Genomic DNA, 57191 nt, shown 5'->3' with positions numbered 1-57191 from the left:
GACGTGGCAGACTGGCTCGGATGCGCCTGTCCAGGGGCGGCAGTCGACGAAAGCAGCGCCCTGGCGCCCGGTCATTTCAGGATCGAGCTGCATGGCGTGCCTCTTCTGCTCTCGTCCGGTGAACTGGATCAGCCGACAACCCGAACGGCGGGGGGAGCGGCCATCTCCGCAGTCGATGCCGAGCTGCGGCGCGTTCTTGTCCGCTATGCGCCGGAGTTCCTCGGCATACAGGAGACCAAGCGCCTGCTCAACCAGTTAGAGGCTGACTACGCCGACTTGGTGCGCGAGGCCTTGCGTGTGGTCCCTACACAGCGCATCACCGATGTCCTTCGCCGGCTGCTCGACGAGCGGGTGTCCATCCGCAATCTGCGGCTGATTCTTGAGACGCTGGCCGAGTGGGGAATGCGGGAGCAGAGCAGCGTCATGCTGGTCGAGCACGTGCGGCTGGCGCTGCGCCGGCAGATCTGCTTCGAAAGCTCAGGATTTGATCGGACCTTGCGCTGCTTCGTGCTTGATCGACAGACAGAGGAAGCGATCCGAACGGCCGTGCACGCCCTCGATGAAAACGCTCAGACGTCTCTCGATCCTGCCGTCAGCACGCGCCTGCTTGATGCGTTGACCCGGCAGCTTGCCGACGTCGATCATCTTGCCGCATCGCCGAGTATTGTACTGGCCTCCGCCGACCTGCGCCGGGTGGTCTGGACGCTGCTTGCGCCGTCCGGTCTCAATGTGGTCGTGCTCTCCTATCAGGAAATCTCAAAGGACTTTCGGGTCGAGCCGATCGCCGTCCTTGGATTGGATGAATCACGCGAGCAGGCTGAACCTTCCCCGATCCCGGCGATGCAATGAACCAGTCAACCCGCGACGACACCTGCGAGGTTTCGAGACCTGAACTATAAGACAGTGCAATATCCGTAGGAAGTACATGCGTAGCTCTGAAGGCCGGGAAACCGCGTTCAACAACCATCTGAAACCAAGTGCCGGTGTTTGCAGGCGAATGGCGCTGGCTGGCAGCATCGCCGGTCTGCTCTGCGCCTGTTCGTCGCTGAGCCCAGACATTGGCGGACCGGTGCCGACGCCCACGACCGCACGCGCCTCGGTCGAGGGTCGCAATCTCCCGGCCTCCACGGCAGCCGCAGCAGCTCCCGCCAACCAAGTCGCCGGGATGGAAGACAAGGACGATCGAATCAGAAAAGCGCGAAGCGAGCTCGCCAGACATCAAGCCGAGCCTGCCCTGGCAATCTTTACCAGCGTGCTCACCTCGGACCCCGAGAACATTCCGGCGCTCAACGGCCTCGGAGTGGCTCTCGACATGCTCGGCCGCCATGACGAAGCTCAGACAGCCTATCGTCAGGTGCTCGCAATCGCCCCCGCCGACATGATCGCAAGCAACAATCTGGGCCTGTCGCTTACCTTGACGGGCCGGTACGCCGACGCGATGACGGTTCTGCGGCCGATCGCGCTCGGTGAGAGCGCCTCGCCTCGTGCACGCCAGAACCTCGTGATCGCTATGGCGCTGAGCGGAGATCGCGATGGCGCCGCCAAGCTTGCGCGGGTCGACCTTCGGGAAGAGGACGTGAGGCTCAATCTCGAGATGCTTTCGGCGATGCGGCGCTGACGATGGGACCGTTTCGAATTTCGCCATCCGCCTGGCTGACCTCGATCGTGGTGATCCTTACGATGCTGGTTCATTGCGCGCCGGCATCATCCAACGCGCGGCAACAGGTGCGAATCTACGCGTCTCAGGGCGAGATGCTGACCTTGCCCCGTCCGGCTTCCAAGGTCTTCGTCGCCGAGCCGGCTGTTGCGGACGTCCAGGTCGCGGCCGCCAACCGCGTCTTCGTTTTCGGCAAAAAGCCCGGCCGTACGACGCTCTTCGCGCTCGACGATTCCGGCGCGACCGTCGCGACGTTCCGGATTGCGATTGCCTATGACGAAAGTGATCTACGGCAGCTGCTGCGAGCTCAATTCGCAGACCTCGACGTCAGGCTGTCGCGGACGCCGCGCGGCGCGGTGCTGAGCGGGCTGGTGCCCAACGCCGACATCGCCGAGAAGGTCCGCTCCACCTGCGCGCAGTTCCTCGGCGAGGACGAGGTGCTGCTCAATCAGTTGAAGATAGGCGGTAGCACGCAGGTGAACCTGCGGGTCCGTATTGCCGAAGTCTCGCGCAACGCGGTGAAGCAACTCGGCGTCAACTGGGAGGCCGCAGGCTCGGCCGGTGGCTTCAGCTTTGGGCTCTCGTCGGCGGCCTCAGGGAGGATCAATACGCCGGCAAACGGCAGCTACAGTGTGACTGCCATCGTGGATGCGCTCGCTCAGGAGGGACTGGTTTCAATCCTGGCAGAACCGACGCTCACCGCTGTTTCGGGTCAGAAGGCGAACTTCCTGGCAGGCGGCGAATTTCCGATCCCCGTCGCCCAAGGGCTGGACCGCATCTCGATCGACTTTCGTCGCTACGGCGTGGGACTGGAGTTCACACCGACGGTACTCTCCGATCGTCTGGTCAACCTGCAGGTCAAGCCCGAGGTCAGCGAGCTCTCGAACGAAGGCGCCCTGATCATGAACGGCGCCCGCGTCCCGAGCCTGATTACCCGGCGGGCGGAGACCACAGTCGAGCTCGGCAGCGGGGAGAGCTTCGTAATCGCCGGACTGCTGCAGAACAAGTTCAACACCGGCCTGGACATGTTGCCGGGGCTGGGCGACCTGCCGGTACTGGGCGCTCTGTTCAGGTCGACACAGTTCCGGAAGAACGAATCCGAACTGATCATCATCGTCACGCCGACAATCGTTCGCCCGATCAGCGAATCGGCACGCATACCGGTCCCGACCGACTTCGTCGGGCCGCCTTCCGAGCTTGAGCGCATCATATTCGGCCGTCTTGGAACGACTCGCCCCGGGGCAGGCCCGATCGAGGTGCCGGTGCCGGGCCGGAGATTGCGTGGCGATGCCGGCTTCCTGATCGAATGACGGTCCTCCAAGGAGCGATAAACATGGCACCGATCAGAAGCGGCCTCGCCATTGCCCTCGCGGTGCTGGCTGCAGGCTGCGCTGTGGACCGGACGGCACCGCCACCGCAGCTCGCAGGTGAGACCGTTCATTACGTCTACGATGTACCTGCAGGACGCTGTTCTGCGGCGAGTTCCGGCGTCGAACACTTCGTGGCCGCGACGGCGAATGGCCGCCCTGAAAGCGTCCGTGCCTGGATCGAAGGACCGCCGGGGCCATGCACGGCGGCGATCGAGCATTCCATCATCCGAGCCGGCGTGGATCGCTCCCACGTCAGGCACGACGTTGCCTCGGCAGTGCACCACGCGACGCGTGTTCACATCGATCGCCTGCTCATCAGCTCCGTTCGCTGCCATCTGTCGGATGGCTTCAATCGCGGCATCTTCGCCGACAATGATGCCGATCCGGCCCTCGGCTGCAGCACGGCTGCGGCCTTTGGCGGCATGGTTGCGGATCCGGAGGATCTTCAAGCCGGAAAAGGACGTAGCCGCGCGGAAGGGGAACCGGCCACCCGCGCGGTCGCGAATTTGCGCGGGGAGCAACCAACCCGTGCCGAACCAACCGGCGAGGACCACCCGCAGACCACGGCTCATCCCGCGCAATGATTGTTCAAGCCGGAGAGCTCAGCCAGTCGCCATTCCGACCTGGAGAAACTTCAGCGTCGCACGTTGCTCAAGGATAAAGCGGAAGCGATGGTGCCGTTGATCCGCAGATTTCTTGATCGCAAGCCCTCGGAGAGCTCTAATATTTTCCTGCGAAAGAGGTCGGGGGCGAAGTATCCAGAGGAGGTACGCCTCCGACTTCCACTTGAAGACGCGGTCGGGTTCGAGACAGCGGATCTCGACGTCGCAGCGTCACGGCGCGTTGGCTCAGCTATCAAGTTGTCCGTGTTGGATTACGCGGCTAAGTCGCTCTCTCCATCGGTCTCTTCGAGTTCGCTGCACGAAGACGTCGCTCCCCCCCAAAGGACTCTTTTTCGAGCCTGTCCGCGGCGACATAGATGACATCGGCTTTTGCAGCGGCCTGGATCGGGCTTTGACGCAGCGACCGCCGCGCCACGACATCGTCCCTTACAATCACATGTGTTCGGACCGCTTCTTCTCTTTTCGGCCGGACGAGAGCGGCAGCGCACTGGGCAGCGTCGAGGTGAAGGAGGCACTGGTCTACGATCAGTACATGCGCGGCGACATCGACTTCACGGGCTTCAGGGTGACCATCTCGCTACGAGAGCAGGCCTGCCAAGCCTATCTGAGTCACGTCGGCATGCGGCAACCTGAGCTGCGCGATCGCGAGTCCCGGGATGGCCGCCTTCTCTTCCGCATCCCCTCGCGTCCTTTCGCGTTTCCCATGCCGCGCGGAAACTCCGATCCGTGGACGTTCGGAAAACGGGTGGTCGACCCATTGCAGGCGATCGCCCGGTTCGCCTTCGACGAGATCGAAATCCAACTGCTGCGTGACGACCGAGGCCGCCGCGTGACCATGGGCGAGGCTGCGTGCGACAGAGATCCCGGCTGGCACGCGCCCTTGCGTCTGCGGGCCTGACGCGCAGCGCGCCTCAGCCGCGCACCACGCCGGCCCGCGACTTCAGGAACTCGCGCGCGACGATCAGCTTCTGCACTTCGGTCGCGCCTTCATAGATGCGCAGCGCGCGGATCTCGCGGTAGAGGCTCTCCACGATCTCGCCCTTGCGGACGCCGCGGCCGCCGAACATCTGCAGGGCACGGTCGATGACGCGCTGGGCGGTCTCGGTGGCCGTGAGCTTGGCCATCGCGGCCTCGCGCGTGGTCGGCAGCTTCTGCACGTCGCGGCGCCAGGCCGCGCGGTAGGTCAGGAGCGCGGCGGCATCGGTCTCGGTCGCCATCTCGCCGAACGCCGCCTGCGTCATCTGCAAGTCCGACAACGTGGCGCCGAACATCTTGCGGCTCTGCGCATGCGCCTGCGCCTCGTCGAGCGCGCGACGGCCGAAGCCGAGGGCGGCGGCCGCCACCGAGGCGCGGAAGATGTCGAGCGTCTGCATCGCCAGCTTGAAGCCGCCGCCGGGCGCGCCGAGCCGGCGGTTGGCCGGGATGCGGCAATTCTGCAGGCGGAGCGTCGCCAGGGGATGCGGTGCGATCACCTCGATGCGCTCGGCCACGGAGAACCCCGGATCGTCGGGAAACACGACGAAGGCGGAGATGCCGCGCGCGCCGGGCGCCTCGCCGGTGCGGGCGAACAGCGTGTAGACGTCGGCGATGCCGCCGTTGGAAATCCAGGTCTTCTCGCCATCGAGCACGTAAGTATCGCCGTCCAGCCGCGCCGCGCAGGCCATCGCGGCGACATCGGAGCCCGCCTCCTTCTCCGACAGCGCGAAGGCCGCGAGCCATTCGCCGGCGCGCACCTTGGGCAGCACACTGGCGCGCAGCTCCGGCGAGCCGCCGAGCGCGATGGCGCCGGAGCCCAGTCCCTGCATGGCGAAGGCGAAATCGGCGAGGCCGTCGGCATAAGCGAGCGTTTCGCGCGACAGGCAGATCGCGCGCGAGTCGATCGCGCCGGCATCCGCATCGGGCGCCACGACGGCGCTGTCGAGCAAGCCTGCGGCACCAAGCGCGCGCACGATCTTGCGGCAGGCGGTGTCAACGTCGTCGTGATCGACGTCGTCGAGGACGCCGGAGCCGACGAAGCGATCGAGCGCCTCGCACAGCCGATGATGCCGCGGCTCGAAGAACGGCCAGTCGAGCCAGTCGCGCGGGATGACCTTGGCCGATGCACTCATGATGGATCTGTCCGCCATATTATTTTAAGTATAAAATAATTGGCGATCGATCGGCTTGTCAAGGTTCCGGCAGCGTCATCCGCGACCCGCCGCGTCCGGTGCGCTTCACTCCGCCGCCTTGCCGAGCTTGCCGAACACGCGCGTCGGCGCCGGGAAGCCGCAGGAGGTGCCGTCGGTGATCTTGACATGATCCTCCCACGGCAACCGATAAGTGCCGGCGACCATGTCGTGCATGAAGGTGTAAGGGCAGTCCATCGCGCCACCTTTCACCGCGACATAGCCGCGGTGCCAGAGCTGGTAGATGTTGTTCTCGACGCCCCAGTTGATGCGAGCCTCGCGCACGAGATCGGGGCGCACCTCGGCGGTGATGATCTCGTCGGCGCGCCCCGTCGTGCCGTGCGCGATGATGCTGCCGTCGAAATTGACGATCATGCCCTCGCCCATCGAATCGAACGAGCCGTCGGAGCCGCACATGCAGACATTGGCCGTCACCATCAGGTTCTGGAACGCATTGGCCTGATTGGTGAAGCGCCAGCTGTCGCGGATCGGCGCGGTGTAGCCGGCGGTGCGAATCATGATTTCGGCGCCCTTGTAGGCGCATTCCCGCGCCATCTCCGGGAACATGCCGTCATGGCAGATGATGAGCGCGATCTTGGCGCCGCGCGGTCCCTCGATCACGGGTATGCCGAGATCGCCGGGCTCCCACGGCTCGACCGGAATCCACGGATGCAGCTTGCGGTAATACAGCTTGATGTCGCCGTGGTCGTCGATGATCAGACCCGAATTGTAGGGGTTGCCGTCGGGGTTGTGCTCCATGATCGAGAAGCAGCCCCAGATCTTGTTGTCGATGCAGGCCTGCCTGAACGCGGCGACCTCCGGCCCGTCGAGCCGGCACATGATCTCGGGATTGGTGTCCATCGACAGCCCGTGGAGCGAGTATTCCGGGAACACCACGAGATCCATGGTGCCGAGATTCCGCCGGGCCTTGCCGACCATCCAGACGATCTTCTCGGTCTGCCGCGCGAGGTCGTCCTTGCTCACAACGACCGGCAGCTGCAGCTGCACCAGGCCGATGACCACGCCGTTGTCGGATTTATTGAGACCGCCTAACCCGTTCATGCCGGACCTCCCTGGATGTCGCCACTGCTCGAGACGTTGCCCAAGACAACCACGATTTCACGAGAGCCGCGCGCCGATATTTCAGCCCGCCATTTGCCGCTTGCTGAGGCAGCGGTCGCCGGCGCTTCGGGAGTCAGACGACGGATGATCGTTGCAGGCGCGCTTGGAACCGCGTCAGCGCGCGGCCGAAAACGGCCGCCTCACCGGTTGCGCGCGCCAGCACCAGTGCACCCTGGATGCCGAGCACCACCTCCTCGGCGCCGTCGGCGGCCTGTGCCGCCGGCCAGCCGTCGCGGATCAGCGCATCGCGCAAGGCCTCGATCCAGCGTGTGAAGTAGCTGGCGATGGCGGCGGCGAAGCGATCCCGCGTCTCGTCGAGCGCGAACGCCCCGACGAGGCAGACGCGTCGGCCGGAACGGAAGTAGTCGTCGACGCCACTCCACATCCGCGCGATCGACTGCTCCGGCGGATCATCGCGCAGCGGCGCATAGATCTCGCGCTCGAACCAGGCGTCGACATGCGCCAGCACCGCCCGCCCCATCTCGTCCTTCCCGCCTGGAAAGAAGTGATAGAGGCTGCCTTTGCCCAATCCCGTCATCTCGGTGATCCGGCTGAGCGAGGTGCCCTCGAAGCCGAACTCGCGGAACACCTCGGCAATCAGCGGGATGACGTCGGCGCGCTCGTTGAGCGTCCGCATGGCTCTCCCTGCGTCAAAGTCCCAAGTCGGTCAGTCCGGGATGATCGTCCGGCCGGCGCCCGAGAGGCCAGTGGAATTTGCGATCGACCGCCTTGATCGGCAGGTCATTGATGCAGGCGTAACGGCGCTGCATCAGCCCCTGCGCGTCGAACTCCCAATTCTCGTTGCCGTAGGAGCGAAACCAGTTGCCGCTGTCGTCGTGCCACTCATAGGCGAAGCGCACCGCGATCCGGTTGTCGCCGTGGGCCCAGATTTCCTTGATCAGGCGGTAGTCGAGCTCCTTGGCCCATTTGCGGGAGAGGAAGGCGACGATCTCGGCGCGGCCGGTGATGAACTCGGCCCGATTCCGCCACCGGCTGTCGGGCGTGTAGACCAGCGACACGCGCTCGGGGTCGCGGCTGTTCCAGCCATCCTCGGCCATGCGCACCTTCTGGGTGGCGGTCTGCAGCGTGAACGGCGGGGCGAGAGAGCTCACGGGACATCTCCTTGTGTACTATATCGTACGGACTATACCGATCGGTACACACCGTCAACCCTCAGATGTCGAGCGGAGCTCCAGGCACAGGCTCGGCCGTGCGCAATCCGCGTCGACGCGCGAGGGCCTACTATCCCTGCGGTGCCCCTCTACCAAATGTGCGCGTCGCGACAGTCAGGACCCTTGTGTGCTCAACGGAAATTCGATGATCTGCTAAGGGAACCGACCGCGCCGCGGGGGCGACACGGTCCGTCGGCCACACTTTTGGGGATATCGGACATGTCGATGCTCACGCCGCATGGCGAGTGCCTGCTGTGGACACCTGAGCTGATCTGGGTGAACACGGTGTCCGACATCCTCATCTCCTTCGCCTTCTTCACCATCGCGTTCGTGCTCGCCTTCATCGTCTATCGCCGCCGCGACTTTCAGTTCAGCTACATCTTCTGGGCCTTCGCGCTGTGGGTGTCCGTCTGCGGGCTGACACGGCTGATCGAGGTGCTCACGATCTGGGTTCCGGCCTACAGCCTGGAGGCGGCGACCAAGGGCTTCCTGGCCTTCCTGTCGGTCGGCATCGCCGCCGCGCTGTTGCTGCTGCTGCCGCGGGTGCTGACGATGCCGTCCCGCGCCGAGCTGCGGAACGCCTATGCGCAGCTCGAGGAGGAGACGCGGCAACGGCGCAGTGCGGAAGCCATGGTCCGGCGGTTCCAGGAGATCGAGGCCACCGAGGCGCAGGTGCGGCAGGCGCAGAAGATGGAGGCGATCGGCCAGCTCACCGGCGGCGTCGCCCACGACTTCAACAACATCCTCACCGTGATCACCGGCACCATCGAGATCCTGGCCGAGGCGGTGAAGGACCGGCCGCAGCTGGTGCAGATCACCAGCCTGATCAACTCGGCGGCGGCGCGCGGCGCCGACCTGACGAAACACCTGTTGGCGTTCGCCCGCCGCCAACCGCTGCAGCCGCGCAGCGTCGACATCAACGGCATGGTGGTCGACACCGCCCGCCTGCTGCGCCGGACGCTCGGCGAGCAGATCGAGATCGAATCCATGCTGGCGCACGATTCAGCACCGGCCATGATCGACCCCAGCCAGCTGTCGACCGCGATCCTGAACCTCGCGCTCAACGCGCGCGATGCCATGCCGAACGGCGGCAAGCTCACGCTGGAAACCAAGAACGTGCTGCTCGACGCCGCCTATGCGCGCATGAACCCGGAGGTGATCCCCGGCAACTACGTGATGATCGCGGTCAGCGACACCGGCGAGGGCATTCCCGCCAACCTGCTCGACAAGGTGTTCGAGCCGTTCTTCACCACCAAGGACGTCGGCAAGGGCGTCGGCCTCGGCCTCAGCATGGTCTACGGCTTCGTCAAGCAGTCCAACGGTCACATCAAGATCTACAGCGAGCCGGGGCACGGAACCTCGGTCAAGCTGTACCTGCCGCAGGCCAATGCCGATGCCGATGCGGCACTGTCGACCATCGGCGCCGAGGGCATGGAGCGCGGCGACGAGACGATCCTGATCGTCGAGGACGATTCGCTGGTGCGCGAATATGTCATCGCCCAGATCAAGCGGCTCGGTTACACGACGCTCGCGGCCAGCAAGGCCGACGAGGCGCTGGCGCTGATCGACAGCGCGACGCGGATCGATCTTTTGTTCACCGACATCATCATGCCTGGCGGAATGAACGGCCGCCAGCTCGCGATCGAGGCGCTGAAGCGGCGTCCCAGCCTCAAGGTGCTGTACACGTCGGGCTATACGGAGAACGCGATCGTTCACCACGGCCGCCTCGATGCCGGTGTGCTGCTGCTCACCAAGCCGTATCAGAGCGCCGATCTCGCACGCATGCTGCGGACCGCACTGAACTCTTGACCGTGCGATGCGCGACGCATGATCCGGCCTGCGGGCGCGCGCGTTTCCGGGCCGGTGATGCGCACCTTCTTGCGGAGCTGAGGGACTTGAATGGCTGAGATGTTTTCACGCGGGCTGGCCGCCGTGCAGGCCTATGCGTCGGCCGATGACCCGCAGTCCGACATCGCCGCCAAGGTCGCGCTGATCATCGTCTCCAACCAGCCGTTCTATCCGCTCTATCTCCATGCTATCGTGGGCGCGGCGGCGTGGCCGGCCTGGCTGACGCTGCTCACGACGCCATTGTTCGCCAGCGTGCCGATGCTCGCGCGGCGCAGTCCGTTCGCCGGCCGCGCCTTGATGGTCCTGACCGGCACGGCCAACACGGTGTTCTCCGTCAAGCTGTTCGGCGCGCAGAGCGGCGTCGAGCTGTTCCTGCTGCCTTGCGCCCTGCTCGGCGCGCTGCTGTTCCGGCCAGCGGAGCGCCTGATGTCGTTGCCTTTGCTGGGACTGCCATTCGTGTCCTATCTGCTGATCGATGCCCGCCTTGGCGCGCCGCTGATGAAGGTCGCCAACTCCAATTACGGGTCGCTCGTCGCAATCAACGCGACCAGCGTCGGCGCGCTGACGGCCCTGATCGGGATCCTCGCTGCCGGACGCATGGCGACGCAGTAAGGCGCAGCAGGCCCGCCTCGTCCCTGCTCAAGACTTCGACGCCCAGATCGGCCCTGGCGCGCCGCCGCTGCTGCGGCGGTGCCACATCTGGTCGTAGAGATCCTGCAGCGACCGGGCATAGGCGGCAGCGTCGAACAGCGGCGCGGCCGGCCGGTTGCGCCAGAGCCTGGCCTTGGCCGCCTGCAGCAGATCCGGCTCGGCGGCGAGCGTCAGCGCCACCGCCAGATAGTCGGCCTCGTCCGATGCAATGAGCTCGGGACATCCGACCGCATGTAACAGGCTGCCAGCCACCCGCGAGGCAAACGTATCCCCGGCGCAGCTCACGATCGGCACGCCGGCCCACAGCGCGTCGCTCGCCGTGGTGTGGGCGCCATAGGGCGCGGTGTCGAGCACGAGATCGGCGAGCTGGAGCCGGCGCAGATGCTCGCCTTGCGTCGTTTCCGGCGCGAACACCAGGCGACCGGGCGCCACGCCGCGCCGAAGCGCCTCGCCGCGCAGATTGCCCTCGGCCCGATCGGACGCCAGCAGCCACAGCACGCTGTCCGGCGTCGCGTCGAGCAGGCGGCACCACAGGTCGAACACCGCGGGCGTGAACTTGTAGGCCTGGTTGAAGCAGCAGAACACGATGCCGGCGTCCGGCAGGCCCACCTCCGCACGGGTCGGCGCCGGGCCCAGCGCCGCCCGGCCGTGCGGCTGGTACGAATGCGGCATGTAGGCAAAACTCTCCGAATAATCGCCCGCAACGGCCAGCGGCGTCATGAACGGATCGGTGATGATGTAGTCGCAGATGTCGCCGCCCAGCGTCCCGGGATAGCCGAGGAAATTCACCTGGACCGGCGCCGGATGCAGCATCAGGATGCCGGTCCGGGCGCCGCGCGTATAGCCCTTGAGGTCGACCAGAATATCGATCTGCGCGGCATGCACCGCGGCCGCAGCGGCGCTGTCGCTCAGCGCGGTCACATCATGGAAGCCGTCGAAGACGGCGTGCAGCCGGCCCCGCATGGCGCCGCGATCGTCGGCGCCGAACGAGAACGCATGCAGCTCGCAGCGATCGCGGTCATGCGCCTCGAGCGCTTCGATCAGCAGATGCGCCGTGGCGTGGTCGTGGAAGTCGTTTGAAAGGTATCCGACACGAAGCTTGTCGCGGAATGTCAGATCGAAGCGAAAATCCAGCCGCGCCCGCTCGGCGCTGCTGGCGACGATCCGGTCGCGGGTCCACAGCTCGGAGCAAAGGCGATGCTCGCCGGCGCTCATGCCGGGCACCGATAGCAGCAGGAATGGCGGAATTTGCCCCGATCGCGCCTGCGCCAGCAACAGCCGGGCATCGGTCGACGACCGGGCGAAATCGTCCCAGGCACACATGCCGCGGTCGCGCCCGAGCGATCTCATTCAGGTCCATCCATGGCGGAGCTGACATCAGACCCAGCAAGTCCTGCGCCAGACCCCGGCCTGCAGATGAAATGGAGACGCGCTGTGACAACTCCCTCACTGTCGCTCGGGCGCCGATCGCGCCGCAGGAATGACGCGCTGTGCCCGAAGAACTACGCGGCCGCCATCTGCCGGTGCGACGGCCGGTAGGAGCCCCCGTGATGGCCGATATTGTAGTTGATGTTCGCCGGCGGTTGCGACGGTGCCTGGCGAGCGACGAAATAATCCTCGAGCTCGGCGACCGCACGGCTTTCCCATTCGGCCGCCTGCGCCAGCAGCGAGTCACGCTGATGTGGGCGAAATGCCGCAGTCTGGCGGTACAAGGAGGCGATGGTCCGATAGCGCCGCACGTTCTCGAGAACCGCTTCCCCATTCATCATCATGATGCTCTCCCCTCTCCGTCCCCCAGGACGCGCCGAAGGTGCACGCGCCCGATTTGCGAAATCGTTAGCGGGCAAGACCGCGTGCCCGGATGGTTGGCGAATCCTTGACTAACGCGGTGCGGCCGATTGTCCGCTTCGTCGAAACGGCTCGGTATCAGTTGACCGCCTCGTCGGATTTACAATGACTTAAGGTTAAGACCACACGCGCGGAAAGTGACGTCGTCACAGATACTTACGCTCACGAGTGTTGTAGTTGAACTACAGCCTAATCGGCCGAATTGTGAGAAAAGCTTGTCTCAATGTTGCTGATTTTGATTGAGGATTGTGACCGATGAAAACCCTTGCCTCAGCCGTCTCTTTGCTCCTCGCCAGCTCGCTCGGCGCATTCGCCGCGGATCTGCCGGCCCGCTACACCAAGGCTCCCCCTCCGGTCGCGATCTACAACTGGACCGGCTTCTACTTCGGCGGCAGCGTCGGCTACGGCTGGGGCCGGTCGAACTTGAACACGACGCTGGACCAGACCAGCAGCTGGGCGGTCGAGGGCGCCGCCTTCCAGAATGAGTTCGTCAACATCAGCAACAACCGGCTCAATCCGGCCGGCGTGCTCGGCGGTCTCCAGGCCGGCTACAACTGGCAGAGCGGCGCCGGCGTCTTCGGCATCGAGGCCGACATCAACGGATCGGACCTCAACAAGCGGACGGTTTACACGGCGGCCAACCCGCCCACGACCCGCACCTTCAACGAGAGCATCCGGAACGACTGGTTCATGACCCTGCGCGGCCGCGCCGGTTACGCGGTCGATACGACGCTGTTCTACGTCACTGGCGGTCTCGCGGTCGGCAATGTCAAGGGCAGCTGGGATCTGACCTCGGCAAACGGCTACACCAAGACCGCCTCGGCCAACGAGACCCGGGTCGGCTGGACCGTCGGCGCGGGTGTCGAGCATGCGTTCGCACCGAACTGGACCGTCAAGGCAGAGTATCTCTACACCGACCTCGGCAGCATCAACTACACCTCGACCTACGTCCCGGGCAGCACCTTTGCCCCGCCCGGCTCGAACTACGTCGAGCGCCTGTCCCAGGACTTCTCATTCCACACGGTCCGGGTCGGCGTGAACTACAAGTTTGGCGGCCCGGCGGCCGCGCGCTACTGATCGTCGTCATCCATAGCGACGCCATTCAAGGAAAAGCCTCGGCCCAGAGCCGAGGCTTTTTTGTTGGGGTCGATGGCGGGCTCAGGCCGCCGCGATCGCCGCCCGGAAGCGGCGCAAGGTCAACGCCAGGACAACGGCGCCGATCGCCGCCACCGCTACGAATTGCGGCCAGACGACATCGATGCCGGCGCCGCGATAGAGGATCGACTGGGCGAACGACACGAAATGCGTCGACGGCGACGCCTTCATGATGGTGGCGAGCCACACCGGCTGGCTTTCCACCGGCGTCATCCCGCCCGACAACAGGTTCATCGGCACGGCGACGAGGATATAGAGCAGACCGAGCTGGGGCATCGACCGCGCGATGGTGCCGAGAAACAGCCCGACGGCGGTCGCGAAGAACAGATACAGCACGGTGCCCACCATGAACAGCGGGATCGAGCCCATGATGGGCACGCGCAGATACCACCGCACGACGGCGTAGAGCGCGATGGCGACAGCGACGGCGATCACCAGCGCATTGGCCCAGATCTTCGACATCGCGATCTCGAAGGGCGACAGCGGCATGACCAGCAGATGATCCATGGTGCCATGTTCGCGCTCACGCACCAGCGCCGCGCCGGCCAGGATGATCGCGAGCATCGTGACGCTGTTGATGATGCCCATCACGCCTTCGAACCAGGCCGTCGTGACGTTGGGATTGAACGCGATCCGCGTCACCAGGTTGACCGGGGCCGACGAGGATGTCTCGGAGCGGGCGACGAACCAGGCGACCTCCGTATTGATGATCTGCAGCGCATAGCCGGATCCGATTCCCGCCTGGATCATCGCGGTCGCATCGACGTTGACCTGCACCGACGGCTTCCGCCCGGCAAGGACGTCACGCTGGAAATTCGGCGGGATGTCGAGCACGAACGTGAAGCGGCCGCTGTTCATGAGCCGCTCCACCTCGCCTTGGCTGATGTAGACAGGCGGCTGGAAGTAAGGCAGCTGGAATACGCTGGCGATCCGGCGCGACAGCTCGGAGCTGTCCTCGTCGACGACGGCGATCGAGGCGCGATGCAGCTCCTGCGAACTGCTCTGCGCCTGGCTGATCACCGCCACGGTGAACGAATAGATCACGAGCCCGATCAGCACGACGTCGCCGAACAGGCTACGCAGCTCCTTGGTTCCGAGCCAGAACACGTTGGAGAGCGAGCGCATCATGGCTCACGCCTCCTGCTTCGGCAGCATCGCCAGGCTGAACCCGGTCAGGACGGGAATGAAGATCAAAAGGATCAGGATGTCGGCGCCGACATCGGCAAAGCCCAGCCCCTTGGTGAAGGTGCCGACCGCGATCGGGCGGTAGTACGTCATCGGGAAGACCATGCCGATCAGCTTGGCCACGCCGGACAGCGACGACACCGGGACCAGCATGCCCGAGAATTGCGTGGCCGGCAGCACGGTCAGGATCGCGGTCCCGAACAGGGCCGCGATCTGGGTGCGGCAGAAGGTCGAGATCAGCATGCCGAAGCCGGTCGTGGTGACGACGTAGACCAAGGTGCCGACCATCAGCGGCAGAAAGGCGCCCTTGAGCGGGACTCGGAACAGGACCATCGCCATCACGTACATCAGCGCGAAATTCACCAGCGCGACGGCGATGTAAGGCAGCTGCTTGCCAAGCAGGAATTCGAGCCGCGTCACCGGCGTGACATAGAGATTGGTGATCGACCCCAGCTCCTTCTCGCGCACGACCGCGAGCGCCATCAGGATGGCCGGAAACAGCGCGAGCAGCAGTGCGATCGTGCTCGGGGCCATCGCGTAGATGCTGTCGAAGGACTGGTTGTACTTGAACCTGATCTCGACATTGACCGGCGAGGCCGGCAACGGCTGCGTCGTCTTGACGGCGGGATCGGAGAGATAGAGCTGATGCGTGCCTTCGAGGTAGCCTCGGATGGTCTCGGCGCGGAACGGCATCGCGCCGTCGATCCAGGCCGACACGAAGGCCGGCCGGCCGCGCTTGATGTCGACACCGAAGTTCGGCGGGATCTCGATCGAGGCCTTGATGTCGCCGCTCTTCATCCGCCGTTCGAGCTCGGCATAGTTGGCGAGCGGTGGCCTTTCGACGAAATAGCGCGAGCCTCTGAGCTCCGACAGATAGGCGCGACTCTCCGGCGACTGATCGCGGTCGAGCGCGGCGAAGGTCAGGTTGTTGACGTCCGTGGAGATGCCGAAGCCGATCACGATCATCAGGAACGCCGTTCCGAACAGCGCGAACATCAGCCGGATCGGGTCACGGATCAGCTCGAGACCTTCGCGGATCGTATAGGCGAGCAGCCGCCGCGGGCTGACGGCGGCCTGCCGTTGCTCGTCCCGCGGCCGATCGGCGGGGCGTGGATAGGGTCGCGCCTGGGTCAGCGTGACCGGCGGATCGGCGACGCCGGCATCCTGCTCGAGGAAGGCGATGAACGCCTGCTCCAGCGTCTGCGCGCCCTTGGCGCGGATCAGGCCGTCCGGCGTGTCGGTCGCCAGCACCCGCCCCTCATGCATCAGCGACAGCCGGTCGCAACGCGCCGCCTCGTTCATGAAATGCGTCGAGACGAAGATCGTCATCTCATCTTGACGCGAAAGTTCGATCAGCAGGCGCCAGAACTGATTGCGCGCGACCGGATCGACGCCCGACGTCGGCTCGTCCAGGATCAGCAGATCGGGTCCGTGGACGATCGCCACCGCGAGCGACAGGCGCTGGCGGATGCCGAGGGGAAGATCGGCCGCGAGGCTGTCGATATGGTCGGTGAGGTCGCAGCGCTCGACCAGTTCGGCAATCCGCTTCCCGGCAGCGGCCAGCGGCAGATGGAACAGCCGCGCATGCAGCACCAGGTTCTGCCGCACGGTGAGCTCGCCATACAGCGAGAACGCCTGCGACATGTAGCCGACGCGGCTGCGCGATTCATGATTGCCGGCCTCCATGGAGCGGCCGAAGATCAGCGCCTCGCCGGCGCTAGGAGGCAGCAGCCCCGTCAGCATCTTCATCGTCGTGGTCTTACCGCAGCCGTTGGAGCCGACGAAGCCGAAGATCTCGCCCTTGCGGATCTGGAAGTTCACGCCGTCGACCGCGGTGAAATCACCGAAGCGGCAGGTCAGGTCGCGCGCGACGATCACGGTCTCGTGGCTGCCGTCGAGCTCGGACTTGGCCGGCATCTCGGCGCGGTCGCGCGCCGGCCGGTCGGGCAGCAGCGCGACGAACGCGTCCTCGATCGACGCCGCGTGGGTCTGCGCCTTGAGCTCCGTCGGCGTGCCGGTCGCGAGGATGCGCCCGTCGTTCATCGCGATCAGCCAGTCGAAACGCTCCGCCTCCTCCATATAGGCGGTGGCGACGATGACGCTCATGCCCGCCGCGCTGCGCGCGCGCAGACGGTCGATCAGGTCCCAGAACTGCCGGCGCGACAGCGGATCGACGCCGGTGGTCGGCTCGTCGAGGATGAGCAGATCGGGATCATGGATCAGCGAGCAGCACAGGCCGAGCTTCTGCTTCATGCCGCCGGACAGCTTTTTTGCCGGCCGGTCGGCGAAATCGGACAGCGCCGTCGCCTCCATCAGCTCGGCGATGCGCCAGTCGCGCTCGGACCTCGACTGGCCGAACAGCCGGGCAAAGAACGCGATGTTCTCGCGCACGCTGAGATCGGGATAGAGATTCTTGCCGAGACCCTGCGGCATGTAGGCGATCCGCGGACACACCTGCGTGCGGGCGCGCCGGTCCGCCATGTCGGCCCCGAGCACGCGCGCCTGCCCGTCCTGGATCGCGCGCGCGCCGGCCAGGATCGACAGCAGCGACGACTTGCCGACGCCATCGGGACCGATGAGCCCGACCACGCGGCCGGCGGGAATGTCGATCGAGACGTTGTCGAGCGCGATCACGCCGCGATAGCGCTGCGAGACGTTCCTGACCATCGCGACCGGAGACGCATCGCCGATCATGTCGGCCATCATGGCGAGACTTGCAGACGCGCCGGCCATGCGACGTCGGGATTCCACCTGACATACGCCACGCCCGGCAATCCGCTCCTCACGGCATCGGCATGCGCAGCCAGTCTATCCGGATCGACGCGTACACGGATGCGAAACATCAGCTTGTCACGCTCGCTGCGGGTCTCGACCGTCTTCGGCGTGAACTGCGCCTGGCTCGCCACGAACGCAACTTTCGCCGGGATCGGACGATCCGGATAGGCATCGAGCACGATCCGCGCTTCGGTGCCGATCTTGACCTTGCCGACCTCCTCGGTCGGCAGGAACACGTCCATGTAGACATAGCCGATGTCCAGCATGGTGAAGACCTTGCCGCCGGCGGCGAGAACTTCGCCGACATTGGCGAGACGATATTGAATGCGGCCGGGCTTCGGCGCGATCAAGGAATTGTCGGCGATCTGAACGGTGTAGAGCGCGACGTCGTGACGAACCGCTTCGAGCCCGCGTTCGGCTTCGAAAATCCGCGCCTGCGCGCCGGCAAGGCCGGCGGTCGCATTGTCGAGCGCCTGCTGGCGCTGATCGGCGAGCTCGCGTGTGGTCCAGCCGCTCTGCAGCAGGCTGCGGGTGCGCTCCATCTCCTGCTCGGCGAGCGTCTTCTGCGCCTGCAGTTGCGCGAGATTGGCACGGGCCTGGTCGACGACGTGCTGCGCCTGCTCGGCCTGGGCTTGCGCCTTCGACAGCGATTGCTGCAGCTCCTTCGTGTCCATCCGCGCCACGATCTGCCCGGCCTCGACGCGATCGCCGATATCGGCGCGCAGCTCGGCAACGCGCCCGGCATATTTGGTCGCGATGTCGATCTCGTCAGCCTCGATGCGGCCGTTGCTGACGCTGATGCCCACCGGCAGCGGCGGATGCAGGCGCTGCCACCAGACGTAGCCGCCACCACCGGCAGCCCCGACGGCGAGCACGAGCAGCAGAAACGGCCACAACGCCCACCTGCGCCGCGGCTGATGGGACACGGGAACAGGCACCGCCGACGAGGGAACGACAGCGCCGGGTCCAGCATGCGTATCACGAACAGGCCGGATGTCACTGACAAGCTCGGATTCCTGCTGATTCATTCCAAAAACGCCTTCGTCGCTGAAGCAGGCGTTCCGTGTGCCATACGCACGCAGAAATCCGTTGACGCAGCTCAATCGCCATCGGGCGGCACGCGCCGGCGGCTCAGCCAGCCGATCACGTTTCAGTTATGGCGTCGTTGATGCTCAAACGTTCAGCACACGCTGACCATCGCGAGCCGTGCGGCGAGCGCCTCGCGCACGCGCGCGACGACGTCGGCATAGTCACGTCGCGCGTCCTGGCGGAACAGCCGCACGCTCGGATACCAGGGACTGTCGTCACGGCCGAGCAGCCAGCGATAATCCGGCGTGAAGGGCAGCATGATCCAAGTCGGCTTGCCCAGCGCGCCGGCCAGATGCGCCACGCTGGTATCGACGGTGATGACCAGGTCGAGATTGTCGATCAGCGCCGCCGTATCGACGAAGTCACGGATGTCAGCGGTGAGATCGAGAATGTCGTCGCGCGCGGCGAGCGCGGCCTTGTCGGATGGCCGAGGCTCCTTCTGCAGACTAACGAACCGCGCGCCGGTCTCGAGCAGCGGCGCGAGCGTCGGCAACGAAATCGAACGGTTGTGATCGTTGAGATGCGCGGGGTTGCCCGACCAGACCAGGCCCACCCGCAAGCGGTCATGCGGACCGAGTCGCTGTTCCCAGATCGCCCGGCGCGCCTCGGGAGGGCGCGGCAGATAGCACGGCGCAGCAGGGATGGTGTCGAGCCGGGTGGCGAAGGCGAGCGGCAGGCTCGACAGCGGGCAGTGATAGTCGATGGCAGGCAGCGCATCGATGCCGCGGGCAAGACACTGCGCCACGCCGTCCAGGCCGGACAGAAGCGGCTGCAGCGGCGCGTCGACCTCGAGCGCGACGCGCGCGCCCTGCGCGGCCACCAGGGTGGCGTAGCGCGAAAACTGGATCGTGTCGCCGAGCCCCTCGTCGCTATGGAGCAGGATCGTCTTGCCGGCGAGGGGCGCGTCCGCAAGCCACAGCGGCGCCTCGAAGCTGCGCTCGACGAAGCCGACGGCGCGACATTTTCGTCCCCATTCGCGCGCCGCCCAGCCGCGGGCGAAGTCGCCGGTCAGCAGCCGGAACAGCGCCGCGTTCCAATGCGCATCGGCCAGATCAGGCTTCAGCGCGACGGCGCGATCGAAGCTTTCGAACGCCTCTGCAAAGCGATGCAGCTCGGCCAGCGACGTGCCGCGATGATTGTGGAAATCCGCGGTCTGCGGCCGGAGCGCGATCGCCTTGTCGAACATGGCGACGGCGTCATCGTGACGGCCGAGGTTCTGCAGGATGCATCCATAGCCATTGGCGAAGTCGGGATTGTCGGGCGCCAGCAGCTGCGCGCGATGGCCGAGAGTCTCGGCTTCCTGGTAGCGGCGCAGCCGCCGCAGCGCGATGCCGTTCAGGTACAGCACACCCGCCTGATCCGGCATCACTGCCAGCGACTGCCCGAAGCGCGAGATGGCCTGCTCGTAATGGCCAGCATCGAAATGAAGCGCTCCGGCCTTATTGGCCGCCTCGACGTGATCTGGCTTGAGCTGCGCCACCTGATCGAAGGCCAGCGCCGCCTCGTCACGCCGGCCCTGGGCTTCGAGCACCTCGCCGAGACGAAACCACGTCGCGGCACGATCGGGCGCGAGCTGCAGCAGCCGATCACAGGCCAGCGCCGCCTCGGCGTGCCGCCCCCTCAGTTGCAGCAGTTCGCCAAGCGCATCCCAGCTCTCCACAGCATCCGGCTGAAGCTGCAGCGCGCGATCATAAGCCTTGATCGCTTCATCGACGCGGCCGGAGCCCCGCAGCGCCTGCGCCAAGCCGACGAAGGACTCCGCTGCGGACATGTCCTGCCGAACGGCGCGGGCAAACCACTCGATCGCATCATCGACGCGCTTGAGCGCCAGGCAGACCTGTCCCATCGCACGCAGCGCGTCGAGCGAGGCCGCGTCCAGCGTCAGCGCGCGGCGGCACGCATCCTCGGCCTGCGCGAGCCGGCCGGCGCGCAGCAGCCGCAGCGCGGCGGCGCACAGCGCATCGGGCGTATCGGTGTGGCCCATCGATCCGGATCTGACCGGAGGCTTGCCGGCAGGCCGGCGCTGCTTGTGCTTCATCAGGGGATCTCTGCGCTCGTGCTGCAAGCGGTAGATGATTCCCCGATGTGCGGAAAGATTGGGCCGTCGTCAGGCGACCGGTGCCGGCGCCAGCGGCACCGCCTCGAGTCCTCCGAAGCGGCGCTCGCGGCCGCGGAACGAGGCGAGCGCCTGCGCGAGATCTGCGGCATCGAAATCGGGCCACATCCGCTGGGTGAAATGCAGCTCGGCATAGGCGCCTTCCCAGAGCAGGAAATCGGACAGGCGCTGCTCGCCGGAGGTGCGGATGATCAGGTCGACGTCGCGCAAGCCGGCTTCGCCGGTCACGAGGTCGGAGAACGCCGCACGCGTCAGGCCGTCGATTTCGCGGGCCTTCGCCGCGGCCTCGAGGATCGCGTCGCGCGCCGAATAGTCGACGGCGATGCGCAGATGCAGGGTGCTGCCGTCGCGGGTTGCCGCTTCGGCCCGGCCGATCGCATCGGCGATGCCGCCGGGCAGCCGGTCGCGACGGCCGATCACGGTGAGGCGGACGCCGTTGCGTACCAGCGACTCCACCTCGCTGGCGAGATAGACCCGCAACAGCGCCATCAAGGCGGCGACCTCGGCACGCGGGCGTCGCCAATTGTCGCTGGAGAACGCATACAGCGTCAGGGTCCCAATGCCCTGGTCGGGCGCGGCTTCGACGACGCGCCGGATCGCCTCGACCCCCGCCTCGTGCCCGCGCAGCCGCGACAGGCCCTTGCGCGTCGCCCAGCGGCCGTTCCCGTCCATGATGATGCCGACATGCAGGCCATCCACCACAGCAGGCGATTTAGGTTGCAGACTACTTTGCATTGCAAAGCTCCAGGTCGAAAAAGTGCGATGCGCGATTCAGATGCGGCCCGGGATCAGGCCGACCGACGATGGCGTATGTTCCTTGCCGGCAGCCGCCGCGGCGTCGCGGACGAGGCGCTCGAGCACGGCGAGATAATCGAGGAAGCGGCGGCGTCCCGCCTTGGTCAGCCGGCAGGTGGTATGTGGGCGATTGCCCTCATAGCCCTTGGTGACCTCGACGAGACCGGCTTCCTGCAACACCTGCAGATGGCGGGACAGATTGCCGTCCGTCAGCCCGCAGAGCTGCTTGAGGTCGGCAAAAGCGAGACCCTTCGGGTGCGCCATCAGCGAGGTGAGCAGGCCGAGCCGTGCCTTCTCGTGGATGACGCGATCGAGGCCGTCATAGGAGAACGGCGCGCTGCCGTCAGTCTTCGACATCGGACTCTCCGGTCGCAAAATACAGAATGCCCGCCATCAGCCCCTGTCCGATCGCGAACGGAAGCCCCATCGTCCATGGCGACAGCGCATGCGTGGCGCTGCCGACCAGCAGCACGGCGAAGCCGGCCATGAAATAGAACGCCCCGGCAAGCGCCACCGTGCGTGGCAGCGAGCGCACCGACGCGAACACGCCGAGCGACATCAGGATCTGCCACAGGCCCGGCAGCATCCACAGCGCCTCCGGCGCGAACTTCCACAGCAGCACCGCGAGCAGGACGCCAGCGATGCCCGCTGGCAGGAACTGCTCGACCGCCTGATGAATCATCGCGTCCGCAAGGCCGGAATGATGCCGGCGCGACCGCGCCCGCATCTCGAACCAGATCATCGTCAGCGACACGCAGGCTGCCGCCGCCCATCCGAGCAGGAACGTCCACGCGTCGGCCGTCGGGTCGCGCAGAAACAGCTGCTGAAGCAGCGCAGTGACCAGCGCTACGGCCGAGGTCGCGGCCATCGTCGCCGGCCCGTAGCCGCGAAATGCCGTGCCCGCCGCAAGCTGGCTGCGGATCGCGATGATGTCCGCCAGCGCCTTATCGAGGTCGCGCATGTCTCACCTGAGGCCCGGAACGGCTCGTTTAACTTTGCAATACAAAGTATATACGAACGCAAAGTCGATGCAAGCCCGCGCGATTCCGGAAGCGCGCCTGCGTCAGCCGCTTGGCCGCGCGTGCCGACCCGCTCCGTAGAGGCGTCAGTAATACTGATAGCGGTGCACGCGGCGCGGCGGCGGCATGTCGACATAGACCGAGGGGCCGCGGCGGGCAGGATCGAACGCGACGCGCGGATTGATGCCACAGCCTGCATTGCGCCCGGAGGCACTCGCCCGGCATTGCTCGAAGGTCTGATAGGAGCAGTCGCCGGGGTAACCGACGCCTCGGCCCTGCACACACCAGGGATAGTCGTAACCGCCTGCGGAGGCCGGCGCGATACCGCCACCAAGTGCAACGCCGACGAGGCCGGCTGCCATCATCATAACCTTGCGCATGATCTGTTCCTCTTTTGGCCGGAGGGTTGCACCACACCGGCATGGTCAAAAAACGACAAATCGGCGGAACGGATCACCAACCAAGGCCGTGACGTGTCGCATGCGCGGCACGTCACCTTCAGCCCTCGACGCCCGTCTCGCGGGCCGGCGCCTCATCGAAGACCCGTCGCGGCACGCGGCCCAGCGATTGCGGCGTCGCCAGGTCGACTCATTCGACCTTCAGGCCGGCGAACTCGACGACCTTCTTCCACTTCTCGGTCTCGGCGGCGATCTGGGCGCCGAACTGCTCCGGCGACTGGATCAGCGGCTCGCCGCCGAGATCGACCAGACGGGCCTTGATCTCGGGCTCGGCCAGGATGGTGTTGACCTGCTTGTTGAGCTTCTCGACGATCTCCTTTGGCGTGTTCTTCGGCGCGCCGATGCCGAACAGCGCGCTCGCCTCGTAACCGGGTACGGTCTCGGCGACGGCCTGGACGTCCGGCAATTGCGGCGAACGCTGCTGCGTGGTGACGCCGAGCGCTCGCAACGAGCCGGAGCGGATGTGCTGGATGATGGAGGGCATGTTGTCGAAGATGACCTGCACCTGGCCGCCGAGCATGTCGGTGATCGCGGGCGCCGCGCCGCGATAGGGCACGTGTTGCATCTTGGTTCCGGTCATCGCCATGAACATCTCACCCGACAGATGCACCGAGGTGCCGTTGCCGGACGAGGCCATGTTCACCTTGCCGGGGTTTGCCTTGAGATAGGCGATGAACTCGGCGACGTTCTTGGCCTCGATGTCCTTGTTGACGGTCATCACGTTGGGGACGCGGTTGAACGAGGCCACCGGCGCGATGTCGCGGACGAAGTTGAACTTGAGATTGGTGTAGAGGCTCGCATTGATGTAGTTGGCCGGATTGACCAGCAGCACGGTGTAGCCGTCGGCCGCCGCGTTCACGACGGCATCGGTGCCGATATTGTTGCCGGCCCCCGGCTTGTTCTCGACGATGAACTGCTGACCGAGCGTCTCGGACAGCCGCTGGCCGATCAGCCGCGCTAGGATGTCGGTCGCGCCGCCCGGAGGATAACCCACCACGAAGCGGACGGGACGGGTGGGATAGTCGGCCGCGGACGCCTTGCGAACGCCAGCGATGGACGGGACGGCGGAGGCGATCAGACCAAGCGCGGTACGACGTGAAATCATGCGTTTCCTCAGGCATTATCGTTGAGCGGCGGTTAACGAGCCGCCGGGATCGATTGTAGCAGAGTGCCGCGATTGCGGCGAGATCGATGCCCCATCAGGAGGGAAGAGCCCCATGCCGGTCAAGGTCGATGCGCTCGATCATCTGGTCATCAATGTCGCCGACGTGGACCGCACGACGGCGTGGTACCAACAGGTGCTGGGCATGAGGGTCCAGGTGTTCGATCCCGGACAAGGCAAGGTGAGGCGCACATCGCTGCTATTCGGGAACCAGAAGATCAACGTGCGACCGAAGGACGCGGACAGGGTCGATTGGTTCACGGCCGACCATGTCGCGGCCGGCAGCGACGACCTCTGCTTCCTCACCACCAGCACCCCCGACGAGGTGGTGGCGCATCTCGAGGCGCTCGGCATTGCCATCGAGGAGGGCCCGGTCGCCAAGCAGGGCGCGCGCGGCACGCTGCGCTCGGTGTATTGCCGCGATCCCGACGGCAGCCTGATCGAGATCTCCTCGTATCAGGATTGAGCCGAGGCCTCCCTGAGGTCATTTCGTCACGGTCTCGCCGCTCTTGTCCATTTTCGCGATGATCTCGCTGCGCGACCATCCGGTCAGTTGCGCGAGATCCGTCGCCTGCGTGGCGAAACGTGCGGCGAGATTGTCCTGGTAGGTCTTCGCCGCGGCACAGGACGCCTCGCCACGCCAGGGATGGTGCTGGACATAGCGGCCCTGGAAATTGCTGCGGTCCTTGGTCTCGGCGAAGACGATGTCCTCGGGGAAGGACTTCGCATCGTAGCGCACGTGCAGCCGGGTCACGAAGGCGTTGGCTCCGGCCGTGCCCCGGCGGAGGCTGAAGGCGGCGTCATCGTCGCTGCCGATCCAGCGCGCGCCGAGCTCGACCAGTTCCTTGTTGCTCATGGGATCGGCGGCGCAGGGATCGCACCATCCCATGTCCCAGGCATATTCCACGAACACCGCCTGCATGTTCTCGCGCGCGACGGCGCGTTCGAACACAGCCTTGTAGAACAGCCCGAACTCGTCCTTCACATAGAGCGGAACATCGATATCGGATGGGATCTTCACCGTTCGATAGTTGGCCGCCTCGATGCGGCCGCTCCTGGTGAGCGCATAGATGATCAGGTCCTGCGGTCCCCTGGCATTGACCGTGCCGAGCCGCAGCGGCACCATGAACTTGGCGCTCCGGTAGCGCACCTGCAGGGGCCGCAGAGAGCCGTTGCCGATCCCCTTCATCCGCTCGACATTGACCTTCGCGACGAAGAACCGCATGCCCTGCCTGATGTAGCTGCCGAGCACGGCCTCGGCGCCTTGCGGGATGCGATAGTCGTTGTCGGTCAGCCAGCGCGTGAGTCCGTCGCTCTCCTGCGCCGACAGGATCAGCACGTCGTATTCGGCGACGTCGTAGCTGGCCTCGACGGTGACGCCGTAGTTCCGCCGAGCCATCTCGTAGACAGCGCCTGCCATCATCGGCGCCGCCGGCATCGCCCGCGCCGCAACGACGACCGGCGCGCATGGATCGGCATCATGATATTCGACCAGCCGCGGTGCGGTGTATTTGTCGAGATGGTCGATGGTCTTCGGCTCGACCACGCCGATCTGCTTGCGCTCGATGAAGGTCGGCACGGGGACAACCACCGCGAACTCCTTCACGTCGCCCTCGAAGTCGCTGGCCATCGTGATCGCCGTCTGCTCGCCGTCGCGGGCCAGCACGACCTTCGATGACTGGTTGAACAGCTTCGCGTCGGCCTGGGCGACATAGAAGCCGCAAAAGGCATTCGCGGGCGCCATCGCTGCGTTCGCCAGGATCGCGGCGGCCGCGACGCCGGTGCGGAAGAGCTTGCTGCTACGCAGGGTCATGTCGACACTCCTTCGGGAACGGGCGAACGCCAGGAAAAGCGGGTCTCAGGGACGAGCCGGTCGAGCAGCAGCGTGAGCGGCGACAGCGCGATCAGCGACACGTAGAGCGCCGGCCGCATCTGCATGGCGAAGGTGAGGTAGTGCGCCGCGACCGCAACGCTCAGCGCGAACAGCAGCCGGCCGACGCGCGAGTCCGGCGAGGTGCGCGGGTCGGAGATCATGAAGAAGGTGAAGATCAGCAGCGAGCCGCTCTGCAACTGATGCAGCGGAATCGCCAGGGGATCGCCGAGCCAGGCGGCGCGCAGCAGCAGCAGTGCGGCATGGCTGGCGAAGAAATAGACGGCGATGTCGGCGCGGCGGGAGGCGCCGAGCACCAGGATCGCGAAGAAGCCGGCGAGGCTCGCGAACCAGACCTCCGTCCCCCATTGGCCGGGCGAGATCCACACGCCCTTGGAGCTGAACAGCAGCACCACGATCGCCAACCCCGCCGGGTTGAACACGTGCTTGCCGTCGACGCGCAGCACGACTTTCGAGCCGATGGCGATCACCGCTGCCGCCGCATGCAGCCACAGCGCATCGGCGCGCAACAGCAGGCTGAGCGACAGGCCGGTGATCAGCGGAGACTTGACATCGAGCGGCGCGCCGGAGATGCGGCAGCAGACCACTTGCGTGAGCAGCGCCATGGCGACCGCGACCACGCTCGCTGCGGGACGCGCGCCGAAATCGATCATGGCGAAATTGATCGCCAGCAGCGTCGCCAATGCCGCGATCTGGAAATAGCGGGCATCGGGCAGCCGCCATGGTCGTGGCTCGGCCTGCATGCAAACCTCCGGGCGTGTCTTGCCGCGCCATTGGTCGCCCGCGAACGGAGACGGGTTCAATCCCGATTTGATCGCGACGGCGCAAGGTGGCAGAAGATGACGACGAGAACGAAGCGGCCGGAGACAGGCCGTACTCAAGAACGACGGGAGCGAAGATGATGGGAACGACGATGGCAGCGGGCACGGTGACGCCGTTCGACGGCATGGACGTGCCGTGGCTGTTGAAGCTGCGCAGCGAGACCCGGCGCGATCATCCGTTCCTGATCTCGGCGCCGTTCGAGGCACCGGCGCGCCGCTGGACCTATGGCGAGTTTCACGAGCGTGTCGGCGCATTGGCGGCCGGGCTGGTCAAGCGCGGCGTCCAGCCCGGCGATGCCGTGCTGATCCATCTCGACAATTGCGTCGAGGCGATGCTTGCCTGGTTTGCCTGCGTCGAGCTGGGCGCGCTCGCCGTCACGACCAACACGCGCTCGGCAGCCGCCGAGATGAGCTACTTCGCGGAGCACTGTCGCGCGGTGGCTGCGATCACGCAGCCGGCCTATGCCGAGATGATCGCAGCGCATTGCCGCGGTCTCAAATGGATCGCCGTGATCTCGCACGATCCGGGTCAGGCGGAGGCGTCGGCCGTCGAACGAGGCGAGCGCTTCGAAGCGCTGTTTGCCGACAGCGCCGATCGGCCGCGGCGGCCGGCCGATCCGCTGGCGCCGTGCAGCGTGCAATACACCTCGGGCACGACATCGCGGCCGAAGGCGGTGCTGTGGACGCATGCCAACGCGCTGTGGGGTGCCAAGGTCAACGCCGTCCATGAGGATCTGCATCAGGGCGACGTGCACCAGACCTATCTGCCGCTGTTCCACACCAACGCGCTGGCCTATTCGATGCTTGCCACACTCTGGGTCGGCGCGACCTGCGTGATCCAGCCGCGCTTCTCCGCGCCGGTTCTGGAGCGCGGCGCTCGAGCATGGCAGCACCTGGACCTCGACCATCCCGTTCTGCATGAAGGCGCTGCTCGACCAGGAGGTACCGAAGCATCACAAGTTCCGGCTGTGGGGCACGGCGGTGTCCGAGCCGCCCGCCTTCGCCAAGTTCGGCATCAAGATCATCGGCTGGTGGGGCATGACCGAGACCATCACCCATGGCATCGTCGGCGAGGTCGATCAGCCGAACGCGCCGATGTCGATCGGCCGCGCGGCGCCGGAATACACCATCCGCATCACCGACGATGACGGCCGGCCGACCGAGGTCGGCGCCACCGGCAATCTCGCCATCAAGGGCGTGCCCGGCCTGTCGCTGTTCGCCGAATATCTCTACAACGACGAAGCGACGCGCACGAGCTTCGATGCCGACGGCTTCTTCCTGACCGGCGACCGCGTCACGCGCCTGCCCGACGGCTTCATCAAGTTCGGCGATCGCACCAAGGACATGCTCAAGGTCGGCGGCGAGAACGTCGCGGCGTCCGAGATCGAGCAGGTCATCATCACCGTGCCCGGCGTACGCGAGACCGCCGTCGTCGCCAGGAAGCATCCGATGCTGGACGAGGTGCCGGTCGCGTTCGTGATCCCGCAGCCCGGGATCGCGCGCGAGGAGCTGCCCGACAAGGTGCTGGCCGCCTGCCGCGCCGGGCTCGCCGACTTCAAGGTGCCGCGCGAGGTCAAGCTGGTCGACGAGATGCCGCGCTCAACCTTGGAGAAGGTCGCAAAGGCCGAGCTGCGCAAGCTGCTGGATTGAGCGCCGCGTCAGCCCATCGTGACGCGGATCGGCAGCTTCTTCGGTCCGTTCACGAACGTTGCCCGCGTCATCAGCACCGGCCCTGCCGGCGACAGCGATGTGAGCCGCGGCAGCAGTTCCTCGAACAGGATGCGCATCTCGAGCTTGGCGAGATGCTGGCCGAGGCAGAGATGCGCGCCATAGCCGAACGCGACGTGGCGGTTCGGCTTGCGGTCACAGCGGAACGTGTCGGGCTGCTCGAACACCGCCTCGTCGCGGTTGCCGGACGCGTAGCACAGCATCAGCCAGTCGCCCTTGGCGATCCTGCGTCCGCCGAGCTCGGTGTCGGCGGTGGCGCTGCGCATGAAATGCTTGACCGGCGTCATCCAGCGGATCGCCTCGTCGACGAGGCCCGGGATCAGCTCGGGATTGGCTTTGACGCGCGCGAACTGCTCGGGATCTTCCGCCAGCGCCCAGATCGCGCCTGCCGTGGACGACGACGTCGTGTCGTGACCCGCGGTCGCCACGATCATGTAGTAGCTGGTGCGGTCGTGCAGCGGCATGTCCTCGCCATTGATCCTGGCGTTGGCAATGACGGTGGCGAGATCGTCGCGCGGATGAGCCTTGCGGTCTTCGGTGATGCGCTGGAAGTAGGCGGCGAAATCGGCCACCACCGCCTGCAGCATCGCCGCGAACACCTCGGCCGACAGCGCCTCCCGCACCCGCGCCGTGTCCGGATCCTGCGGGCCGAACAGCTCCTGCGTCAGCTTGAGCATGCGCGGCTCGTCCTCCTCCGGCACGCCGAGAATCTCCATGATCACGTGCAGCGGATAGTGGAGCGCGACGTCGGCGACGAAATCGCAGACGCCGCCATTCGCCGCGGCCTTCGCCGCCATGCGGCCGACGGTCGCCCGCGCGATCTCGCGAATGCGCGGCTCGAACTTGGCGATGTTGGCCGGCATGAACCAGCCCTGCGTCAGCGCGCGATATTTCGGATGGTCCGGCGCATCCATCTGCACCAGCGAACGCACGAGATTGGGCTGGCCGGTAATCTTGTGAACGCGCTCCAGCACCGCCTTGTTGGTCAGCGTGGTCGCACGGTCGGCATTGTGGAACAGATCGTTCTGACGGCTGATGGCGAGAATGTCAGCGTGCCGCGTCACCACCCAGAACGGATCGAACGCATCGAGCTCGGCCCGCCCGAGCGGATTGTTGGCGCGCAGCCAGCGATAGGCATCATGGATGCGGTGGTCGGCATAACAGGCCGGATCGACCAGCGCGGCGGCGATGTGCCCGGGAATGACCTCGCCGGCCTGTTCGGCTGCGCCCATGCTGCTCCTCCCGCCTTTCACCGATTGGCGGGTAGGATAGTGCGCCTCGGCCGAGATGCACTTGCGTCGAGCGGCTACCCTCGGGCGATGGATGCGCTCTCAGGCGATCGCGTCAATGCGCGCCCATCGCGACCGGGCGGAACGCCTGTAGCAGCTGCTGGTCGAGCTTCGGGCCCATGTTCTCCATGATCTGGAACGCGCGCGCATGGGTGAAGGCCGGCCGATAGGCGCGGTGCTCGATCAGCGCGGCGTAGATGTCCACGATCGTGGTGAGGCGCACGATGTCGCTGATCTGCTCGTTGTGCAGCGCGTCGGGATAGCCGGAGCCGTCGAGGAATTCGTGGTGATGCAGGATGACGTCGAGCATCTCCGGCGGGAAGCCGCCCTGCCGCCACAGCGCCTCGTAGCCGCGGCGCGGATGCTGGCGAAGCAGCGCGATCTCTTCCGCCGTCAGCTTGCCCTGCTTGTCGAGGATCGCGACCGGGATGAACGCCTTGCCGACGTCGTGCAGCAGCGCCGCGCGGACCAGCCGGCGCTGGTCGTCGTCGCGCATGCCCAGATGAATCGAGAAGCCGACCGCAAGGCCGGTCACGAACAGGCAATGCCGATAGGTGTCGTTGTGATGACAGCCGACCACGGTCATCCATTCGCGCAGCGAGGAGTGCTTGATCGCCTTCAGGATCTTGTTCTCGGCCGCGACGATGTCCTCCATCGTCAGATGCGCGCCGGTGGGCAGCTTCTCGAAGATCTTGACCATGATGGCCTGCGCGGCCTCGACGCCGCGATTGAGCAGCTTGCCGCGATCGGTCTCGTCATAGCCGTCGTCGGCGGGAAGCGCCGAGCGGATGCGCTGCAGCACGTCGGCCGGGCTGAACGGCCGCGCGATGGTATCGGTGGCGCCGAGCGCCCATGCCTGCATGGTGGCGTGGTGCAGCGCCTCCGCGAGCACGAACAGCCGCGGCACGTCGCTATAGGCGCGTGACGACAGCTTCTTGCGCACCCGCTGCACGCTCTCGGGCGAACGCAGGTTGATGTCGACGATGACGCCGGAGAAGCGGTTGCCGGGGTTCTCGGGGATTTCGGTGGTCGGCATCATGTCGACGTCGCCGACCGAGCGCAGGATGCGCGCCAGCTCGCTGCTCTGGTCACCGCGATCCGACGCGAGCAGGAGATGGCGCCTGTTCGCGGTCTGGGTCACGGTCTGCTTGGCTGTCGCGCTCATACGTGCTCGCCCCCTGCGGTTTACTGCCCATGCAAGTTACCGGGATACGGGTTCGTCGCGGCTTAAGCCGATCATTCAAGCTGTATCGTTTCAGGTGAGCGAGACGTTAAGAGGATCATTCAAATCGTGCCGCGCGGGAACCTGACCGCAGCGCAAAAAAGAACCGCCGGAGACGAGCTCCGGCGGTTCCCAGATACAGGAATGGTCTCGCGACGACGCTAGGCCTTCATCGCCGCCTTGACCGCTGCGGCGGTGATCGGCAGCGAGCGCAACCGCGCGCCACAGGCGTTGTAGATGGCGTTGCCGAGCGCTGGCGCGACCACGGTCACCGCGGGCTCGCCGACGCCGGTAGCCTTCTCGCCATTGGCGATCACGGCGATCGCGACCTCCGGCACCTGGCTCATCCGCAGCGGCGTGTAGCTGTCGAAGTTGGTCTGCTCGATGCCGCCGTCTTTCAGCGTCGCCTTCTCGTACATCGCCAGCGACAGCCCCCACAGCGCCGCGCCCTCGACCTGGGCGCGGATGTTGTCGGGATGCACCTGGGTGCCAACATCGGTCGCCACGGTGAGCTTCTTCACCGTGACCGCGCCCGTGGGCGCAACCGCGACATGGGCGACGCACGCCGTCCAGCTCGCCGTGGCACGCTCCTGCGATGAAACGCAGGAGACGCCCATGCCTTCGCCTTGCGGGAGCTTCCGGGCGCCGTAGCCGGACAGGCCCATCGCTGCCAGCAGCGTGTTGCGCAATCGCTGCGCGCCGCCGTCGTTCTTGCCCTTGCCGTCGAGCAGCGCAATGCGGAACTGCGCCGGGTCCTGCCCCGAGGCCACCGCGATCTCGTCGATCATGCTCTCGACCGCCCAGAACGTCCAACCCGGCGCCACCGAACGGAGTTGTCCCGATGGCGTCGCATTATGCGCGAGCTCGTTCTTGATCGCTCGCACATGATGATTGGGCACGGTGTAGAAGAAGTCGGCGCCATTGACCGTGAACGAGTCGAGCGGGCCCTTCTTGTCGACCGAGGGCGACAGGAAGTCCGGGATGCCCCAGCGCGCCGTCGGCCACGCCGAGACGACGTCATGGCTGAGCGCGATCAGCTTGCCGTTGCTGTCGAGCCCGGCCTTGACCTTCTGGTAGGTGAGCGGCCGCGAGTAGTCCATCGTCATGTCGTTCTCGCGCGAGTAGATCACCTTGACCGGCTTGCCGACCGCCTTGGCCGCCTGCACCGCCGGCACCATCATGTCGGCATCGAGCCTGCGGCCGAAGCCGCCGCCGAGCCAGGCCTGGTGCATCACGACGTATTTCGGATCGATCCCGGCCGCAGCCGCCGCGATCGCGCCGGAACGGGTCGCGAACTGATTGCCGGTGTAGATGTGCAGGATGTCACCCTTGAACTCGGCGGTCGCGTTCATCGGCTCCAGCGGCGCATGGATGTTGATGCTGGTGGTGTACTCCGCCTCCAGCACCTTGGCCGCGCCCGACATCGCTGCAACGGGATCGCCGTCCTTGACGAAGAACTGCCCGGCATCGTCCTGCGCCTGCAGCCGCATCGCCTCGGTGATGATGGTGTCGGTGCTGACATTGGCATAGGGGCCTTTGTCATAGCTGATCTTGAGCGCGTCCGCCGCCTTCCTGGCGTTGGCATAGGTGTTGGCGACCGCCACCACCCAGCCCGAGGTCGAGCCGGTCTTGTCGTCGAGCGTCACCGCCTTGATGAAGCCCGGCATCTTCTTGGCCTCGGAGTCGTCGACCGCCGTGACCGTCGCGCCGAAGCGCACCGGCGGCGTGACGACCTTGCCGTAGACCATGCCCGGCAGCATCGTATCGATGCCATATTTCGCCGTGCCGTTGGTCTTGGAGGGAATGTCGAGCTGCGGCACCGAGACGCCGATCATCGTGTACTGATCGGGCGTCTTCAGCGTCAGCGCCTTCAATTCGTCAGGCGTGAAGCTCTTGGTGATCTTGCCGCTCCTGACGATCTCGGCGTAGCTCATCTGCTTCTTGGACTTCGGATGCATCACGACGCCGTCGCGCACCACGAGTTCGTTGGCCGGCACGCCCATCGCGGTCGCAGCGGCTTCGGTGAGCGCGATGCGGCCCGCGGCGCCGGCGCGGCTCATGGCATCGAAGTTCATCATCGTGCTCCAGCTGCCGCCCGTGATCTGGGCGCCGAGCACGGGATCGTTGAACTTCGGATCGTTGGAGGCGAGCTGGACCCGCATGTCCTTCCAGGCCGCGCCGAGCTCCTCGCAGACGATCTGCGCCATGGTGGACGCAATGTGCTGGCCCATGTCGGCCTTGCCGCAGGTCACGGTGACCAGGCCATCCGGCGCGATCGCATACCAGACGCTGGGTTCGAAATTGGCCGGCGCCGCGGCCGCCAGTGCGCTGTCGGCGAGGCCGGCATAGCCGAGCACGAGGCCGGTGGCGGCGGTGCCGACCAGGAAGGAGCGGCGGCTGAGATCGGTCGCGACCGAGGAATTGGTTTTGACGTGCTGGTTCATGTCGCTCTCCGGTCGCTCGAGTTGGACGCGGTGCGCATTTCGGACGCGGCGCGCTGGATCGCCTTCTGAATCCGCGAATAGGTCATGCAGCGGCAGAGATTGCCGTCCATATGCGCGACGATCTCCTCCTTGGTCGGGCTCGTGGTCTTGGCGAGCAGCGTGGCCGCCTGCATGATCTGGCCGGACTGGCAGTAGCCGCATTGCGGCACCTGCTCGGCGATCCACGCCTTCTGCAAGGGATGATCGCCCTTCTGCGACAGCCCCTCGATGGTCGTGATCTTCTTGTTCGCGACGTCGCCGACCATGGTCTGGCACGAGCGCACGGCCTCGCCGTTGACATGCACGGTGCAGGCGCCGCACAGCCCGGCGCCGCAGCCGAACTTGGTGCCGGTCATCTGCAACTGCTCGCGGATGACCCATAGCAGCGGCGTGTCGTGCGCCGCGTCGACGGACATGGTCCGCCCGTTGATGGTGAGATTGGGCATTTGGTTTCTTCCCCGCCCGGCGTGCGACTTCGCTTATGGCGAAGTTCGGTTTTATCGATTCGCTGGGACCCACCGGATAGATGCCAGCCATCATAAGAATGATCCCGTTGCGACGGCGACGCAACGAGATTTGAACGCCGGCCTGCCACATGAAACGGCATTTGCGTTGTGCAGCGCGAACGATGCTGGGCTGGTGACGCCGGGCAGGTTAAGAAGGTGCAGCCAACGCCGACAGCGAAAGGAGATTTCAGCCCATGAGACCATCCGTACGTATGACGCTGTGCCTGGCTGCGGCCATGCTGCCGAGCCTGTCGGCCGTAAGCCCTGCTGCGGCAGGGGAGACGCTCGGCGTCGCCGACGCGCCTTTCACAGCGACGTTATCCAACGTCGCACCGCTTGCCTTCGGCATGGATGTCGGTGAGACATCGCGCGTGCTGGAGCAGCCGTTGATCTATCTGAACGGCGCGCCCGGCAACGAAACCTTTCTGGCACTGCGTAATCTCGGCGGCAGCGGACTGGTCCCGCACCATCACCGCCTCTACCTGAAGTTCCGCAGGGGACGGCTGACCGGCTGGAAAGAGGACTACGGCACCAACTGGATGTGGCGTTGACGCGCGCCTGACGACCGCAAGAGGACAGAACGTGGGACAAGATATCAAGCTGACGGCATCCGACGGCTTCCAGCTCGGCGCCTATCGCGCCGATCCGGCGGGAACTGCAAAGGGCGCGCTGGTCGTCATCCAGGAGATCTTCGGTGTCAACCATCACATCCGCAACGTCTGCGACCGCCTCGCCGCCGCGGGTTACGTTGCCATCGCGCCGGCGATCTTCGACCGCGTCGAGCCCGGCTTCACCTCAGGCTATTCGCCCGACGAGATCGCGGTCGCGCGCAAGTTCGTCGCCAATCCGGATTGGGCGGCCTTTTTGCGCGACACCCAGGCCGCAATCGACGGCGTGAAGAATGTCGGGCCGGTCGGCATCATCGGCTTCTGCCTCGGCGGCAGCATCGCCTATGCGGCTGCGACCAAGCTGTCGGGCCTCCGCGCTGCCGTCGGCTATTATGGCGGCGCTGTCGCGCGGTTCGCCGACGACAAGCCGACGGTGCCGACCCAGCTACATTTCGGCGAGAAGGACGCGGGCATCCCCTTGCGCGACGTCGAGACCATCAAGGCCAAGCGGCCGGACGTCGAGATCTTCGTCTATCCCGGCGCACAGCACGGGTTCGGTTGCGACGAGCGCGCCAGCTACGACCAGCCGAGCGCCGATCTCGCCTGGACGCGCAGCCTGGCGTTCCTTGCGCAGCACCTGCGCTGAACGTCCAACCACCGTCATTGCGAGGAGCCTCGCGTCACTCAGCGTCAGGTCGACGCAGGTGCTCAGGTAGGCGTTGAGCCGCAATCACTCGTGCGGAGATCAGAACCAGCGCTCGCCGACCTGGATGGTGTCGCCCGGCTTGAGCGAGGTGCCGAGCGGCACCTCGTAGCGCGCGGCCCCGGAAGCATCGGTGTGGGTCAGGGTGACGACGTCGCGCCGCGCCCGAGGCGAGAAGCCGCCGGCGATCGCGATCGCGCTCTCCACCGTCATGTTGGGCACGTAGGGGTATTGGCCGGGCGCCTGCACCTCGCCGAGGATGAAGAACGGGCGATAGGCTTCGATCTCGACGGCCACCGAGGGCTCGCGGATGTAGCCGTTGCGCAGCTTGGCGGTGATCTCGGCAGCGAGGCCGGCGGTGGTGCGGCCGCGCGCCGGCACGCTGCCGATCAGCGGCATCGTGATCGATCCGGACGCATCGATCGCATAGGTGTTGGTCAGGCCCTCCTGGCCGTAGACGACGACGCGCAGCTTGTCGCCGGCGTCGAGATGATAGGCGGAGTCGCGGCGCGCTGGCGCATAGCCGGCGGGAACGACATAGGCGCCTGCGCCGGTGGCGGCAGCGAACGAGTTGCGCAGCGCCGGGATCGCCCCGCCCTGCCCGGTGGCGGCAACCGGGCCGGTGGAAGGCGTTCCATAGGCCATCGCGTCGAGATCGCTCTGCGGCTGGACGGCAGCGACGGGGGAGATCGTCTGCATGCAGCCCGACAACAGGATCGCGGACAGGACGGCAATGACCGGAACAAACAACGCGCGCACTCGAACAATCCTTGAATGAGGATGTGCGCTAGTCATGCGCGGTTAAGGTTAACAAACCGTTGGCGCGTGTAGTCCCCGTCGCAAGCGGGCGACGGTCAAAGCCGCCCGAAAAAATCCCCCTCCCACGGCGTGGGAGAGGGATCCAATGTTCACCGTGATCGGGCGCGCTCAGCCTGCCTATGCGCTCACGCCGACTCCGATCGGGCACGCGACGCCCGTTCCGCCCAGGCCGCAATATCCGGCCGGATTCTTGGCCAGGTACTGCTGATGATAATCCTCGGCGAAATAGAACGGCCCTGCCGGGACGATCTCCGTCGTAATCGCTCCGAGCCCCTTGGCGCGCAGCGCCGACTCGTAGGCCGTCTTCGACGCCTCGGCCGCCTCGCGCTGCGCGTCGCTGAACGTGTAGATCGCCGAGCGATATTGCGTGCCGACGTCGTTGCCCTGACGCATGCCCTGGGTCGGGTCGTGGCTCTCCCAGAACGTCTTCAGGAGGCGCTCGTAGGACATGATCTTGGGATCGAACACCACCAGCACGACTTCCGTGTGCGCCGTCTGCCCCGAGCACACCTCCTCGTAGGTCGGGTTTGGCGTATGGCCTCCGGCATAGCCGACGGCGGTGACGTGGATGCCGTCACCGAGCTGCCAGAACTTGCGCTCCGCGCCCCAGAAGCAGCCGAGCCCGAACACGGCCTGCTCGAGGCCGTCCGGATAGGGCGGCAACAGGCGGCGACCGTTGACGAAATGCGTCGCGGCGGTGGGGATCGGCTGAGCGCGGCCGGGCAGCGCCTCGGCGGCAGACGGCATGACAGGGGCTTTGCGCATGAAGAACATGGGATGTCTCCGCTCATGGCCAGCGCCCGCGGGACGGCCCACGGCGCGATGACCTCTTGTCAGGGGAATATATAGGGCTCTACGGGTCCGGCAGTAGCGCTGTTACGCCGCGCCAGCGGTTCCCGCGCCGCGCTGCCAGCGGAATCCAAGACAGCTGCCGGCGCGGCGAGACGAACAGCCGCGCTCAGTCGCGCCCGTAGCCGATCAGCGGCTTGCGCGGCCGGAACAGCAGCATCAGCAGGATTCCGAGCAGGCCAAGCACCGCAAACACTGGCTGGTCCAAAAATACCTTGACGATCCACTCCCACAGGAACGGGGCCTTGGCCTCGATCCAGGCCTTGAAGGCGGCCTGGCTCGCCTGGTGGACGTCGTTCCAGAGCTGGCCGAAACGGGTGAACTGCAGGGTCTGGTCGGCCACCCAGCGCGCGCCGTCATAGACCAGGAAGATGAAGCTTCCGGCCAGCAGCAACAGCCCTACCAGACGGAAAAAACCGCGGATCATGCCTCACCTGCCCTCTCTCGCTCGCCCTTGCGGGCAGCAAGGCCATAGCGGGGGCCCCGCAGAAATTCAACCTCGTCAGGGGCTTAGAACCGGGTTTTGGTCGATTCCGGCCGCCGCGGGCCGCTCCGAGACCGTTGACGCTCGGCAGGGCTGCCCCTATAAGGTCGCCATTGGCGGTGGGCGCAATCCCGCCGCCGCTGTTCTTTGAGCAGCGCCGATCCGCCGAGCACCCGCTCCGGTCATGGCATTCTCAGAGAGGCGTCCGAACAACCCACCGCGTCGATGGGGCCGCGTCAAGCGGGCCGCGCGCGTACCCGCAAGAGCGGCGACTGCTCGCCGCCGAAGGATATTTGAGAGCATGGCCAACACGACTTCCGCGAAGAAGGCGACGCGCAAGATTGCCCGCCGCACCATCATCAACAAGTCGCGCCGCACCCAGATGCGCGGCGCGGTTCGCTCCGTCGAGGACGCGATCAAGAAGGGCGATCGCGACGCCGCGCTGAAGGCGATGGCCAATGCCGAGCCGCAGCTGATGCGCGCCGCGCAGCGCAACATCATTCACAAGAACAACGCGAGCCGCAAAGTGTCGCGCCTCACGCATCAGATCGCCAAGCTCGCGAAGTGACGCTGACGATCGGCTGACGAACTATCAAGATGCAAACAGCCCGGCTCGCGCCGGGCTTTTCTTTTGTACCATCTTCAATTGCGCGTTCGGCTGTCGCGCATCCCTCCATCGCTCGCCGCGCCTTCTCCATTTGATGGTCACATCTTGATGGTGATATCGCATCGCGAATACGATCTTCGCGCGTGGTGGAACCCGCGCGATGTCGTGCGCGCCTGACACATGTTCCGTCGGAACTACACGAAGTTCCGTATTTTTACGCAGTGACAATATTGTCTCATCTGAAACAGCTGCGAATCTGCGCGCCGCGCTTGCGCATCGATGTCAAGAGCGCGCGATGCGCCGCTCACTTTGCGCACCGCGCATCGCGGGAGTTACCCGCTTCGAGCAATCGCGAAAAACATCGTTTCGAAAATGACTTAAGTGCATAGCGCGACCAAGTGATTGGAAAAGCGGGTGAGGCCGGTCGAAACATAAAAAAATTATGAAGAAATTTTGGGCAGACGATGTTGTTTGTCACATCCGAGATTCCTCGCGATGATTCAAAACGTTGCTTTCTTAACGCGCAACACCGCGTCGCAACCGCTGCGAAGACTCGTAACGCGTGCTCCGATCTTATGGATTGCGAGTCCTGACGCATCGTGTATTTCTTTAATCACTCGCGGCGCCCACGATCTTGAGACCAGCGCGGTTTTAGAAACGGGGCGGACGTGCAAATCGGCGGCGGTGTGCGCGTTGGCGACGCTTTCCAAAGCGATGGCCGGATCTGTACCCATAGCAATATGGGGAACGATCGAACTTTGTCGAAATTTCTCGGGCGCAGCATCATCGTTGCGCCGCTTTGAACAAGAGAAATACGACATCGGTCGACCCGGCTGGAGCTCGTGGCGGCTTCGCTCACCGAGTGGACAAGTTGGACGGGGATGTACGGCGGTGCGGCTGAATCTTGGGGTTCGGGCGCGGCGGCATTGGGATGACAACTTGCCGTGAGCAATCACGGCAGGGCGGGGAGGTTGCATGTTTTACGGACACATTGCGAGCACACACTATAGGCTGGTTCCGGACAACGCACCCTTGGCGGTCAACACTGAAGTGATCGACATTTCCAGCCCGGCCATTGCCAGCACGGCGATCGGCCCTCCCGCGTCCATCGCGCATCTGAGTATGCGCTGACCTCGCGGAGAAGCTTCTTCCACCAGCATTGATGGCCCGACGGCGTCCACGCCGAACGGCGAGCCATGTCTGGAGTTGAGCCTCCGCTCGAGGTCTCGCTGCGGCACACGTGTCCTTTCACGGGACGTCTGCCCGGCGATCACACGACACCACCACTCAATTCGAAAAGTTGCGACTGCCATGACAAATTCGGAACAGGAACGCTGGTCTCGCGTGAAGGGTCGGCTGCGCTCGACCGTCGGCGAGGACGTCTATACGAGCTGGTTCGCGCGGATGGACCTCGAAGCCGTCCAGGACGAAAGCGTTCATCTGTCGGTGCCGACGCGTTTCCTGAAGAGCTGGATCCAGGCGCATTATGCCGAGCGCGTGCTGTCGTGCTGGCAGGCCGAGATGCCGGAGGTGCACCGTATCGATCTGTCCGTTCGCACCGCGATGCGCTGCGCGGCGCCGGTCAAGGAAGCTCCCGTCGCCGTCGAAGCCCGCCGCGCCGAACGCAACGACGCCAGGCCGGCGACCAGCGCCGACGCGCGAACGGCGTCGGCTGCGGCTTCGCTCGCCACAAGCCATGATGCGCTCGGCGGCTCGCCGCTCGATCCGCGGCTGACCTTCGCCAGCTTCGTCGTCGGCCGCGCCAACACGCTGGCCCATGCGGCGGCGCGCCAGGTCGCCGACGGTCGCCGCGGCGATCCCGTGATGTTCAACCCGCTCTACATCCATGCCGGTGTCGGGCTGGGCAAGACGCATCTGCTGCAGGCCGTGACCTGGGCCGGCAACGCCGGCGGCGAACGCAAGGTGCTGTACCTCACCGCCGAGAAATTCATGTACGGCTTCGTCGCAGCGCTGAAATCGCAGACGGCGCTGGCCTTCAAGGAGGCGCTGCGCGGCATCGACGTGCTGGTGATCGACGACCTGCAGTTCCTGCAGGGCAAATCCACCCAGGCGGAGTTCTGTCATACGCTGAATGCGCTGATCGACGCGGGGCGTCAGGTTGTGATCGCAGCCGACCGGCCGCCGTCCGACCTCGAAAGTCTCGATGATCGCGTCCGCTCGCGGCTTGCCGGCGGCCTCGTCGTCGAGATGGCAACTTTGGGCGAGGATCTGCGCCTCGGCATTCTCAAGTCGCGCGTCGCGGCGGCCCGCGCCCATCATGCGAGCTTCGACGTGCCGGAGCCGGTGCTCGACTATCTCGCCCGCTCCATCACCCATAACGGCCGCGATCTCGAGGGCGCGATCAACCGCCTGCTGGCGCATTCCAAGCTCAACAACCAGCCGGTCACGCTCGACATGGCCGAGCGCGAGGTGCGTGACCTGGTGCGGCCGCAGGAACCGAAGCGCATCAAGATCGAGGACATCCAGCGCGTCGTGGCGCGGCAGTACAACGTCAGCCGCTCCGACCTCCTGTCGTCGCGCCGCACCGCCAACGTGGTGCGCCCGCGCCAGGTCGCGATGTACCTCGCCAAGACGCTGACCCTGCGCTCGCTGCCCGAGATCGGCCGCCGCTTCGGCGGGCGCGACCACACCACCGTGCTGCATGCGGTGCGCAAGATCGAGGCGCTCGTCGGCAAGGACGTCGCGCTGAACGACGAAGTCGAGTCGCTGAAGCGCCAGTTGCAGGATTAGAGGGCACGCACGGCCAGGGGAGCGGACAGAAGGTTCGCCCCCAGCCGGGCCGTTGTCCCGGCCGTTCGACGCTGTCCTCGGACGTCATGCTCGGCCCCCGCCTCCGGGTCACGGAAGAGCCTGCCGAAACATGGGAAATCGGCTCCGCATCCCTTGCGCTTGAGCCCCATCCGCGCCACTTTACGCCTCCCCCTCACGCTCCTGGACGCTGGCCAAGCGCCGTTCGGGCGCGAGGTGCCATCGGCCGCGGCGCTGCTATAGCCCGCCGGCATTCCAGGACAAGCTCAGTTGGAACGGGCGGGTATAATACAATGAAGGTGACCGTCGAACGCGCACAGCTCCTGAAGTCGCTGGGCCACGTCCATCGTGTGGTCGAGCGCCGCAACACCATCCCGATCCTGGGCAATGTGCTGGTGCGCGCCGAGAATGCCCGGCTGTCGCTGCGCGCGACCGATCTCGATCTCGAAGTGACGGAAACCCTGGCTGCCGAGACCGCCACCGCGGGCTCGACCACAGTTCCGGCGCACATGTTCTACGACATCGTCCGCAAGCTGCCGGACGGCTCGCAGATCGTGCTGGAGAGCGACGGCGAGCGCGCGGTGCTCGCGATCCGCGCCGGCCGCTCCAAGTTCACCTTGCAGACGCTGCCGGAGAGCGACTTCCCGGATCTCGCCGCAGGCGACATGACGCATGCGTTCGGGGTTCCCGCCAAGGACATCAAGAGCCTGATCGACCGCACGCAGTTCGCGATCTCCACCGAGGAGACGCGCTATTACCTGAACGGCATCTATCTGCACGCCGGCGGCACCGCCAAGCAGCCGACCTTGCGCGCCGTCGCCACCGACGGTCACCGCCTCGCCCAGGTCGACCTGCCGCAGCCGGCCGGCGCCGCCGAGATGCCCGGCGTGATCGTGCCGCGCAAGACCGTCGGCGAGGTGCAGCGGCTGATCGAGGACAATGACAGCGAGATCAGGATCGAGCTGTCGCAGGGCAAGATCCGCTTCACCTTGGGGCAGGTGGTGCTGACTTCGAAGCTCATCGACGGCACCTTCCCGGATTACGGCCGCGTCATTCCGCAGAACAACGACAAGGAGCTGGTCGTCGACAAGGCCGATTTCGCCGCCGCCGTCGACCGCGTCTCCACCATTTCCTCCGAGCGCGGCCGCGCCGTGAAGCTGGCGCTGGCGCCCGGCAAGCTGGTGCTGTCGGTGACCAATCCGGATTCCGGCAGCGCGACCGAAGAGCTCGAGGTTGAATACGCCGCCGACGCGCTCGATATCGGCTTCAACTCGCGCTATCTGCTCGACATCGCTGCCCAGATCGAGGGCGAGGTCGCCGTGCTCCGGCTCGCCGATCCAGGCTCGCCGACATTGATCCAGGACCGCGACAACAGGAATGCGCTGTACGTGCTGATGCCGATGCGGGTGTGAGGCGAGACTTCTGCGAGATCGAGTTTAACCCGTCATGGCCGGGCTTGACCCGGCCATCCATCCTTACAAATGGCCTACTGGGTTTACATTCTCGCGAGCAAGCCGGGCGGCACGCTGTATGTCGGCGTGACCAATGATCTCGTCCGGCGCGTCTATGAGCACCGCGAAGGTCTCGCCGAGAGCTTTACGCGCCGCTATGGCATCGAGCGCCTCGTCTATTTCGAGGCGCATGAGACGATCGCCGCAGCATTGCAACGTGAGAAGAACATCAAGCACTGGTCACGCGAATGGAAGGGCGACTTGATCGTCGCAAACAATCCGGACTGGCGCGATCTATATGATGAAATGGTCCGCTGACGCGGACGATGGATTGCCGGGTCAAGCCCGGCAATGACAGAACTGGGCTTGCAACTCCACCCCATGACCCCCTCCCGCATCCACCGTCTCGCGCTGACGCATTTTCGCAGCTATCGCGCTGCCAGCGTCAGCGTGCAGGCGGACATGGTCGCGCTGGTCGGGGCCAACGGCGCCGGCAAGACCAATTGCCTGGAGGCGATCTCGTTCTTCGCGCCGGGCCGCGGCCTGCGCCGTGCCACCCTGGAGGACGTCGCCGACAACCAGGGCGACGGGTCGTGGGCGGTCTCGGCGGAGGTCGAAGGCGCGCTGGGGCTGACGACCTTCGGCACCGGCATCGAGCCGCCGCGCAGCGATGCGAGCACAACACGCCGCTGCCGCATCGACCGCGAACCGGTCGGCTCGGCGGCCGCCTTCGGCGATCACATCCGCATGGTGTGGCTGACGCCTTCGATGGACGGCCTGTTCATGGGCGCGGCCTCCGAGCGGCGGCGCTTCTTCGACCGCCTGGTGCTCGCGATCGACAGCGAACATTCGAGCCGGGTGTCGGCGCTGGAGCGCTCGTTGCGCTCGCGCAACCGGCTGCTCGAGGTCCGCAATTTCGACGATCATTGGTGTGACGCGATCGAGCGCGAGACCGCGGAGCTCGCGGTCGCCGTCGCCGCGAGCCGCGGCCAGACCGCGGTGAAGCTCGCCGCGATGCTGCGCCAGCGCGGCGCGGCGTCCGCCTTTCCATCTGCCGAGATCGCGCTCGACGGCTGGATGGAGAATGCGCTGCTGAGCGAGCCGGCCCTCGCCGTCGAGGACCGCTATCGCGCTGTCCTGCGCGACAATCGCGCGCGCGATGCCGCCGCCGGCCGCACGCTCGACGGTCCGCATCTCACCGATCTCCATGTCGTCTATGCGCCGAAGAGCATGCCGGCGCGCGACGCGTCGACCGGCGAGCAGAAGGCGCTGCTGATCGGCCTCATCCTTGCGCATGCGACCTTGGTCGCCGAAACCACCGGCATCGTGCCGATGCTGCTGCTCGACGAGATCGTCGCCCATCTAGATCCCGGCCGCCGCACCGCTTTGTTCGCCGAGCTCGGCACGCTCGGTGCCCAGGTATGGCTGACCGGCGCCGATCCCGCGGCGTTTGCCGAACTACGCGAGCTCGGCGAGATCTTCGACGTCGAGGCGGGGCGGATCAGCGCGCGGCGGTAGCTCATTCCGCCGTTGAACCTATCAGTTCGCCGGCTCGACTAGTTGTCGTTGGATGGCACGCCGGCGCCAACCGCTCTCCTCCAGCGCCCGAGGGCACAAGCGCCCCGAACTCGAAATCCCGGAGATCGATGATGTCAGAGCTTTGGCAGCAGGCCATCGCCGCGCCGCGGCTGCGTCGGTTTGCGTGCGGGCTGTTGCTGCTCGCGAGCTGTGCCGGACCTGCGCGCGCCGACGACGCCATCGTCGACGTCCACGCGCTGCCGCGGCTCGAGGGTGCGGTGGAAGACACGTCGCATCCCGATCGCTACCGCGCCATCTATCGTCTGCCGGCGCCTGTCGCAGCGGCCAATGCCGCCACGCAGCAGTTGCTCGGCGCCGACGGCTGGGTGCGCTATGTCAGGCCGCTCGAAGAGCGCAATCCGACGCTCAGCTACAAGAAGGACAAGCAGGGGCTCCTGGTCTTCTTCACAGGCAGCGCCGGCCGCGCCGGGCAGTCGGAGGTGACCTACTCGCCGCAGCGGATCTACGCCAATTTGCCGTTCCCCGATGGCGCTGCTGACATCGTGTTCGACGAGACGCGGCCTTATCTGTCATGCATCGCGCCGATGACGCTGGATGCGGCGCTGACCTTGTTCCGCAAGGAGATGTCCGCCCTCGGCTGGCAGCCGCTGACGGCCGAGGCCGCCGCGCGCTGGCCCAATGCCGATCTGGGCGAGACCGCGCCGGGCGGCGTGCGCGCCTTCTACGGCCATGACGACGGCGACGGTTATCGCCGGCAGAATCCGGTGATGCTGACGCTGACCCGGCGCGACGACGGCCGGACCCATGTCGAGATCCGGATCGCGCCATTCGCGCTACCCTCCACCCTCGAAGCCGGCGACGACCACGCCGGCCTGCCGATGCCGAAGCCGACCAAGTGGTCGCAAAGCCTCGGCAGCGCGGCCTCGTCGAGCCGCCAGGCCAATGGCGCCGTCATCGCCGAGCTGCCGGCCGTGCTCGCCTTCTACACGCGGGAGATCCCCGCGCGCGGCTGGCGGATCGAGACGGCCGGTCCGGGAACGCCGGACGAGGTCACGCTCAAGGTCGTCGCGCCCGAGGACAACGGGACGCTGAAGCTGTCCCGCAAGTACGATCTCACCATGGTCGAGCTGTCGATGCGCACCACCGAAGCCGCCCTGGCCGCCCGCGCCAAGGCGAAGAAGGACGCCGACGACAGGTTCATGGCGGATGCCGCCGCGATGGCCAAGCAGGTGATCGCCGCCGACGAGGCGCGCCGCGCCGTGCAGGCCGGCGCCATGTCGGATGCGCCCGTGAAGCCGCTGGCCGGCAATCCGGCGCCGATCGCGCTGCCCGAGACCGCCGAGGCCGTGAGCTTCGATGGCGACCGGGGACAGCTCGCGTTCAAGTCGGCTTCGTCGGTGAAGACACTCGCCGGCTTCTTCCGTTCCACGTTGAAGACGGCCGGCTGGAAGGAGGCGCCGACCGTGATCGACAATCCGACCATGGCGCGCCTGGAGTTCTCGGCGAAGGGCAAGTCGGTGGCGTTCACGATCATGCAGATGGGCCCCAAGGTGAGCGTCACGGCCGACGGCACCGGCCTGCTCGCCGCCGCCAGGCCTTCGGCCGCGGCCCGACCGGCCAAGGACGCGACGCCGCTCGAGGCCGATCCCGGCTCGGCGCTGCCGGTGCCGAAGCAGCACAGCGCGACCGCGCTGTCGCGGTCCAGGGCGCCGGGAATGGACACGCCGCTGCGGCTGGAGCTGGAGGCCAGCGTCCCGGCCGAGCTCGGTGCCGTCACGGCCTTCTACCGCGCCGAGCTGACCAGGCTCGGCTGGCGGGAGAAGCCCGAGGACGCGCAGGCCAGCCCCGATCGGGTCCGGCTCACCTTTACCTCGTCGCAGGGACCCGCCGTGCTCACGCTCGGGCGCGCCAAAGGCGAGACCTCGGTCAACCTGGTGCAAAGGAATGCAGAAGCGGCGGCCAAGGCCGGCATCCTGCCGAAGCCTGGCCGGGCCAAGCTGATGCTCGGCAATATCGGCGACACCGACGCCGTGCTGACCATCAACGGGCAGACGATCGGGATCGCGGCCGGCACCGGCAGCCCGCAATCGCCCAACGGCCCGCTGCTCGACCTGCCGCCAGGCAAGCACCGCTACGAGCTGAAGATCGCCCGCCGGCCCGCCGTGATCGACACGCTGGAGCTCGCCGCCGGCGATGCCTGGGGCCTCATGGTTGGCCCGGGTGGCACCGCCCTGCCGCTCCCGCTCTACTGAGGCGGCACCTGCCGCGTCACGCGTGACTCGTGCCCTGAATCGCACGCGAAAGCGCCCCGCCGCACGCCTCAAAACCAGCCACGGGAATGGCCTGAATCCGGCTTTCGGAGGGGACGAAAACGACCCTCGCCAGGCCTTGAAAAACCGTTAAAAAGCGCTATCTCTTCAATGTCTTACGACGGGCCACTTTGCGCTAGGCGCGTGGCTCCTTTCGTGAGAGAAAGAGCGCTCTCGGCATGCGATCTGCAATGCCGATTCGACCACCCCTTCCGAAGGCCCCACATGACCGAACCCGCCCGGCAAACCATCGCCGACAACGAGCCTGCAACCGCGAACGAATACGGCGCAGAATCGATCCGGGTGTTGAAGGGCCTGGATGCCGTGCGCAAGCGCCCGGGCATGTATATCGGCGATACCGATGACGGCTCCGGCCTGCATCACATGGTCTACGAAGTCGTCGACAACGCGATCGACGAGGCGCTGGCTGGTCACGCCACTGCGGTCGAGGTGGTGCTCAATCCGGACAATTCGGTCACCGTGCGCGACGACGGCCGCGGCATTCCCGTGGACATTCACAAGGGCGAAGGTGTGTCCGCCGCCGAAGTCATCATGACCCAGCTGCACGCCGGCGGAAAGTTCGACCAGAACTCCTACAAGGTGTCCGGCGGACTGCACGGCGTCGGCGTCTCCGTCGTCAACGCGCTGTCGAGCAAGCTGCAGCTTCGGGTCTGGCGCGACGACAAGGAGCATCTCATCGAGTTCGCCCATGGCGACGCGATTGCGCCGCTGAAAGTGGTCGGCGAGGCCAAGGGCAAGCGCGGCACCGAGGTGACGTTCCTGGCCTCGACGGAGACCTTCAAGAACGTCGAATACGACTACGCGACGCTCGAGCATCGCCTGCGCGAGCTCGCCTTCCTCAATTCCGGCGTCAACATCGTGCTCTCCGACATGCGCCACGCGGTCGAGAAGCGCGAGGAGATGCATTACGACGGCGGCGTCGAGGAGTTCGTCAAATATCTCGACCGCAACAAGAAGGCGATCGTTCCGGCGCCGATCATGGTGCGCTCGGAGGTCAACGGCATCACGGTGGAAGCTGCGCTGTGGTGGAACGACAGCTATCATGAGAACGTGCTGTGCTTCACCAACAACATCCCGCAGCGTGACGGCGGCACCCATCTCGCCGGCTTCCGCGGCGCGCTGACGCGCCAGGTCAACGGCTACGCCGAGGCCAATGCGAAGAAGGAGAAGATCGCGCTGACCGGCGACGACTGTCGCGAGGGTCTCACCGCCGTCCTTTCCGTGAAGGTGCCGGATCCGAAATTCTCGTCGCAGACCAAGGACAAGCTGGTGTCCTCGGAAGTGCGTCCCGTGGTCGAGAACGTTCTGAACGAGGCGCTCGCCGCCTGGTTCGAGGAGCATCCTGGCGAGGCCAAGACCATCGTCGGCAAGGTGATCCAGGCCGCGGCGGCACGCGAGGCCGCGCGCAAGGCGCGCGAGCTGACCCGCAAGAGCCCGCTCAGCGTCTCCTCGCTGCCCGGCAAGCTCGCCGACTGCCAGGAGAAGGATCCGGCCAAGTCCGAGCTGTTCATCGTCGAGGGTGACTCGGCCGGCGGCAGCGCCAAGCAGGGCCGCAACCGCGAGTTCCAGGCGGTGCTGCCGCTGCGCGGCAAGATCCTCAATGTCGAGCGCGTGCGCCCCGACAAGATGCTGTCGAGCGAGCAGATCGGCACCCTGATCACCGCGCTCGGCACCGGCATCAGCGACGAGTTCTCGATCGACAAGCTGCGCTATCACAAGATCATCGTGATGACGGACGCCGACGTCGACGGCGCCCACATCCGCACGCTGCTGCTGACCTTCTTCTACCGGCAGATGCGCGAGATCATCGATCGCGGCCACCTCTACATCGCCCAGCCGCCGCTCTACAAAGTCACGCGCGGCAAGTCCGAGCAGTATTTGAAGGACGAGCGCGCGCTCGAGGACTATTTGATCGGCACCGGCCTCGACGATTGCGTGTTCAAGACGGCGGAAGGCGAGGAGCGCAAGGGGCGTGACCTCCTGGCGCTGGTCGAGGAAGCGCGTCTCGTCCGCAACATCCTGCGCAACCTGCACACGCGCTACGACCGCAAGGTCGTCGAGCAGGCCGCGATCGCCGGCGTGCTGCGCCCGGACATCACCCGCGACATCCCGACGGCGGACGCCGCGGCCGCCTACATCGCAAAACGGCTCGACGTGCTGGCCGACGAGGTCGAGCGCGGCTGGATCGGCCACTTCGTCGAGGGCCAGGGCTTCACCTTCGAGCGCACCGTGCGGGGCGTCAAGGACGTCGCCGTCATCGACGACGCATTGCTCGCGTCCGTCGATGCCCGCAAGCTGGACGAATATGCGGCCCGCCTGCAAGAGGCCTATGCGAAGCCCGGCGCCTTGCGCCGTGGCGACGTCCAGACCGTGATCCATGGCCCGGTCGATTTGTTCGAGGCGGTCACCGATGCCGGCCGCAAGGGCATCAACATGCAGCGTTACAAAGGCCTCGGCGAGATGAACCCGCAACAGCTCTGGGAGACCACGCTCGACACCGAGGCCCGTACGCTGCTCCAGGTGAAGGTCAAGGAGGTCGACGAGGCCGACGACATCTTCACCAAGCTGATGGGTGACGTGGTCGAGCCGCGCCGCGAGTTCATCCAGGACAACTCGCTGTCGGCCAACGTGGACGTGTAGTCGCGACGTCCAGCCCGAGTCTACCTCGCACTGGCGCGATAGACGGCCAGGCGCACCCTGAGTCTGCGGAGCAGTGGCCTGCCCGTGCCTTCCGTGTTAATTCCGTTGAAGATCGATGTTCCGCTTTCGCCGGTCCCCGGGCGAATCACCATCTCAGAACGGACTTTTCGCGCATGGCGCCCATTCAATACATCGTCGAGGGCGGTCACCGGCTCAAGGGCGCGATCGAGCCGTCCGGCAACAAGAACGCCGCGCTGCCGATCATCGCCGCCGCGCTGCTGACCGAGCATCCGGTCACGCTCGACAACGTGCCGCGCATCCGCGACACCGAGACGCTGGTCGAGCTGGTGCGCTCGGTCGGCGCCTCCGCCGAATGGCGCGGCCGGAACAGGCTCACGATCCATGCCAAGGAGATCCGCGCCGCGGACCTCGATCCGGACCTCTGCGCGCGCATCCGCGCGTCGATCCTGCTGGCAGGGCCCCTGCTCGCCCGCTGCGGCGAAGTGGCGCTGCCGCCGCCAGGCGGCGACGTCATCGGCCGCCGCCGCCTCGACACGCATTTCCTCGCCTTCGAGCAGCTCGGCGCCACCGTCACCGCAACCGACAAGATCGAGCTGCGCGCCTCCGGCCTCAAGGGCGCCGACGTCTTCCTGGACGAGCCCAGTGTCACCGCGACCGAGAACGCGCTGGTGGCCGCGGTGGCCGCCCACGGCACGACTTACTTGCGCAACGCGGCCTCGGAGCCGCACGTGCAGGACCTCGCGCATTTCCTGGTCGCGCTCGGGGCCAACATCGAGGGCATCGGCACCAACACGATGGTGATCCATGGCGCCAGCACGCTGGGCCAGGCGAGCTACTCGATCCAGCCCGATCACATCGAGGTCGGCTCGCTGATCGGCCTTGCCGCCGTGACTCGCTCTCCCTTACGCATCGTGCGCGCCGGCACCGAGCATCTCCGCTCGATCCGCATGGGCTTCGAGCGGCTCGGCATCGTCTGCGAGGTTGCCGGCGACGATCTCATCGTGCCCTCGGAGCAGACGCTGCGGATCAAGGACGATTTCGGCGGCCACGTGCCGAAGCTGGAGGACCAGCCCTGGCCGGCCTTTCCCGCCGACCTGATGTCGATCGCGCTCGTCACCGCCACGCAATGCGAGGGCGTGATCCTGATGTTCGAGAAGATGTTCGAATCGCGGATGTTCTTCGTCGACAAGCTGATCTCGATGGGCGCGCGCATCGTGCTGTGCGACCCGCACCGCGCCATCGTCGCCGGCCCGAGCCGCCTGCGCGGCGCCCGCGTCGTGTCGCCCGACATCCGCGCCGGCATGGCCATGCTGCTGGCCGCGCTCTGCGCCGAGGGGACCTCGTATATCGACAACGCCGACCAGATCGAACGCGGCTACGAACGCATCGACGAGCGGCTGAATGCGCTGGGCGCCAAGATCACGCGCGTGCCGGAACGCGGACGGTAGCGCTATTCACGCCCATCTCCCCTCCGTCATTGCGAGCGAAGCGAAGCAATCCAGAGTCCTTGCCCGCCGCTGGATTGCTTCGCTCCGCTCGCAATGACGCGCTGATGGACCGAGGACCAAACACGACACGCGAGGCTCAGGGCACATGACAATCAGCGAGATCACTCCAGATGTCGACCGTGACCGATGGCTCGCCGGTGCTGACTTCGCCGATGCCTTCCGCATCACGATCGACGGCGCGGTCCTCGATGCCCGCACCGCGGCCGAACGCATGCTCGGCCATACGCCTTGGTGGATGGCCGCTCTCCTGAAACTCCGCAATGGGCTGGTCCGGCCGTTCGGCTTGAAGACCTCGGGCGCGGACGCACGCCGTCCGAGCCCCATGATCGGGATTTTCCCGGTGATCAACGAAACGCCAAAGCAACTCGTGCTCGGCTTCGACGACAAGCATCTGGATTTTCGTGTCCTGGTCGACGTGGTCTCTCATCGCGCGACCACGCAAGTAACAGCGAGCACCCTGGTGCAGACCCACAACGCTCTCGGCCGCGTCTATCTCGCCGTGATAAAGCCGTTTCACCGCCTCGTCGTGAAGGCGATGCTCCGGCAGGTCGCAACGGCCGCCTGATTCCGCGCAAGTCTTCGACCCGCTGCCGCGCCGGCTCTCCGTCCCCAGATTGAATACTCCGCAAGCAATGACGGAGAACGCATCGGACCGCGCGGCAGCCCAGCCGAGCCACCACGTTGCGTCTTGCCGGTTTTCAGAATTTTTCGCTTGCTTCTATTTCGAAAATCAGAAACAATGCACCCGTCCCGTCCTCATGAGAGGGGCGCTTCGCGATCGTCACGGACCGTTGAGGGTGGGATGCGATGGATGCGGCGGCTCACAACGCGCACTCAGGTTCTCTTGAGGCTGGCGCGTGGACGAAGGGGCTGTCGCATACGGCGAAATCGTATGGTCCTGGCCTCCCGATGCTGAGGTCAAGCCGGCGGGCGATCCGCAAGGTGACGGGGGCAAACAAGCCCGGTCCCCGGGGAGAGTACGTATAAGCCGTTCCAACCATGGCGCAGGGAAGGCCGGATGTGCGGCCCACCTGTGGTGACTGCCGCCTGCTACTTCTTTTGCAGGCGGCCCATGGGTGTGGTCAAGCACCCGGCCTTCCCTGCCCCTCTTCCTGTTCGAGGGGAGCAAATCGAGCCTCACCCGGGCACGCCGTGTCGCGGGAACGTGTGTGGCCGTCCGATCCGATCTGGTTCGGCACGAGAGCAGTCCGCGATGGCCGACGTCGTGAACCCAAGCTCCAACGATGATGTTGCCGCGACGCTCGCATCTCGCACGGCCCATGACGACGACGGCGTGATGTGCACGACACTGCGGGGACTGCTATAGCCTCGATCATGACCTTCACAGCCGGAACGGACCACGCGCCGCCGCCGGCGGCGCCGACACCTTCTCTCGCGCTCGAACTCTGGGAGACGGTCCGCCTCGCCGCGCCGATGGCGCTGACGCAGCTGTCGCAGATCGCGATGATGTCGACCGATCTCGCCTTCATCGGCCGGCTCGGCGGCGATGCCGTTGCAGCGGCGGCGTTAGCGGGCACCGTCTACTTCGTCGGCTCGACCTTCGGCATGGGTCTGATGTCGGCGGTGGCACCGCTCGCCGCACAGGCGTTCGGCGCGGCCGATGCCGGGCTGGTCCGGCGCGCGCTGCGTGTCGGGCTGTGGGCCGGGCTGTTCATCGCGTTGCCGATCATGCTGATCGCGCTGAACGGCGAGGCCATCCTGCTTGCGCTGGGACAGGCGCCGGGCGTGGCGCATCTCGCGCAAGACTATCTCGCGGGTCTCGCCTGGGGGATCGCGCCGATGCTGTGGTTCCTGGCGCTGCGCAGCTTCATGGGCGCCGTCAACCGCCCTGAGCCGGTGCTTTGGATCACCCTGGCCGCGATCCCGCTCAACGCGCTGCTGGTCTATCCGCTGCTCTACGGCCACTGGGGTTTTCCGCAGCTCGGCCTGACCGGCGTCGGCCTCGCCACCTCGACCGTCAACCTCGGAACGTTTCTTGCCGGTCTGTGGTTCGCCGCGTTGCGCCCGCCGTTCCGCGACTATCATGTCCTGGCCCGGCTCGGGCGCATCGACTGGCGGCTGATGCGGCAGCTCCTGATCATCGGCGCTCCGATCTCGCTGTCGTTCCTGCTCGAATATGGCCTGTTCTCGGCGGCGGCGATCCTGATGGGACTGATCAGCACGGCCGCGCTCGCCGCGCATCAGATCGCGCTGCAGATCACGGCGATCCTGTTCATGGTGCCGTTCGGCATCAGCATGGCTGCGACCGTGCGCGTCGGCCACGCCGCTGGACGTAACGATGCGGCCGGTGTCCGTCGCGCCGGACTGATGGCAATGTCGCTCGGCCTAGGTCTCGCAATGCTGTTCACGCTCGGCATCGTCATTGCCCGCTATGACATCGTGCAGCAGTTCCTCGGCGCCGGCATCGCCGATGCGGAAGCGACGGCGGCGCTCGCCGCGATGCTGCTTCTGATCGGCACGACCTTCTTCATCACCGATGCGCTGCAAACGATCGCGGTCGGCGCGCTGCGCGGCATCAAGGACACGCGCATCCCGCTGCTGCTCGCCGTGCTCGGCTACTGGCTGATCGGCTTTCCCGCCTCCTATGCACTCGCCTTCCACACCGCGCTCGGCGCGACCGGGATCTGGATCGGCCTGTCGATCGGCACCGCCATCTATGCAGCCCTGCTGGTGCTGCGCTTCCTGCGGTTGTCGCGATGAGGAGATCAGGCCCCCGCTGTATCCGGCGTCTCGTCGCGCTCCGGTGGATGCGGCTTCCCGGTCGACGCTCCCGCCCATTCGGCAACGACGCGCTCGAGATCGATCAGGTTCTGGCGCATCTGCTCCAGCGAGAAGCCGAGCGCGAAGAAGCGCTCGGCGGCGTCACCCGGCAGGCCCCGCGTGAGACCGTCGCTGCGGACGGCGGCGACCTCTTCCGCATAGGCCTTCACCGCGACGTGGATCGGCCAGATCGCCGGCGGGCCGGAACCGTTGCGGATGGCCGCGGCACAGCCGCGCAGATAGCTCGCGATGGCATCGCTGACGCGCGCCACCGGTCCCGACAAGCGCGCCTGCAGCTCGGATGGCAGCGGCACTACGCTGGCACGGCCGATCATCACGACGTCGTGGCGCAGGCGCAGGATCGTCCGCAGCAGCGGGCCGGTATCGGCGCCGGAGGACAGCCGCGCCGAGCGCTCCCGCTCGGCCTCCGCTCCTGTCGCATTCAATTCGGTGAGCGCGGTACCGATGCCGTCCTGGATCCGATGCAGCGCGTCGTTGTCGCGGCCGCGCGACAGGCCGGCCAGCAGCTCGGTGAAGGCGGCTGCGATCAGTTCGAGCAGACGCCCCGCCGCGCTACGCATCTGCACATGCGCGCGCGACGGCAGCACGATGAACGAAACGGCGAGCCCGGTCAGCGCGCCGACCGCGACCTCGAACACACGGTCGATCGCCGATCCCAGCGGATCGAGATGGCCCATCGTGGGCACCAGCAGCACGATCACGGCCGTCACCGTCGCCGCGTTGAGACTTGGATTGATCGCGGCGATGAAGGCGAGCGGCGTCACCGCCAGGATCAGCATGCCGAGCAGTTGCAGCTCGCCCGAATGCGGGATGAAGACCGTGATGGCGCCGCCATAGATCGCACCGCCGATGGTACCGAACATGTAGTCGCGCGTTGCCTTCAACGAGCGCCCGACGCTGCCTTGCGTCACGATCAGCGAGGTCAGCACCGCCCACAGCGGCAGCTTCAGGTGGAAGGCCGTGGCGATCGCGAAGGCAAGCGTCGCCGCCACCGTGCCGCGGACCGCCAGCGACATCGGCGCCTTGCGGGCGCGCAACCGGCCGAACAGCCGTTTCAAGGACACCATCAGTCGCTCACCTCGAAAAGCACCAGCGCGATCGCGGCATGGCAGCTCCCCACCGGGCCGAACCGGCTTGAAAGGCGGAATCGGCTTGCCTACGGTCATTGCAACGATGCGAGGAAACACGATGGCCCAGGAAACCGCAACGCTCGCCGCCTATGTCGCGGAGCTGAAATATGACGATATCCCGCCCGAGGTGCTCGACCGCGCCAAGGTGCTGACGCTCGACTTCCTCGGCAGCGCCATCCGGGCCCGGCGCGAGGCGGAATCGACGCCGTCGGTGGTGAAGATGCTGGCGGCGCTGAAGCTCGATGCGGCGGGCGAGGCGACCGTATTCGGCGACGGCAGAACCTGGACGCCGGCGGTGGCGGCGCTGCTCAACGGAACGATGGGCCATTCGCTCGATTTCGACGATACCCACGCCGATTCCTCGCTGCACCCGAGCGCGCCGGTGGTGCCGGCCGCCTTCGCCGTCGGCGAGATGGTCGGCGCCTCGGGCCGCGAGGTGCTGACCGCGATCGTCGCCGGTTACGAGGTGTGCTGCCGGCTCGGCAACGCGCTCGATCCGACCTCGCATTATGCCCGCGGCTTCCACCCGACCGCGACCGCAGGCACCTATGGCGCGGCGGCCGCCGCCGGCAAGCTGTTCGGCCTGTCGGAGCAGCAATTGATCTACGCTTTCGGCGTGTCCGGCAGCCAGGCCGCGGGCTCGCTGCAGTTTCTCGTCAACGGCGCCTGGAACAAGCGCTATCAGGTCGGGGCGTCGGCGATGAACGGCGTGATCGCGGCGACGCTCGCCAAGAACGACTTCGTCGGCGCGATCGAATCCGTCGAGGGCAAGCACGGCCTCCTCGTCGGCTACACCGACACGCCGCATCACGACAAGGCGGTCGCAGGGCTCGGCTCCACCTACGAGACAATGAAGATCGGCGTGAAGCCGTATCCGAGCTGCCGCTATACCCATGCTGCGATCGACGCCATCATCGCCCTGCGCCGCGAGCACAATCTGACGCCGGACCAGGTTAAGCGCGTCGAGATCGGCCTGCATCGCAACGGCATCACCCTGACGGGCGATGCCGCCACCAAGCGCCATCCGACCTCGATCGTCGGCGGCCAGTTCTCGATGTTCTTCACCGGCGCGCTTGCGCTCGACCAGGGCCGCTTCGGCTGGGACGACTACACGCGCCTTGGCGACGCCGCGATCAATGCACTGGCCGACAAGTTCGACGTCGTGCAGGACGACAAATTGGAGATCGGCCGCAGCCATCCGTTCGGCGCGCGCGTCACCATCACCACCGCGGATGGCGTGCACGAGCGGCTGCACGACGATCCCTCCGGCGAGCCGACCTCGTTCCCGACTGCGCAGGCGATGAGCGACAAGTTTCTGACGCTGGCGCGGCCAGTGCTGAGCAGCCGGGCACAGAGCTTCGCCGACGCGATCCTGTCGCTGGAGCGATTCGAACGTGTCGAGCAGGCCACCGCTTTGGGAAGAGCGTAACGCATGCGTCATTCTCCCTGCGTCGCCGCGATCACGTCGCTCACGAGCTGCGCCACGCCATCGGCCTCCGGCGGCCAATTCACGGTGCGGCCGAAACGCGTGATGACGAGACGCTCCGACGGGACGACGATGACATATTGGCCGAGCGTGCCCTTGGCGAAGAACGCGTCGCGCGGCCAGCCATGGGAGGTGCGGTAGTTGGCGCCAAAGCTGTCGCCACTGTTGGTCCAGAAGCCAGCGCCGAGGCCGACGAACGCGCCGGGCGTCGGCGCGCTGGCATACGCGACCCAGCCAGCGGGCAGGATGCGGCGGCCAGCCACGACGCCGTCGTCGAGATACAGCTGGCCGAGCCGCGCCCAGTCGCGCGCCGAGGCCAGCATCTGGCTCGATCCCTCCGGTGTGCCAGCGGCATCGAATTCGAGGGTGACGCTGGTCATGCCGAGCGGATCGAACAGCTCGCGATGCGCAAAGCGCAGCACATCCGCAGCGCTGCCGCCGACGGCGTCGCGGATGAGATGAGAGAGGATGACGGTGTTGCCGTCGTGATAATTGCTGACCGCGCCCGGCGTGGTTTCGAGCGGCATGGTTTCGGCGAAGGCGGCGCGGTCCGTTTCGACGAATTTCATGCGGTTGACCGGCTCGAGCGCCGAGAACAGCGAGGCCTGCAGCGAGCTGCCGAGCGCGAGGCCTGCGGTGTGGCGCAAGAGGTGATCGACGGTGATGGCGTGGCGCGGATCTTTGTCGTCCCGCCACGCCGCGATGGGCGCGGGCGTATGCAGCGCGAGCTTGCCCTGGCGGACCAGAATGCCGATCAAGGTCGCGGTCATCGACTTGGTCGCAGAGAAGCCGAGCAGCGGCGTGTCGAGCGTGAAACCCTGGGCGTAGCGCTCGGCGATCACCTTGCCGTCCTTCATCACCAGGACAGCATGGGTATGCCGGAACGGCGGCGAGTCCGGCTCGGCAAAGGCGCGATCCAGCGCTGCCGCGAGGGCCGGAGTGACCGGCGCGACGACGCGTGGCGGAGCGATGTCGGGCAGCAAGGCGGGGGTTGGCGCAGCGGGCCGGATGGCCGGCCAATCCGCCGCTTCGCCATGGTCCATGTGGCAGCCGAGCCCGTCGCGATACACGGCCCGGCTCTGCCCGATCCCGAGCAGCGTCACGGTGACGTCCTTGGCGGCGCGATCGACGCGGACGTCCATCGCCCAGCTCAGCAGGCCGGCGCCGGGCATCGCGGCCCGGGTCTCGGAGAGCGTGCGGTCCGGGTCGAGACCGGAGACGAAGGTCTCCGAGCACAGGAGGCTGGCGATGAAGCCGGTTGCCACCTTCGGCACATCGCGGGCGCGGGCCCCGCC

49 protein-coding genes and 1 pseudogene (2 of these 50 cut by a window edge) are annotated in these 57191 nt (G+C 66.2%); 23 read left to right on the top strand and 27 right to left on the bottom strand.

Going from position 1 to position 57191, the window contains the following annotated elements:
- The 5 genes from ACQR0U_RS02095 to ACQR0U_RS02075 all read left to right on the top strand — a co-directional run.
- Positions 1–849, top strand: partial view of a flagellar biosynthesis protein FlhA gene (locus tag ACQR0U_RS02095; protein ID WP_316189442.1) — the 3' portion only. It extends 1167 nt beyond the left edge of the window; 849 of the gene's 2016 nt are visible here — the last part of the coding sequence; its start codon lies off the left edge, out of view; the stop codon is at positions 847–849.
- Positions 850–925: 76 nt separating this feature from the next.
- Positions 926–1618, top strand: coding sequence for a tetratricopeptide repeat protein (locus ACQR0U_RS02090; protein ID WP_315784312.1), 693 nt, complete (start codon positions 926–928; stop codon positions 1616–1618).
- A 2-nt stretch (positions 1619–1620) separates the two neighbouring features.
- Positions 1621–2967 carry a type II and III secretion system protein family protein gene (locus ACQR0U_RS02085; RefSeq protein WP_315784314.1) on the top strand — a complete coding sequence of 449 codons (1347 nt, stop codon included), beginning with the start codon at positions 1621–1623 and terminating at the stop codon, positions 2965–2967.
- Positions 2968–2990: 23 nt separating this feature from the next.
- On the top strand, positions 2991–3611 hold the full coding sequence (locus tag ACQR0U_RS02080) for a hypothetical protein (protein WP_316166316.1): 621 nt from the start codon (positions 2991–2993) through the stop codon (positions 3609–3611).
- Between the two features lie 430 nt (positions 3612–4041).
- Positions 4042–4548 carry a hypothetical protein gene (locus ACQR0U_RS02075; protein WP_316166317.1) on the top strand — a complete coding sequence of 169 codons (507 nt, stop codon included), beginning with the start codon at positions 4042–4044 and terminating at the stop codon, positions 4546–4548.
- A 13-nt stretch (positions 4549–4561) separates the two neighbouring features.
- Here ACQR0U_RS02075 and ACQR0U_RS02070 read toward each other — a convergent pair whose 3' ends face one another.
- The 4 genes from ACQR0U_RS02070 to ACQR0U_RS02055 form a co-directional block, all read right to left on the bottom strand.
- Positions 4562–5758 carry an acyl-CoA dehydrogenase family protein gene (locus tag ACQR0U_RS02070; RefSeq protein ID WP_316166318.1) on the bottom strand — a complete coding sequence of 399 codons (1197 nt, stop codon included), beginning with the start codon at positions 5756–5758 and terminating at the stop codon, positions 4562–4564.
- A 105-nt stretch (positions 5759–5863) separates the two neighbouring features.
- Positions 5864–6877 (bottom strand): formamidase, encoded by a 1014-nt coding sequence (locus tag ACQR0U_RS02065; protein WP_316166319.1) that lies wholly within the window; start codon positions 6875–6877, stop codon positions 5864–5866.
- 133 nt (positions 6878–7010) lie between these two features.
- Positions 7011–7574, bottom strand: coding sequence for a TetR/AcrR family transcriptional regulator (locus tag ACQR0U_RS02060; protein ID WP_316166320.1), 564 nt, complete (start codon positions 7572–7574; stop codon positions 7011–7013).
- 13 nt (positions 7575–7587) lie between these two features.
- Positions 7588–8049 (bottom strand): nuclear transport factor 2 family protein, encoded by a 462-nt coding sequence (locus ACQR0U_RS02055; protein WP_316226039.1) that lies wholly within the window; start codon positions 8047–8049, stop codon positions 7588–7590.
- 279 nt (positions 8050–8328) lie between these two features.
- Here ACQR0U_RS02055 and ACQR0U_RS02050 point away from each other — a divergent pair, with 279 nt between their 5' ends.
- Both ACQR0U_RS02050 and ACQR0U_RS02045 read left to right on the top strand, forming a co-directional pair.
- Positions 8329–9918 carry an ATP-binding protein gene (locus tag ACQR0U_RS02050; protein WP_315715052.1) on the top strand — a complete coding sequence of 530 codons (1590 nt, stop codon included), beginning with the start codon at positions 8329–8331 and terminating at the stop codon, positions 9916–9918.
- A 90-nt stretch (positions 9919–10008) separates the two neighbouring features.
- The gene (locus ACQR0U_RS02045; protein WP_315751831.1) at positions 10009–10569 is read left to right on the top strand and encodes a hypothetical protein; all 561 of its coding nucleotides are present in this window, start codon (positions 10009–10011) and stop codon (positions 10567–10569) included.
- A gap of 27 nt (positions 10570–10596) precedes the next feature.
- Here the strand turns inward: ACQR0U_RS02045 and ACQR0U_RS02040 are convergent, their stop codons facing one another.
- The gene (locus ACQR0U_RS02040; RefSeq protein WP_316202449.1) at positions 10597–11958 is read right to left on the bottom strand and encodes a UDP-N-acetylglucosamine-peptide N-acetylglucosaminyltransferase; all 1362 of its coding nucleotides are present in this window, start codon (positions 11956–11958) and stop codon (positions 10597–10599) included.
- A gap of 152 nt (positions 11959–12110) precedes the next feature.
- Positions 12111–12380: a hypothetical protein gene (locus ACQR0U_RS02035; RefSeq protein ID WP_315715049.1), complete on the bottom strand. Its 270-nt coding sequence runs from the start codon at positions 12378–12380 to the stop codon at positions 12111–12113.
- Between the two features lie 331 nt (positions 12381–12711).
- Here ACQR0U_RS02035 and ACQR0U_RS02030 point away from each other — a divergent pair, with 331 nt between their 5' ends.
- Positions 12712–13533 (top strand): outer membrane protein, encoded by an 822-nt coding sequence (locus ACQR0U_RS02030; protein ID WP_316173570.1) that lies wholly within the window; start codon positions 12712–12714, stop codon positions 13531–13533.
- Between the two features lie 81 nt (positions 13534–13614).
- Here ACQR0U_RS02030 and ACQR0U_RS02025 read toward each other — a convergent pair whose 3' ends face one another.
- From ACQR0U_RS02025 to ACQR0U_RS01985, 9 genes are all read right to left on the bottom strand, one after another.
- Positions 13615–14739, bottom strand: coding sequence for an ABC transporter permease (locus tag ACQR0U_RS02025; protein ID WP_315751829.1), 1125 nt, complete (start codon positions 14737–14739; stop codon positions 13615–13617).
- Between the two features lie 3 nt (positions 14740–14742).
- Complete coding sequence (rbbA, locus tag ACQR0U_RS02020) at positions 14743–17490, bottom strand: ribosome-associated ATPase/putative transporter RbbA (RefSeq protein WP_315825822.1); 2748 nt, start codon at positions 17488–17490, stop codon at positions 14743–14745.
- An 8-nt stretch (positions 17491–17498) separates the two neighbouring features.
- The gene (locus ACQR0U_RS02015) at positions 17499–18599 is read right to left on the bottom strand and encodes an HlyD family secretion protein (protein WP_315751828.1); all 1101 of its coding nucleotides are present in this window, start codon (positions 18597–18599) and stop codon (positions 17499–17501) included.
- Between the two features lie 152 nt (positions 18600–18751).
- Positions 18752–20698 carry a tetratricopeptide repeat protein gene (locus ACQR0U_RS02010; RefSeq protein ID WP_315751827.1) on the bottom strand — a complete coding sequence of 649 codons (1947 nt, stop codon included), beginning with the start codon at positions 20696–20698 and terminating at the stop codon, positions 18752–18754.
- Positions 20699–20767: 69 nt separating this feature from the next.
- On the bottom strand, positions 20768–21511 hold the full coding sequence (locus ACQR0U_RS02005) for a di-trans,poly-cis-decaprenylcistransferase (protein ID WP_315751826.1): 744 nt from the start codon (positions 21509–21511) through the stop codon (positions 20768–20770).
- 36 nt (positions 21512–21547) lie between these two features.
- Positions 21548–21928, bottom strand: a complete 381-nt coding sequence (locus ACQR0U_RS02000) for a winged helix-turn-helix domain-containing protein (RefSeq protein WP_315715043.1) — start codon at positions 21926–21928, stop codon at positions 21548–21550.
- Entirely contained in the window at positions 21915–22532 is a 618-nt protein-coding gene (locus ACQR0U_RS01995) for a hypothetical protein (RefSeq protein ID WP_315715042.1), read from the bottom strand. Before ACQR0U_RS01995 ends, ACQR0U_RS02000 begins: the two co-directional genes overlap by 14 nt.
- A 144-nt stretch (positions 22533–22676) precedes the next feature.
- Positions 22677–22970, bottom strand: coding sequence for a DUF3551 domain-containing protein (locus ACQR0U_RS01990; protein ID WP_315715041.1), 294 nt, complete (start codon positions 22968–22970; stop codon positions 22677–22679).
- A gap of 208 nt (positions 22971–23178) precedes the next feature.
- A complete protein-coding gene (locus ACQR0U_RS01985) occupies positions 23179–24153 on the bottom strand; it encodes a Bug family tripartite tricarboxylate transporter substrate binding protein (protein ID WP_316166327.1) in 975 nt (324 codons plus the stop codon).
- Positions 24154–24265: 112 nt separating this feature from the next.
- Here ACQR0U_RS01985 and ACQR0U_RS01980 point away from each other — a divergent pair, with 112 nt between their 5' ends.
- Positions 24266–24676 carry a VOC family protein gene (locus tag ACQR0U_RS01980; RefSeq protein WP_434872077.1) on the top strand — a complete coding sequence of 137 codons (411 nt, stop codon included), beginning with the start codon at positions 24266–24268 and terminating at the stop codon, positions 24674–24676.
- An 18-nt stretch (positions 24677–24694) separates the two neighbouring features.
- Here the strand turns inward: ACQR0U_RS01980 and ACQR0U_RS01975 are convergent, their stop codons facing one another.
- Both ACQR0U_RS01975 and ACQR0U_RS01970 read right to left on the bottom strand, forming a co-directional pair.
- Positions 24695–26023, bottom strand: a complete 1329-nt coding sequence (locus ACQR0U_RS01975) for a DUF2330 domain-containing protein (RefSeq protein WP_434872076.1) — start codon at positions 26021–26023, stop codon at positions 24695–24697.
- Entirely contained in the window at positions 26020–26844 is an 825-nt protein-coding gene (locus ACQR0U_RS01970; protein ID WP_434872075.1) for an RnfABCDGE type electron transport complex subunit D, read from the bottom strand. Before ACQR0U_RS01970 ends, ACQR0U_RS01975 begins: the two co-directional genes overlap by 4 nt.
- 155 nt (positions 26845–26999) lie before the next feature.
- Here ACQR0U_RS01970 and ACQR0U_RS01965 point away from each other — a divergent pair.
- Positions 27000–28572: pseudogene (locus tag ACQR0U_RS01965) on the top strand (AMP-binding protein).
- Between the two features lie 8 nt (positions 28573–28580).
- Here the strand turns inward: ACQR0U_RS01965 and ACQR0U_RS01960 are convergent.
- The 4 genes from ACQR0U_RS01960 to ACQR0U_RS01945 form a co-directional block, all read right to left on the bottom strand.
- Positions 28581–29882, bottom strand: coding sequence for a cytochrome P450 (locus ACQR0U_RS01960; protein ID WP_316183721.1), 1302 nt, complete (start codon positions 29880–29882; stop codon positions 28581–28583).
- 112 nt (positions 29883–29994) lie between these two features.
- Positions 29995–31104 carry an HD-GYP domain-containing protein gene (locus tag ACQR0U_RS01955; RefSeq protein WP_315715034.1) on the bottom strand — a complete coding sequence of 370 codons (1110 nt, stop codon included), beginning with the start codon at positions 31102–31104 and terminating at the stop codon, positions 29995–29997.
- Between the two features lie 218 nt (positions 31105–31322).
- The gene (locus tag ACQR0U_RS01950; RefSeq protein WP_434872074.1) at positions 31323–33605 is read right to left on the bottom strand and encodes a molybdopterin cofactor-binding domain-containing protein; all 2283 of its coding nucleotides are present in this window, start codon (positions 33603–33605) and stop codon (positions 31323–31325) included.
- Positions 33602–34090: a (2Fe-2S)-binding protein gene (locus ACQR0U_RS01945; RefSeq protein ID WP_315715032.1), complete on the bottom strand. Its 489-nt coding sequence runs from the start codon at positions 34088–34090 to the stop codon at positions 33602–33604. The genes ACQR0U_RS01950 and ACQR0U_RS01945 overlap by 4 nt, the downstream gene beginning before the upstream one ends.
- Positions 34091–34386: 296 nt before the next feature.
- Between ACQR0U_RS01945 and ACQR0U_RS01940 the strand changes: the two genes are divergently transcribed.
- Positions 34387–34701, top strand: coding sequence for a hypothetical protein (locus ACQR0U_RS01940; RefSeq protein ID WP_434842705.1), 315 nt, complete (start codon positions 34387–34389; stop codon positions 34699–34701).
- A 31-nt stretch (positions 34702–34732) separates the two neighbouring features.
- On the top strand, positions 34733–35404 hold the full coding sequence (locus tag ACQR0U_RS01935; RefSeq protein ID WP_434842509.1) for a dienelactone hydrolase family protein: 672 nt from the start codon (positions 34733–34735) through the stop codon (positions 35402–35404).
- 99 nt (positions 35405–35503) lie between these two features.
- Here ACQR0U_RS01935 and ACQR0U_RS01930 read toward each other — a convergent pair whose 3' ends face one another.
- The 3 genes from ACQR0U_RS01930 to ACQR0U_RS01920 form a co-directional block, all read right to left on the bottom strand.
- Positions 35504–36220 carry a polysaccharide biosynthesis/export family protein gene (locus tag ACQR0U_RS01930; RefSeq protein WP_315715029.1) on the bottom strand — a complete coding sequence of 239 codons (717 nt, stop codon included), beginning with the start codon at positions 36218–36220 and terminating at the stop codon, positions 35504–35506.
- Positions 36221–36397: 177 nt separating this feature from the next.
- A complete protein-coding gene (gene msrA / locus ACQR0U_RS01925) occupies positions 36398–37054 on the bottom strand; it encodes a peptide-methionine (S)-S-oxide reductase MsrA (protein WP_315751818.1) in 657 nt (218 codons plus the stop codon).
- Between the two features lie 184 nt (positions 37055–37238).
- Positions 37239–37556, bottom strand: coding sequence for a hypothetical protein (locus tag ACQR0U_RS01920; RefSeq protein ID WP_315715027.1), 318 nt, complete (start codon positions 37554–37556; stop codon positions 37239–37241).
- Positions 37557–37914: 358 nt separating this feature from the next.
- On the opposite strand from ACQR0U_RS01920, the gene rpsT reads away from it, so the two are divergent.
- Entirely contained in the window at positions 37915–38181 is a 267-nt protein-coding gene (rpsT, locus tag ACQR0U_RS01915) for a 30S ribosomal protein S20 (RefSeq protein WP_315715026.1), read from the top strand.
- Positions 38182–38720: 539 nt separating this feature from the next.
- Here rpsT and ACQR0U_RS01910 read toward each other — a convergent pair.
- On the bottom strand, positions 38721–39041 hold the full coding sequence (locus tag ACQR0U_RS01910; protein WP_315715025.1) for a hypothetical protein: 321 nt from the start codon (positions 39039–39041) through the stop codon (positions 38721–38723).
- A gap of 490 nt (positions 39042–39531) precedes the next feature.
- On the opposite strand from ACQR0U_RS01910, the gene dnaA reads away from it, so the two are divergent.
- The 9 genes from dnaA to ACQR0U_RS01865 all read left to right on the top strand — a co-directional run bounded on the left by dnaA (position 39532) and on the right by ACQR0U_RS01865 (position 53199).
- The gene (gene dnaA / locus ACQR0U_RS01905) at positions 39532–40971 is read left to right on the top strand and encodes a chromosomal replication initiator protein DnaA (RefSeq protein WP_315715023.1); all 1440 of its coding nucleotides are present in this window, start codon (positions 39532–39534) and stop codon (positions 40969–40971) included.
- Positions 40972–41282: 311 nt separating this feature from the next.
- A complete protein-coding gene (gene dnaN, locus ACQR0U_RS01900) occupies positions 41283–42401 on the top strand; it encodes a DNA polymerase III subunit beta (RefSeq protein ID WP_315751817.1) in 1119 nt (372 codons plus the stop codon).
- A gap of 69 nt (positions 42402–42470) precedes the next feature.
- Positions 42471–42758: a GIY-YIG nuclease family protein gene (locus tag ACQR0U_RS01895; RefSeq protein WP_434842506.1), complete on the top strand. Its 288-nt coding sequence runs from the start codon at positions 42471–42473 to the stop codon at positions 42756–42758.
- Positions 42759–42821: 63 nt separating this feature from the next.
- Complete coding sequence (gene recF / locus ACQR0U_RS01890; protein WP_434842505.1) at positions 42822–43958, top strand: DNA replication/repair protein RecF; 1137 nt, start codon at positions 42822–42824, stop codon at positions 43956–43958.
- A gap of 131 nt (positions 43959–44089) precedes the next feature.
- Entirely contained in the window at positions 44090–46231 is a 2142-nt protein-coding gene (locus ACQR0U_RS01885) for a hypothetical protein (protein ID WP_434872073.1), read from the top strand.
- A 282-nt stretch (positions 46232–46513) separates the two neighbouring features.
- Positions 46514–48949 (top strand): DNA topoisomerase (ATP-hydrolyzing) subunit B, encoded by a 2436-nt coding sequence (gyrB, locus tag ACQR0U_RS01880; protein WP_315751813.1) that lies wholly within the window; start codon positions 46514–46516, stop codon positions 48947–48949.
- 173 nt (positions 48950–49122) lie between these two features.
- The gene (murA, locus tag ACQR0U_RS01875; protein ID WP_315715017.1) at positions 49123–50418 is read left to right on the top strand and encodes a UDP-N-acetylglucosamine 1-carboxyvinyltransferase; all 1296 of its coding nucleotides are present in this window, start codon (positions 49123–49125) and stop codon (positions 50416–50418) included.
- A gap of 145 nt (positions 50419–50563) precedes the next feature.
- On the top strand, positions 50564–51043 hold the full coding sequence (locus tag ACQR0U_RS01870) for a DUF2867 domain-containing protein (protein WP_316166337.1): 480 nt from the start codon (positions 50564–50566) through the stop codon (positions 51041–51043).
- Between the two features lie 770 nt (positions 51044–51813).
- Positions 51814–53199 (top strand): MATE family efflux transporter, encoded by a 1386-nt coding sequence (locus ACQR0U_RS01865; protein WP_434872072.1) that lies wholly within the window; start codon positions 51814–51816, stop codon positions 53197–53199.
- Between the two features lie 5 nt (positions 53200–53204).
- On the opposite strand, the gene ACQR0U_RS01860 is transcribed toward ACQR0U_RS01865, so the two are convergent.
- A complete protein-coding gene (locus ACQR0U_RS01860) occupies positions 53205–54347 on the bottom strand; it encodes an FUSC family protein (protein WP_434872071.1) in 1143 nt (380 codons plus the stop codon).
- Between the two features lie 121 nt (positions 54348–54468).
- On the opposite strand from ACQR0U_RS01860, the gene ACQR0U_RS01855 reads away from it, so the two are divergent.
- Positions 54469–55839 carry an MmgE/PrpD family protein gene (locus ACQR0U_RS01855; RefSeq protein WP_315751808.1) on the top strand — a complete coding sequence of 457 codons (1371 nt, stop codon included), beginning with the start codon at positions 54469–54471 and terminating at the stop codon, positions 55837–55839.
- Positions 55840–55847: 8 nt separating this feature from the next.
- On the opposite strand, the gene ACQR0U_RS01850 is transcribed toward ACQR0U_RS01855, so the two are convergent.
- On the bottom strand, positions 55848–57191 hold the 3' portion of the coding sequence (locus tag ACQR0U_RS01850) for a serine hydrolase domain-containing protein (RefSeq protein ID WP_434872070.1). The gene runs 63 nt beyond the window's last position; the window shows 1344 of its 1407 coding nt (coding positions 64–1407); its start codon lies beyond the right edge, outside the window; it ends in the stop codon at positions 55848–55850.

The organism is Bradyrhizobium sp. HKCCYLRH3097 (assembly GCF_051167875.1).
Lineage (GTDB): Bacteria > Pseudomonadota > Alphaproteobacteria > Rhizobiales > Xanthobacteraceae > Bradyrhizobium.
The sequence above is the reverse complement of the archived record's forward strand: the minus strand, read 5'-3'. Positions and strand labels throughout refer to the sequence as shown.

What these genes read in the sequence shown, in the direction of transcription:
- ACQR0U_RS01940 (WP_434842705.1), top strand. Translation starts at nt 34,387, where the DNA reads ATGCTGCCGAGCCTGTCGGCCGTAAGCCCTGCTGCGGCAGGGGAGACG.
- ACQR0U_RS01885 (WP_434872073.1), top strand. Translation starts at nt 44,090, where the DNA reads ATGTCAGAGCTTTGGCAGCAGGCCATCGCCGCGCCGCGGCTGCGTCGG.
- ACQR0U_RS01920 (WP_315715027.1), bottom strand. Translation starts at nt 37,556, where the DNA reads ATGATCCGCGGTTTTTTCCGTCTGGTAGGGCTGTTGCTGCTGGCCGGA.
- ACQR0U_RS01855 (WP_315751808.1), top strand. Translation starts at nt 54,469, where the DNA reads ATGGCCCAGGAAACCGCAACGCTCGCCGCCTATGTCGCGGAGCTGAAA.
- dnaN (WP_315751817.1), top strand. Translation starts at nt 41,283, where the DNA reads ATGAAGGTGACCGTCGAACGCGCACAGCTCCTGAAGTCGCTGGGCCAC.
- gyrB (WP_315751813.1), top strand. Translation starts at nt 46,514, where the DNA reads ATGACCGAACCCGCCCGGCAAACCATCGCCGACAACGAGCCTGCAACC.
- ACQR0U_RS02085 (WP_315784314.1), top strand. Translation starts at nt 1,621, where the DNA reads ATGGGACCGTTTCGAATTTCGCCATCCGCCTGGCTGACCTCGATCGTG.
- ACQR0U_RS02015 (WP_315751828.1), bottom strand. Translation starts at nt 18,599, where the DNA reads ATGAATCAGCAGGAATCCGAGCTTGTCAGTGACATCCGGCCTGTTCGT.
- ACQR0U_RS02000 (WP_315715043.1), bottom strand. Translation starts at nt 21,928, where the DNA reads ATGTCGAAGACTGACGGCAGCGCGCCGTTCTCCTATGACGGCCTCGAT.
- ACQR0U_RS02090 (WP_315784312.1), top strand. Translation starts at nt 926, where the DNA reads ATGCGTAGCTCTGAAGGCCGGGAAACCGCGTTCAACAACCATCTGAAA.
- ACQR0U_RS02070 (WP_316166318.1), bottom strand. Translation starts at nt 5,758, where the DNA reads ATGAGTGCATCGGCCAAGGTCATCCCGCGCGACTGGCTCGACTGGCCG.
- rpsT (WP_315715026.1), top strand. Translation starts at nt 37,915, where the DNA reads ATGGCCAACACGACTTCCGCGAAGAAGGCGACGCGCAAGATTGCCCGC.
- ACQR0U_RS02040 (WP_316202449.1), bottom strand. Translation starts at nt 11,958, where the DNA reads ATGAGATCGCTCGGGCGCGACCGCGGCATGTGTGCCTGGGACGATTTC.
- ACQR0U_RS02065 (WP_316166319.1), bottom strand. Translation starts at nt 6,877, where the DNA reads ATGAACGGGTTAGGCGGTCTCAATAAATCCGACAACGGCGTGGTCATC.
- ACQR0U_RS01860 (WP_434872071.1), bottom strand. Translation starts at nt 54,347, where the DNA reads ATGGTGTCCTTGAAACGGCTGTTCGGCCGGTTGCGCGCCCGCAAGGCG.
- ACQR0U_RS01910 (WP_315715025.1), bottom strand. Translation starts at nt 39,041, where the DNA reads ATGTCGTATTTCTCTTGTTCAAAGCGGCGCAACGATGATGCTGCGCCC.
- ACQR0U_RS02080 (WP_316166316.1), top strand. Translation starts at nt 2,991, where the DNA reads ATGGCACCGATCAGAAGCGGCCTCGCCATTGCCCTCGCGGTGCTGGCT.
- ACQR0U_RS02010 (WP_315751827.1), bottom strand. Translation starts at nt 20,698, where the DNA reads ATGAAGCACAAGCAGCGCCGGCCTGCCGGCAAGCCTCCGGTCAGATCC.
- ACQR0U_RS02045 (WP_315751831.1), top strand. Translation starts at nt 10,009, where the DNA reads ATGGCTGAGATGTTTTCACGCGGGCTGGCCGCCGTGCAGGCCTATGCG.
- msrA (WP_315751818.1), bottom strand. Translation starts at nt 37,054, where the DNA reads ATGTTCTTCATGCGCAAAGCCCCTGTCATGCCGTCTGCCGCCGAGGCG.
- ACQR0U_RS01970 (WP_434872075.1), bottom strand. Translation starts at nt 26,844, where the DNA reads ATGCAGGCCGAGCCACGACCATGGCGGCTGCCCGATGCCCGCTATTTC.
- ACQR0U_RS01955 (WP_315715034.1), bottom strand. Translation starts at nt 31,104, where the DNA reads ATGAGCGCGACAGCCAAGCAGACCGTGACCCAGACCGCGAACAGGCGC.
- rbbA (WP_315825822.1), bottom strand. Translation starts at nt 17,490, where the DNA reads ATGATCGGCGATGCGTCTCCGGTCGCGATGGTCAGGAACGTCTCGCAG.
- ACQR0U_RS01950 (WP_434872074.1), bottom strand. Translation starts at nt 33,605, where the DNA reads ATGAACCAGCACGTCAAAACCAATTCCTCGGTCGCGACCGATCTCAGC.
- murA (WP_315715017.1), top strand. Translation starts at nt 49,123, where the DNA reads ATGGCGCCCATTCAATACATCGTCGAGGGCGGTCACCGGCTCAAGGGC.
- ACQR0U_RS01985 (WP_316166327.1), bottom strand. Translation starts at nt 24,153, where the DNA reads ATGATTTCACGTCGTACCGCGCTTGGTCTGATCGCCTCCGCCGTCCCG.
- ACQR0U_RS02025 (WP_315751829.1), bottom strand. Translation starts at nt 14,739, where the DNA reads ATGATGCGCTCGCTCTCCAACGTGTTCTGGCTCGGAACCAAGGAGCTG.
- ACQR0U_RS01895 (WP_434842506.1), top strand. Translation starts at nt 42,471, where the DNA reads ATGGCCTACTGGGTTTACATTCTCGCGAGCAAGCCGGGCGGCACGCTG.
- dnaA (WP_315715023.1), top strand. Translation starts at nt 39,532, where the DNA reads ATGACAAATTCGGAACAGGAACGCTGGTCTCGCGTGAAGGGTCGGCTG.
- ACQR0U_RS02030 (WP_316173570.1), top strand. Translation starts at nt 12,712, where the DNA reads ATGAAAACCCTTGCCTCAGCCGTCTCTTTGCTCCTCGCCAGCTCGCTC.
- ACQR0U_RS01975 (WP_434872076.1), bottom strand. Translation starts at nt 26,023, where the DNA reads ATGACCCTGCGTAGCAGCAAGCTCTTCCGCACCGGCGTCGCGGCCGCC.
- ACQR0U_RS01960 (WP_316183721.1), bottom strand. Translation starts at nt 29,882, where the DNA reads ATGGGCGCAGCCGAACAGGCCGGCGAGGTCATTCCCGGGCACATCGCC.
- ACQR0U_RS02035 (WP_315715049.1), bottom strand. Translation starts at nt 12,380, where the DNA reads ATGATGATGAATGGGGAAGCGGTTCTCGAGAACGTGCGGCGCTATCGG.
- ACQR0U_RS01995 (WP_315715042.1), bottom strand. Translation starts at nt 22,532, where the DNA reads ATGCGCGACCTCGATAAGGCGCTGGCGGACATCATCGCGATCCGCAGC.
- ACQR0U_RS02050 (WP_315715052.1), top strand. Translation starts at nt 8,329, where the DNA reads ATGTCGATGCTCACGCCGCATGGCGAGTGCCTGCTGTGGACACCTGAG.
- ACQR0U_RS02005 (WP_315751826.1), bottom strand. Translation starts at nt 21,511, where the DNA reads ATGCAAAGTAGTCTGCAACCTAAATCGCCTGCTGTGGTGGATGGCCTG.
- ACQR0U_RS01870 (WP_316166337.1), top strand. Translation starts at nt 50,564, where the DNA reads ATGACAATCAGCGAGATCACTCCAGATGTCGACCGTGACCGATGGCTC.
- ACQR0U_RS02060 (WP_316166320.1), bottom strand. Translation starts at nt 7,574, where the DNA reads ATGCGGACGCTCAACGAGCGCGCCGACGTCATCCCGCTGATTGCCGAG.
- ACQR0U_RS01990 (WP_315715041.1), bottom strand. Translation starts at nt 22,970, where the DNA reads ATGCGCAAGGTTATGATGATGGCAGCCGGCCTCGTCGGCGTTGCACTT.
- ACQR0U_RS01865 (WP_434872072.1), top strand. Translation starts at nt 51,814, where the DNA reads ATGACCTTCACAGCCGGAACGGACCACGCGCCGCCGCCGGCGGCGCCG.
- ACQR0U_RS01945 (WP_315715032.1), bottom strand. Translation starts at nt 34,090, where the DNA reads ATGCCCAATCTCACCATCAACGGGCGGACCATGTCCGTCGACGCGGCG.
- ACQR0U_RS01980 (WP_434872077.1), top strand. Translation starts at nt 24,266, where the DNA reads ATGCCGGTCAAGGTCGATGCGCTCGATCATCTGGTCATCAATGTCGCC.
- recF (WP_434842505.1), top strand. Translation starts at nt 42,822, where the DNA reads ATGACCCCCTCCCGCATCCACCGTCTCGCGCTGACGCATTTTCGCAGC.